This is a genomic window from Frondihabitans sp. 762G35 (genome assembly GCF_002074055.1).
GTDB lineage: Bacteria > Actinomycetota > Actinomycetes > Actinomycetales > Microbacteriaceae > Frondihabitans.
Window position 1 is genome coordinate 2,334,509 of record NZ_CP014619.1, and the last position, 55,876, is coordinate 2,390,384.

The 55,876-nt window shown below is 71.8% G+C and carries 54 protein-coding genes (2 of these 54 cut by a window edge); 33 read left to right on the forward strand and 21 right to left on the reverse strand.

From position 1 onward, the window contains the following. Positions 1-818 carry the 5' portion of an L-serine ammonia-lyase gene (locus AS850_RS11130; protein WP_119869181.1) on the reverse strand. It extends 559 nt beyond the left edge of the window, so only the first 818 of its 1,377 coding nucleotides appear in the window; it begins with the start codon at positions 816-818; its stop codon lies off the left edge, out of view. Next, positions 815-1,336: a MarR family winged helix-turn-helix transcriptional regulator gene (locus tag AS850_RS11135; RefSeq protein WP_119869182.1), complete on the reverse strand. Its 522-nt coding sequence runs from the start codon at positions 1,334-1,336 to the stop codon at positions 815-817. The genes AS850_RS11130 and AS850_RS11135 overlap by 4 nt, the downstream gene beginning before the upstream one ends. Positions 1,337-1,414: 78 nt before the next feature. Between AS850_RS11135 and AS850_RS11140 the strand changes: the two genes are divergently transcribed. Continuing rightward, the gene (locus AS850_RS11140; RefSeq protein WP_236940688.1) at positions 1,415-3,517 is read left to right on the forward strand and encodes an MMPL family transporter; all 2,103 of its coding nucleotides are present in this window, start codon (positions 1,415-1,417) and stop codon (positions 3,515-3,517) included. Here AS850_RS11140 and AS850_RS11145 read toward each other — a convergent pair. Next, positions 3,501-4,607, reverse strand: a complete 1,107-nt coding sequence (locus tag AS850_RS11145) for a winged helix DNA-binding domain-containing protein (protein ID WP_119869183.1) — start codon at positions 4,605-4,607, stop codon at positions 3,501-3,503. The two genes, AS850_RS11140 and AS850_RS11145, sit on opposite strands and share 17 nt — an antisense overlap. 147 nt (positions 4,608-4,754) lie before the next feature. Between AS850_RS11145 and AS850_RS16535 the strand changes: the two genes are divergently transcribed. Next, positions 4,755-4,892, forward strand: a complete 138-nt coding sequence (locus tag AS850_RS16535; protein ID WP_164088432.1) for a hypothetical protein — start codon at positions 4,755-4,757, stop codon at positions 4,890-4,892. A gap of 177 nt (positions 4,893-5,069) precedes the next feature. Further along, positions 5,070-6,485, forward strand: coding sequence for a carboxypeptidase regulatory-like domain-containing protein (locus tag AS850_RS11150; RefSeq protein ID WP_119869184.1), 1,416 nt, complete (start codon positions 5,070-5,072; stop codon positions 6,483-6,485). A 31-nt stretch (positions 6,486-6,516) separates the two neighbouring features. Here the strand turns inward: AS850_RS11150 and AS850_RS11155 are convergent, their stop codons facing one another. Next, entirely contained in the window at positions 6,517-7,548 is a 1,032-nt protein-coding gene (locus tag AS850_RS11155; RefSeq protein WP_236940689.1) for an amidohydrolase, read from the reverse strand. 214 nt (positions 7,549-7,762) lie between these two features. On the opposite strand from AS850_RS11155, the gene AS850_RS11160 reads away from it, so the two are divergent. After that, positions 7,763-8,398, forward strand: coding sequence for a DNA-3-methyladenine glycosylase I (locus tag AS850_RS11160; RefSeq protein WP_269466614.1), 636 nt, complete (start codon positions 7,763-7,765; stop codon positions 8,396-8,398). Continuing rightward, entirely contained in the window at positions 8,395-10,383 is a 1,989-nt protein-coding gene (locus AS850_RS11165; RefSeq protein WP_119869186.1) for an amino acid transporter, read from the forward strand. The genes AS850_RS11160 and AS850_RS11165 overlap by 4 nt, the downstream gene beginning before the upstream one ends. 310 nt (positions 10,384-10,693) lie before the next feature. On the opposite strand, the gene AS850_RS11170 is transcribed toward AS850_RS11165, so the two are convergent. Genes AS850_RS11170 through AS850_RS11180 form a run of 3 tightly spaced genes read right to left on the reverse strand, consistent with a single transcriptional unit; the run spans position 10,694 to position 14,546 of the window. Next, the gene (locus AS850_RS11170) at positions 10,694-11,467 is read right to left on the reverse strand and encodes an SDR family oxidoreductase (protein ID WP_119869187.1); all 774 of its coding nucleotides are present in this window, start codon (positions 11,465-11,467) and stop codon (positions 10,694-10,696) included. A 58-nt stretch (positions 11,468-11,525) separates the two neighbouring features. Then, positions 11,526-12,929, reverse strand: coding sequence for a glucose-6-phosphate dehydrogenase (locus AS850_RS11175; RefSeq protein ID WP_119869188.1), 1,404 nt, complete (start codon positions 12,927-12,929; stop codon positions 11,526-11,528). A 9-nt stretch (positions 12,930-12,938) separates the two neighbouring features. After that, positions 12,939-14,546, reverse strand: a complete 1,608-nt coding sequence (locus AS850_RS11180) for a S53 family peptidase (RefSeq protein ID WP_119869189.1) — start codon at positions 14,544-14,546, stop codon at positions 12,939-12,941. 337 nt (positions 14,547-14,883) lie between these two features. On the opposite strand from AS850_RS11180, the gene AS850_RS11185 reads away from it, so the two are divergent. Further along, entirely contained in the window at positions 14,884-15,087 is a 204-nt protein-coding gene (locus AS850_RS11185; protein ID WP_119869190.1) for a hypothetical protein, read from the forward strand. Beyond that, positions 15,084-15,872, forward strand: coding sequence for a hypothetical protein (locus AS850_RS11190; protein WP_119869191.1), 789 nt, complete (start codon positions 15,084-15,086; stop codon positions 15,870-15,872). The genes AS850_RS11185 and AS850_RS11190 overlap by 4 nt, the downstream gene beginning before the upstream one ends. Positions 15,873-15,902: 30 nt before the next feature. On the opposite strand, the gene AS850_RS11195 is transcribed toward AS850_RS11190, so the two are convergent. Next, positions 15,903-17,354: a YrzE family protein gene (locus tag AS850_RS11195; protein WP_119869192.1), complete on the reverse strand. Its 1,452-nt coding sequence runs from the start codon at positions 17,352-17,354 to the stop codon at positions 15,903-15,905. Between the two features lie 158 nt (positions 17,355-17,512). On the opposite strand from AS850_RS11195, the gene AS850_RS11200 reads away from it, so the two are divergent. The 3 genes from AS850_RS11200 to AS850_RS11210 all read left to right on the forward strand — a co-directional run bounded on the left by AS850_RS11200 (position 17,513) and on the right by AS850_RS11210 (position 19,362). Further along, positions 17,513-18,373, forward strand: a complete 861-nt coding sequence (locus AS850_RS11200) for an HpcH/HpaI aldolase/citrate lyase family protein (RefSeq protein ID WP_119869193.1) — start codon at positions 17,513-17,515, stop codon at positions 18,371-18,373. A gap of 88 nt (positions 18,374-18,461) precedes the next feature. Then, positions 18,462-18,743 (forward strand): hypothetical protein, encoded by a 282-nt coding sequence (locus tag AS850_RS11205; RefSeq protein WP_123955491.1) that lies wholly within the window; start codon positions 18,462-18,464, stop codon positions 18,741-18,743. Between the two features lie 16 nt (positions 18,744-18,759). Then, positions 18,760-19,362: a hypothetical protein gene (locus AS850_RS11210; RefSeq protein WP_123955492.1), complete on the forward strand. Its 603-nt coding sequence runs from the start codon at positions 18,760-18,762 to the stop codon at positions 19,360-19,362. A 74-nt stretch (positions 19,363-19,436) separates the two neighbouring features. On the opposite strand, the gene AS850_RS11215 is transcribed toward AS850_RS11210, so the two are convergent. The 4 genes from AS850_RS11215 to AS850_RS11230 form a co-directional block, all read right to left on the reverse strand. Then, a complete protein-coding gene (locus AS850_RS11215) occupies positions 19,437-19,757 on the reverse strand; it encodes a type II toxin-antitoxin system PemK/MazF family toxin (protein WP_335589196.1) in 321 nt (106 codons plus the stop codon). A 160-nt stretch (positions 19,758-19,917) separates the two neighbouring features. Beyond that, positions 19,918-20,340 (reverse strand): alternative ribosome rescue aminoacyl-tRNA hydrolase ArfB, encoded by a 423-nt coding sequence (gene arfB / locus AS850_RS11220; protein ID WP_119869196.1) that lies wholly within the window; start codon positions 20,338-20,340, stop codon positions 19,918-19,920. A 45-nt stretch (positions 20,341-20,385) separates the two neighbouring features. Then, on the reverse strand, positions 20,386-21,126 hold the full coding sequence (locus AS850_RS11225) for an alpha/beta hydrolase family protein (RefSeq protein WP_119869197.1): 741 nt from the start codon (positions 21,124-21,126) through the stop codon (positions 20,386-20,388). 47 nt (positions 21,127-21,173) lie between these two features. Further along, positions 21,174-21,848, reverse strand: a complete 675-nt coding sequence (locus AS850_RS11230; RefSeq protein ID WP_119869198.1) for a dihydrofolate reductase family protein — start codon at positions 21,846-21,848, stop codon at positions 21,174-21,176. A 232-nt stretch (positions 21,849-22,080) separates the two neighbouring features. Here AS850_RS11230 and AS850_RS11235 point away from each other — a divergent pair, with 232 nt between their 5' ends. Genes AS850_RS11235 through AS850_RS11240 form a run of 3 tightly spaced genes read left to right on the forward strand, consistent with a single transcriptional unit; the run spans position 22,081 to position 24,943 of the window. After that, positions 22,081-23,007: a hypothetical protein gene (locus tag AS850_RS11235; protein ID WP_119869199.1), complete on the forward strand. Its 927-nt coding sequence runs from the start codon at positions 22,081-22,083 to the stop codon at positions 23,005-23,007. Next, positions 23,004-24,287 carry a hypothetical protein gene (locus tag AS850_RS16540; RefSeq protein ID WP_164088433.1) on the forward strand — a complete coding sequence of 428 codons (1,284 nt, stop codon included), beginning with the start codon at positions 23,004-23,006 and terminating at the stop codon, positions 24,285-24,287. Before AS850_RS11235 ends, AS850_RS16540 begins: the two co-directional genes overlap by 4 nt. Next, entirely contained in the window at positions 24,284-24,943 is a 660-nt protein-coding gene (locus tag AS850_RS11240; RefSeq protein WP_164088434.1) for an ABC transporter ATP-binding protein, read from the forward strand. The genes AS850_RS16540 and AS850_RS11240 overlap by 4 nt, the downstream gene beginning before the upstream one ends. 61 nt (positions 24,944-25,004) lie before the next feature. Here AS850_RS11240 and AS850_RS11245 read toward each other — a convergent pair whose 3' ends face one another. Continuing rightward, entirely contained in the window at positions 25,005-25,757 is a 753-nt protein-coding gene (locus tag AS850_RS11245) for a gamma-glutamyl-gamma-aminobutyrate hydrolase family protein (RefSeq protein WP_164088435.1), read from the reverse strand. Positions 25,758-25,799: 42 nt separating this feature from the next. Continuing rightward, positions 25,800-26,330 (reverse strand): hypothetical protein, encoded by a 531-nt coding sequence (locus AS850_RS11250; protein ID WP_119869202.1) that lies wholly within the window; start codon positions 26,328-26,330, stop codon positions 25,800-25,802. A 58-nt stretch (positions 26,331-26,388) separates the two neighbouring features. Between AS850_RS11250 and AS850_RS11255 the strand changes: the two genes are divergently transcribed. Next, on the forward strand, positions 26,389-26,601 hold the full coding sequence (locus AS850_RS11255; protein ID WP_119869203.1) for a hypothetical protein: 213 nt from the start codon (positions 26,389-26,391) through the stop codon (positions 26,599-26,601). Between the two features lie 79 nt (positions 26,602-26,680). Here the strand turns inward: AS850_RS11255 and AS850_RS11260 are convergent, their stop codons facing one another. Continuing rightward, the gene (locus tag AS850_RS11260) at positions 26,681-27,670 is read right to left on the reverse strand and encodes an alpha/beta fold hydrolase (protein ID WP_119869204.1); all 990 of its coding nucleotides are present in this window, start codon (positions 27,668-27,670) and stop codon (positions 26,681-26,683) included. A 165-nt stretch (positions 27,671-27,835) separates the two neighbouring features. On the opposite strand from AS850_RS11260, the gene AS850_RS11265 reads away from it, so the two are divergent. From AS850_RS11265 to AS850_RS11275, 3 genes are all read left to right on the forward strand, one after another. Beyond that, a complete protein-coding gene (locus tag AS850_RS11265) occupies positions 27,836-28,477 on the forward strand; it encodes a PadR family transcriptional regulator (protein ID WP_119869205.1) in 642 nt (213 codons plus the stop codon). Between the two features lie 141 nt (positions 28,478-28,618). Then, positions 28,619-30,334, forward strand: coding sequence for a hypothetical protein (locus AS850_RS11270; protein WP_119869206.1), 1,716 nt, complete (start codon positions 28,619-28,621; stop codon positions 30,332-30,334). Positions 30,335-30,409: 75 nt separating this feature from the next. Beyond that, positions 30,410-31,867 carry an MFS transporter gene (locus tag AS850_RS11275; RefSeq protein ID WP_335589168.1) on the forward strand — a complete coding sequence of 486 codons (1,458 nt, stop codon included), beginning with the start codon at positions 30,410-30,412 and terminating at the stop codon, positions 31,865-31,867. 7 nt (positions 31,868-31,874) lie between these two features. Here the strand turns inward: AS850_RS11275 and AS850_RS11280 are convergent, their stop codons facing one another. Next, on the reverse strand, positions 31,875-32,585 hold the full coding sequence (locus tag AS850_RS11280) for an NAD(P)H-hydrate epimerase (protein ID WP_119869208.1): 711 nt from the start codon (positions 32,583-32,585) through the stop codon (positions 31,875-31,877). A 57-nt stretch (positions 32,586-32,642) separates the two neighbouring features. Between AS850_RS11280 and AS850_RS11285 the strand changes: the two genes are divergently transcribed. The 8 genes from AS850_RS11285 to AS850_RS11320 all read left to right on the forward strand — a co-directional run bounded on the left by AS850_RS11285 (position 32,643) and on the right by AS850_RS11320 (position 39,788). Then, positions 32,643-33,455, forward strand: coding sequence for an alpha/beta fold hydrolase (locus AS850_RS11285; RefSeq protein WP_164088437.1), 813 nt, complete (start codon positions 32,643-32,645; stop codon positions 33,453-33,455). 58 nt (positions 33,456-33,513) lie between these two features. Next, the gene (locus tag AS850_RS11290) at positions 33,514-33,810 is read left to right on the forward strand and encodes a hypothetical protein (RefSeq protein ID WP_119869210.1); all 297 of its coding nucleotides are present in this window, start codon (positions 33,514-33,516) and stop codon (positions 33,808-33,810) included. 58 nt (positions 33,811-33,868) lie between these two features. After that, a complete protein-coding gene (locus AS850_RS11295) occupies positions 33,869-35,158 on the forward strand; it encodes a M18 family aminopeptidase (protein WP_119869211.1) in 1,290 nt (429 codons plus the stop codon). A gap of 171 nt (positions 35,159-35,329) precedes the next feature. Next, a complete protein-coding gene (locus tag AS850_RS11300) occupies positions 35,330-35,560 on the forward strand; it encodes a hypothetical protein (protein WP_119869212.1) in 231 nt (76 codons plus the stop codon). A gap of 138 nt (positions 35,561-35,698) precedes the next feature. Next, positions 35,699-37,432, forward strand: a complete 1,734-nt coding sequence (locus AS850_RS11305; RefSeq protein ID WP_119869213.1) for a class I adenylate-forming enzyme family protein — start codon at positions 35,699-35,701, stop codon at positions 37,430-37,432. Positions 37,433-37,532: 100 nt separating this feature from the next. Continuing rightward, the gene (locus AS850_RS11310; RefSeq protein WP_119869214.1) at positions 37,533-38,459 is read left to right on the forward strand and encodes an ABC transporter ATP-binding protein; all 927 of its coding nucleotides are present in this window, start codon (positions 37,533-37,535) and stop codon (positions 38,457-38,459) included. Further along, entirely contained in the window at positions 38,456-39,334 is an 879-nt protein-coding gene (locus tag AS850_RS11315) for an ABC transporter permease (protein WP_119869215.1), read from the forward strand. Before AS850_RS11310 ends, AS850_RS11315 begins: the two co-directional genes overlap by 4 nt. Before the next feature lie 160 nt (positions 39,335-39,494). Next, the gene (locus AS850_RS11320; RefSeq protein ID WP_119870273.1) at positions 39,495-39,788 is read left to right on the forward strand and encodes a hypothetical protein; all 294 of its coding nucleotides are present in this window, start codon (positions 39,495-39,497) and stop codon (positions 39,786-39,788) included. Positions 39,789-39,833: 45 nt separating this feature from the next. Here AS850_RS11320 and AS850_RS11325 read toward each other — a convergent pair whose 3' ends face one another. Next, on the reverse strand, positions 39,834-40,196 hold the full coding sequence (locus AS850_RS11325; RefSeq protein WP_119869216.1) for a hypothetical protein: 363 nt from the start codon (positions 40,194-40,196) through the stop codon (positions 39,834-39,836). Between the two features lie 183 nt (positions 40,197-40,379). On the opposite strand from AS850_RS11325, the gene AS850_RS11330 reads away from it, so the two are divergent. After that, entirely contained in the window at positions 40,380-41,324 is a 945-nt protein-coding gene (locus AS850_RS11330) for a ferritin-like domain-containing protein (protein WP_119869217.1), read from the forward strand. A gap of 74 nt (positions 41,325-41,398) precedes the next feature. On the opposite strand, the gene corA is transcribed toward AS850_RS11330, so the two are convergent. Further along, complete coding sequence (gene corA, locus AS850_RS11335; protein WP_119869218.1) at positions 41,399-42,400, reverse strand: magnesium/cobalt transporter CorA; 1,002 nt, start codon at positions 42,398-42,400, stop codon at positions 41,399-41,401. 124 nt (positions 42,401-42,524) lie between these two features. Here corA and AS850_RS16545 point away from each other — a divergent pair, with 124 nt between their 5' ends. The 3 genes from AS850_RS16545 to AS850_RS11350 are packed head-to-tail and all read left to right on the forward strand — an operon-like array spanning position 42,525 to position 48,525. After that, entirely contained in the window at positions 42,525-43,262 is a 738-nt protein-coding gene (locus AS850_RS16545; protein WP_164088438.1) for a 4'-phosphopantetheinyl transferase family protein, read from the forward strand. Then, positions 43,259-47,224, forward strand: a complete 3,966-nt coding sequence (locus AS850_RS11345; RefSeq protein ID WP_119869220.1) for a Pls/PosA family non-ribosomal peptide synthetase — start codon at positions 43,259-43,261, stop codon at positions 47,222-47,224. The genes AS850_RS16545 and AS850_RS11345 overlap by 4 nt, the downstream gene beginning before the upstream one ends. Further along, positions 47,221-48,525, forward strand: a complete 1,305-nt coding sequence (locus AS850_RS11350) for a M1 family metallopeptidase (RefSeq protein ID WP_236940690.1) — start codon at positions 47,221-47,223, stop codon at positions 48,523-48,525. The genes AS850_RS11345 and AS850_RS11350 overlap by 4 nt, the downstream gene beginning before the upstream one ends. On the opposite strand, the gene AS850_RS11355 is transcribed toward AS850_RS11350, so the two are convergent. Next, positions 48,515-49,039 (reverse strand): GNAT family N-acetyltransferase, encoded by a 525-nt coding sequence (locus AS850_RS11355; RefSeq protein ID WP_236940691.1) that lies wholly within the window; start codon positions 49,037-49,039, stop codon positions 48,515-48,517. The genes AS850_RS11350 and AS850_RS11355 overlap by 11 nt on opposite strands. Before the next feature lie 115 nt (positions 49,040-49,154). Between AS850_RS11355 and AS850_RS11360 the strand changes: the two genes are divergently transcribed. After that, positions 49,155-49,835 carry an endonuclease/exonuclease/phosphatase family protein gene (locus AS850_RS11360; protein ID WP_119869222.1) on the forward strand — a complete coding sequence of 227 codons (681 nt, stop codon included), beginning with the start codon at positions 49,155-49,157 and terminating at the stop codon, positions 49,833-49,835. A gap of 329 nt (positions 49,836-50,164) precedes the next feature. Beyond that, positions 50,165-51,514 (forward strand): O-acetylhomoserine aminocarboxypropyltransferase/cysteine synthase family protein, encoded by a 1,350-nt coding sequence (locus tag AS850_RS11365; RefSeq protein ID WP_236940692.1) that lies wholly within the window; start codon positions 50,165-50,167, stop codon positions 51,512-51,514. Between the two features lie 69 nt (positions 51,515-51,583). Here AS850_RS11365 and AS850_RS11370 read toward each other — a convergent pair whose 3' ends face one another. Next, positions 51,584-52,909, reverse strand: a complete 1,326-nt coding sequence (locus tag AS850_RS11370; RefSeq protein ID WP_164088439.1) for a glycosyltransferase 87 family protein — start codon at positions 52,907-52,909, stop codon at positions 51,584-51,586. A gap of 131 nt (positions 52,910-53,040) precedes the next feature. On the opposite strand from AS850_RS11370, the gene AS850_RS11375 reads away from it, so the two are divergent. Together AS850_RS11375 and AS850_RS11380 are read left to right on the forward strand one after the other, a co-directional pair. Then, on the forward strand, positions 53,041-54,198 hold the full coding sequence (locus tag AS850_RS11375) for an inorganic phosphate transporter (protein WP_119869224.1): 1,158 nt from the start codon (positions 53,041-53,043) through the stop codon (positions 54,196-54,198). Further along, a complete protein-coding gene (locus AS850_RS11380; RefSeq protein ID WP_119869225.1) occupies positions 54,198-54,440 on the forward strand; it encodes a hypothetical protein in 243 nt (80 codons plus the stop codon). Before AS850_RS11375 ends, AS850_RS11380 begins: the two co-directional genes overlap by 1 nt. An 88-nt stretch (positions 54,441-54,528) precedes the next feature. Here the strand turns inward: AS850_RS11380 and araA are convergent, their stop codons facing one another. Further along, a protein-coding gene (gene araA, locus AS850_RS11385; protein ID WP_119869226.1) for an L-arabinose isomerase crosses the window boundary here: on the reverse strand, positions 54,529-55,876 show its 3' portion. Its footprint extends 170 nt past the window's final position; the window shows 1,348 of its 1,518 coding nt (coding positions 171-1,518); its start codon lies off the right edge, out of view; it ends in the stop codon at positions 54,529-54,531.

Below are 55,876 nucleotides of genomic sequence, written 5' to 3' on the forward strand. Positions count from 1 at the left end.
AGCGCGAAGGCCTGGAGCCACTGCGGCGGCACGTCGGGGGCGCCCCCGTCGGCCTCCACCCGGCGGAGGTGGGTCGCGACGTCATGCGCCCGCCGCGGCACCTTCATCCAGCCGGGCATGACGCCGCCCGTGGCGAGCCCCGTCTCGATGCAGGACTCCATGGCCGACCACCGGTCGTCGAGGCCCGCGTCGAGGGCCTCCTCGCCGTGCAGGAACTCCTCGTTGATCCGGGCCACGCCGGCGATGCTCAGCCCCTCCCGGTCGCAGACGGCGAGGAGATCGGCGGCCGACGCGAACCCCAGGGGCGCCTCCCGCTCGGGGACGGCTCCCTCCTCGTCGCCCTGCCGCACGACGAAGCCGCCGCCGACCGAGAAGTAGACGCGGCGCAGGATGCTCGACCCCGCCCCGTCGAACGCCTCGAAGCTCAGCGCGTTGGTGTGCTCCGGCATCCGGGTGAGCGGCGCGAGGACGAGGTCGCCCCGGGCGAACGGCACCGGACTCTCGCCCAGGAGGCGCAGCGTCCCCCGCGACTCGAGGGCGGGCGCGAGGTCGCGCACGGCCGCCGGATCGCAGGTCTCCGGCTCGAGCCCTTCGAGGCCGGCGAGGACGGCGTCGGGCGTGCCGTGGCCGAGCCCGGTCGCGGCGAGCGACCCGAACAGCCGCGTCTCGACACGGCCGACGTCGGCGAGGAGGCCGAGGTCGCGGATCTCCTCCGCGAACGACCTCCCCGCGCGCATGGGGCCGACGGTGTGCGACGAGGAGGGGCCGATCCCGACCGAGAAGAGATCGAGTGCGGAGACGTAGCCGGTGGTGCTCATCCTCCGACGGTACGCCCCGGGGCGCTCTCCTCCGGCGAGGCGACCGACCGCGCGTGGCGCGCCATGGCGTCGTTCATGCGCCCGAGGAAGGTGGCGATCATGGCCAGGTCGTCGGCTGTGTACTCGTCCATCACGCGATCGGTGACCTCTCCGAGCGGCCCGAAGAAGCTCTCGGCGACGAGGCGCGCCTCCGGGCTGTAGTGCACGCGCACGACCCGCCGGTCGTGCTCGTCGCGCCGACGCTCGACGTGCCCGCTGCGGGCCAGGCGGTCGATGACGCCCGTGGCGGCCCCCGAGGTCAGGCCGAGCACGTCGGCGATCCCACCGGAGGTGATCGCCTCCCCGCGCGCCTCGGCGCGCATGACGTGGAGGAGCGCCTCCAGGTCGGTGTGGTTGAGACCCTGCGTCGCCGAGAAGGACTGCGCGACATGGCGCGACTCGGTGGCGAGGTCCTGGAGGCGCGACACGATCTCGTATCGGAGACCTCGCGTCTCGTCGTCGTTCGTCAGGCGATCCACCTCCCTCGGGCGCTCGCGATTCGGCTGTATTGCAGAATCTACCCGAGACTGCCATAGTCTTAGCCACTAAGACATTCGTTGAGTGAAGGAACCATCATCCGCGCCCTCGCCGCCCTCGTCTCCCGCCGACGCACCTCCTGGCTCGTCCTGGCAGCCACCGCCGTCGCCGTGGCGCTCCTCTTCGCCTTCCTCCCCCAGGGCAAGAGCGACGCCTTCCCGCCGTCGGGCCTTCCCGACAGCGCCGACTCGGCGCAGGTGACCGCGCTGCTCAAGCAGTTCCCGTCCGCGGACACGACCGTGGGCATCCTGGTCTTCGACCGCTCCTCGGCGGCTCTCACGAGCGCCGACAAGAGCGCCATCACGGAGCGCGCCGCGACCCTCGCCACCGGCTCCACGGTCCCCCAGGCGGTGCGCCCGCAGTTCAGCGACGACGGCTCGGCGGCCCTCGTGGCCGTCCCGCTCTCGAGCTCCGCCGTCGAGAAGGACATCGCCGGCACGGCGAAGGAGCTCCGCAGCACGGCGTCGGAGAGCCTCCCCGACGGCCTCACGGCCCAGCTCACAGGCCCGGTCGGCTTCCAGGACGACATCTCGAACTCGTTCGCGGGTGCCGACTTCCGGCTCCTGCTGGTCACCGTCATCGTCGTCGCCGTCCTGCTGATCGTCACCTACCGCAGCCCCGTGCTCTGGATCGTGCCCCTCGCCGTCGTCGGCACGGCCGACGGCCTCGCCGGCAAGGTCGTCGCCGCCCTCGCCGAGCCGTTCGGCATCACCGTGGACGCCTCGATCTCGGGCATCCTCTCGGTCCTGGTGTTCGGAGCGGGCACGAACTACGCCCTCCTCCTCGTCGCCCGCTACCGCGAGGAGCTGACGCGGGTCGACGACCGGTTCCGCGCCATGCGGACCGCCGTCACGAGCGCCGGGCCGGCCATCGCCGCGAGCGGCAGCACGGTCGCCCTGAGTCTCCTGACCCTGCTGTTCGCGTCCCTCTCCGGCAACCGCGCCCTCGGCTTCGCCTGCGCCATCGGCGTCGTCGTCGCCATCCTCTTCGCCCTCGTCGCGCTCCCGGCGGCGCTCGTCGTCTGCGGCCGCGGCCTCTTCTGGCCGTTCGTGCCCCGGGTCGAGGCGCACGCGGGCGGCGACTCCGACAGCCTCACCGACAGGGAGGCGCGCGGCTTCTGGGCCGGTCTCGGCCGCCGCGTCGCAAAGCGGCCCGTGATCGTCTCGGTGGTCGCGGTGCTGGGCCTCGCCGTGCTCGCCCTGGGCCTCGGCGGCTACTCCGTCGGCCTGTCGCAGACCGCCCAGCTCCTCGGCGACCCGCAGAGCGTCACCGCGCAGAAGGTCATCGACCGGTCGTTCTCCGCCGGCCTCACGAGCCAGACGACGGTCCTCGCGCCCGACGCGGCCGCCTCCCGGGCCCTCGACATCGCCACCGGGTCGAAGGGCGTCGACTCGGCCTCCATCAGCGAGAAGCACGACGGCCTCACGCGCATCGACGTCTCCCTGCGGGCCGAGCCCGAGAGCTCCGCCGCGTTCGACAGCATCCGCGCCCTCCGCACCGGCTTCTCGGACGCCGGCGGAGACGTGGCACGATCGCTCGTCGGCGGCACCGACGCGACGGCCCTCGACACGCAGGATGCGGCGACGCACGACCTCGGGCTCGTCGCCCCGATCATCCTGGCCATCGTCTTCGCGGTCCTCGCGATCCTCCTCCGCTCGCTCGTGGCCCCGGTGCTGCTGATCGCCAGCGTGCTCGCGACGTTCCTCGCGAGCCTCGGGGCCTCGACGTTCCTCTTCACGCACGTCTTCGGCTTCCCGGCTCTCGACTCGAACGTCACGCTCTACGCGTTCCTCTTCCTCGTGGCGCTCGGCGTCGACTACAACATCTTCCTCACGACGAGAGCACGGGAGGAGCGCGAAGGCCACGGCACCCGGGAGGGGATGATCCGGGCGCTCGCCTCGACCGGTGCGGTGATCACGAGCGCGGGCATCCTGCTCGCCGCGGTCTTCGCCGTGCTGGGCGTCCTCCCCGTCGTGGCGCTGACGCAGGTCGGCGTGATCGTCTGCCTCGGCGTCCTCCTCGACACGCTCGTCGTGCGGACCGTGCTCGTGCCCGCGCTCGTCTTCCTCACCGGGGAGCGGTTCTGGTGGCCGTCGAAGCCGGTGGTCACGAACCCGTCGTGATCGTGAGGCGGAGGGCCCGACGGTGGGCCGCGGCGAAGGCGGCGGCGCAGTCGGCCACGGCCTCTCGCAGCCCCTCCGCCGACAGCGCCCCCGGGGCGTCACCCGCCCCGCGGGGGAACAGCGTCACGGCCACGTCGACGCCGTCGCTCCCGACGAGGGTCCGTCTCCACGTGCCCCGGACCCGACCGTCGAGGGTCACGGTGGCGAGGAACAGCCCGTTCGACGTGGGCACGACCCGGGCGAGATCCTCCGGGCGGAGAGAGGCCGTCCGGTCGCTGTAGCCGAGGAGGAGCTCGTCGAAGCCGGGCAGGAGACGCACCGAGCCCGGTCGCGCGGGTCGCGGGGCATCCGGCGCGACGAGCAGACCGTCCCGATCGCGGGCGACCGCCTCACCGGCGAGGAGCACCGCGCGCCGGGTGTCGGAGACGGTGAGACCGCTCCACCAGGCGAGGTCGTGCACGGTGGCCGGTCCGTGCGATCGCGCGTAGCGCGCCGCGAGCGCCGCGAGCGCCTCGTCGCGCTCGAGGCGCGGAGAGTCGACCAGCCACTCGTCGCGCAGGACGAAGGCCTGCTCCCGCCCGATCGTCGGCCCGAGGACGACGACGCCGTCTCCGGCGATCCGGCGCAGGATGTGGGCTCCGCGACCGTCCGCGACGTCGACTCCGCAGTCGCGCAGGGCGTCCACGAGGGCGGTCCGGCCCAGTGCTCCACCCCCGGCGAGGACGTCGGCGGCCACGCTCCGGGCGCGAGCGAACGCCTCCTCGTCGAGTCCCGCCCGTCGCCAGATCCCCGCCGAGGCGAGGAACGAGCGCGGCGCCAGCAGATCGGTCAGCCAGCGCGCGTCGGCGGCGGCCAGGACGAGGAGCGTGCCCCGCATGGGCCAGGTTCGTACGAGGGTGCCCGCGTCGAGGGCCTCGTCGACGTCGTCGATCGAGGTGGACGAACGGAGCGCCAGGGCCCACTTCGCCCCCGCGAGGTCCTGCGCCTGCGTAGCGAGCATGCCGGCGGCGGCCTCGACGACCGAGGCGAACCCCCGACGCCCGAGCCCCTGGGCGGCGACGCGGGTCAGCGGCAGGTCGGGCGTCGACATGCCCTCACCCTAGATCGGTGGGCGGTTCCGGGACAGCGGCGGCGGCGCACTCATCCTGCCAATCCGCCCGCGCCTGCAGACGCGGGAGCGAGCGGGGCGTAGTCTCAGCCGCCACGGAGCCGCGCGGTTCCGATCGGAGGCACCACCATGGCAGAGAAGTCTTCCCACAAGGGCACCCAGAAGGTGGCCGCCCGGTCCCTCAAGGAGAAGCGCGCCGACAAGAAGGACAAGGCCGCTCGCACCAACCACTCCGAGGACGTCGTCTCGCAGGTCAAGAAGCGCTGACCGATCCGGCCGAACCTCAGGGGCGATCCGTCAGGGTCGCCCCTTTTTCGTGCCCGGACTTTCGTGCGCGGACTTTCGTGCCCGGACGTGACAGACGCGACGACCGCGGCTTAGCCTGACGGCAACGGTCGCTTTCGGGGAGGTTGTCGCATGGTCAGGGTCGGACATCGGATCAGGGTGGCCGTCGCCGCCGGAATCGCTCTCGCGCTGGCAGGAGCCGCGGCCCTCTCGGGCGCATCCGCCGCGTCGGCGGCCGGGGCTGGAGCCTGGGGTGCGGTGACGCTCTCGGGCTCGTCCCGGGCCTACGCGGGCACCGTGACGCTGCCGGGCGGCTTCCCGTCGACGACCTTCACCAGCACCGCCTCCTCGGCGACGAAGCCCAGCGGCGCGACCGTCTGGCAGGCCGCCGCCACCCCTCCGGGAGCCGTGTACGGGACGAGCAGCGGCCGGAGCTATCTGAACTTCGGCGCCCAGGGCCTGACGGCCGGCGGCATCTCGACCACGACGTACCGGTTCGCGACGCCGACGCCCGCGAGCGGGTGGTCGTTCGTCCTCGGCGACATCGACGCCGATCAGGCGACCGTGACGGCCACCGACGTGAACGGGCAGCCCGTGGCTCCCGCGGCGCTCGGGTTCCAGGGCGCCTACAACTACTGCCACCTCCCGCAGGGGCCGTCGTGCGACGCCGCGAACGTGAGCGACGTGCCGTCGTGGGACGCGGGCACGGGCATCCTGCGGGGCAATGCGACGGCCGCCGACACCGAGGGAGCCGCGGGCTGGTTCAGCCCGACGACGGCTCTGGAGTCCCTCACGATCACGTTCCAGCAGCGGAGCGGGTCGCCGGTCTACCAGACCTGGTTCGCCACGAAGACGTTCGCCGCCTCGGGGGCGGTCACGGTGAACGAGGCGCCCTACGGCGACGCCGCGCTGACGATCCGCGACGCCTCGGGCACGGTCGTCGCCGAGACCGTCTCCGCCGCCGACGGCAGCTGGAGCGTCCCAGGCCTCGTCTCGACGAGCGGCTACCGCGTCTCGGTCGACACCCCCGCCGGTGCGAACGCACTCCCCACGCTGACGTTCGACACCCTCGACGCCGATTCCCCCGGCCTCGACTTCGCCTTCACCGCCGCCACGATCGCGGTGACGGCCACGGTGACGACGGCCGACGGCGAGCCCGTCGTGGCAGAGCCGGTCGTGATCACGCGCGACGGCGACGACCGGCCGACCGCGACCACCACGACCGACGCACAGGGCACCTTCGCGGCGGACCTCCTTCCGCAGCAGACCTACACGGCGGAGATCGGCGCCGACGGCCTGACGGTCACGTTCACGACCGGGACCACGAGCGGCCCGCTCGACGTACCGCTCGTGCTGCCCGCCGTCACGCCGGCACCGGCACCCGCGCCCGCACCGTCGCCCTCGCAGGCGCCTGCTCCGGCACCGGCCCCGGTCGTCACGCCCGCGGCGGCACCGGAACTGGCCAGCACGGGATCGGAGCCCGTCGGGACGATTGGAACGGGGCTCCTGCTTCTCGTCGGCGGAGCCGCCCTGCTGGTCGGCACGGGTCGGCGGGTACGTCGGCCGAGAGGCTGAACGCCGCCGCCCGAGAGGCCGAGTGCCTCTGCTAGACCGAGCGACCCGTCAGGAACGTCCGAGGGTTGACCGAGAAGACCGCGTGGTTCGACGCTCGCCCGAGGTCGGGGTCGCGGGGTTGACGGAACGGGCGGTCGGAGCCGTGGACCAGCGGGCCGAGACCGACGACGCGGGCCATCGCATCGATCGCCCGGCGGTCGTAGGCGCTCGTCTCGTAGAAGACGTTGGGATCGCTCCGGACGACCTTGCCCGTGCGCTTGGCGGCCGCCGCGGCCTCCACGAGCGGAGCGAGTCCGGCCAGGGCGATGAAGCCGACCCTCAGCGTCGGGTGCTGCTCGTGACCGCCCTCGTGCCAGACGTTCCACGCGGCCTTCAGCTGCTCCGACCGGGGGACGGTGTCGACCGCCGGGACCCCGTTCACCGGGGCGGCCACGATGTGGCGCGGATGGACGAGCACGGGCTTCCCGGACCGCTCCACCGCGGCGAGCACCGGGCGGAGTCGCTGCAGGTCGTCGACGTCGCCGAGGCTCATCGCGGGCAGCTGGAGGCCGACGACGGCGTCGTGGGCGAGCGACTCCTCGAGGAAGTCGAGATCGAAGTCGACGAGGGGCGTCGAGGCCCACACCCGGAACGGCGCTCCGAGGGCCGTGGCGGATCGGTGCCAGATGCCGATGAGCTCGCGGGCGTCGGCGAGCGGGAGGTCCTCGACGCGGAGGTTGCCCGGCAGCGAGACGAGGACGTCCGCCTTGCCCTCGGCCAGCTCCTGCATCCGGCGCCGCTCGATGTCGTGAGCGGAGGGGTTGATCGAGTACGGCGACTCCCCCTCGGTGAGCAGGGTCCAGTCGTCGACGATCCGCGGGAAGGACGTCCGACGGCGGAGGGCATCGAGGAATTCCGGCGTGAGGAGGTGCTGGTGCAGGTCGATCCGCGTGGCGACCGGGCTGGGCAGCGGGCCGAGCTGGACGTCCGGCGAGGTGGGGACCGGCCGGATCCGCGGGGTGCGCTGCGGGGGCGCGGCGGGGTGCGCGGGCACAGGGGTGCCGGGAGCCGCGGCTGTGCGCATGCGTCCAGTAGAGTCCCCCGCGGCCCGCGAGGTCAAATCGACGTCGGCGGTCGACCTTAGGATCTCGACCATGACCAGCGAAGAGCGTTCCTCCGGCGTCGCGGCGGCGTCCGGCGTCGCGGCGGCGTCCGGCGTCGCGGCGGCGTCCGGCGTCGCGGCGGCGTCCGGCGTCGCGGCGGCGTCCGGCGTCGCGGCGGCGTCCGGCGTCGCAGCGGTGTCCGGCGTTGTCGTGGGCGACGACGGTCTCGCGCGGCCGACGTGGGCCGCCATCGATCCCCTCCTGCGCCGCTACTACGACGAGGAGTGGGGAATGCCGGTGCGCGACGAGCGCGGGCTATTCGAGCGCATCTCGCTCGAGGCGTTCCAATCGGGGCTCTCCTGGGCCACGATCCTCCGCAAGCGGGAGGCCTTCCGGGCGGCGTTCGCGGGGTTCGACCCCGACGCGGTCGCGCGCTTCGGCGACGACGATCGGGCGCGGCTCCTGGCCGACGCCGGCATCGTCCGCAACCGCCTCAAGATCGACGCGACGATCGACAACGCCCGAGCCGTCGTCGCCCTGCGCGACGAGGGCGGCCTGGTCGACTTCGTGTGGTCGTTCGGCCCCGAGACGACCCCCGCCCCGCGGAGCCTCGCCGAGATCCCGACGACGTCGCCGGAGTCCGTGGCCCTCTCCAAGGCCCTCAAGTCGAAGGGTTTCCGCTTCGTCGGGCCGACGACGATGTTCGCCCTGATGGAGGCGATCGGTATCGTCGACACGCACCTCGTCGAGAGCCACCGGCGGGGCAGTTCCGGCGTGTGGACTGAGAGAAAGCCCTCGCCCCCGATCAGAGCGAGTAGACAGAACCCGTGACCACGACAGACCGCACCGGCAACACCGACGCGCTGGAGCAGTCCTCCCTGCCGAAGCCCCGGCGGGGTGGCCTCCGCGCCTTCCTCCTCGACGGCCTCGCCGACAGCTCCGGCCAGCACCAGGGTCCCCACGCCCAGAAGCCGGAGAAGACCAACTCGTGGTGGCGCGTCATGTGCCTCACCGGCGTCGACTACTTCTCGACCCTGGGCTATCAGCCGGCCATCGCCGCCGTGGCCGCGGGGCTCCTCTCGCCGTTCGCGACCCTGGTGCTCATCGGCCTGACCCTCCTGGGGGCGCTCCCGGTCTACCGACGCGTGGCCCGCGAGAGCTTCAAGGGCGAGGGCTCGATCGCCATGCTGGAGCGACTGCTCCCCTGGTGGGGCGGCAAGCTCTTCGTCCTCGTGCTGCTCGGCTTCGCCGCGACCGACTTCATGATCACGATCACGCTCTCCGCGGCCGATGCCAGCGCGCACGCGATCGAGAATCCGTTCGCTCCGTCGTGGTTCCACGGGGCGCAGGTACCGATCACGCTGTTCCTCATCCTGCTGCTGGCGATCGTGTTCCTCCGCGGCTTCAAGGAGGCCATCGGCATCGCCGTGGTCCTCGTGGGCGTCTACCTCGTGCTCAACGCCGTCGTCATCGGCGTCACCCTGGTCTCCGCCCTGTCGCAGCCCATCGTGATCGGCAACTGGTGGGAGGCCCTCACCCGGCAGTACTCCTCGCCGTTCCTCGCCGTGGGCGTGTCGCTCCTGGTCTTCCCGAAGCTCGCTCTCGGCCTGTCGGGCTTCGAGACCGGCGTCGCCGTCATGCCGCAGATCAGCGGTGCGAAGGAGGACACCCCGAAGAGCCCCCTCGGCCGGATCCGCGGAGCCCAGCGGCTCCTGACCACCGCCGCGATCATCATGAGCGTCTTCCTCCTGACCTCGAGCTTCGCGACGACCCTGCTCATCCCGCAGAAGGAGTTCGAGCAGGGCGGAGCAGCCAACGGGCGAGCGCTCGCCTACCTCGCGCACGAGTACCTCGGCAACGGGTTCGGGACCGTCTACGACGTCAGCACCATCTTCATCCTCTGGTTCGCAGGAGCCTCGGCCATGGCCGGCCTGCTCAACCTGGTGCCCCGCTATCTGCCCCGCTACGGCATGGCGCCGCTGTGGGCCCGGGCCGTCCGTCCGCTCGTGCTCGTCTTCGCCGCCATCGCGTTCATCGTCACGCTCGCGTTCGACGCCAACGTCGACAAGCAGGGTGGCGCCTACGCGACCGGCGTCCTGGTGCTCATCACGTCGGCCTCCATCGCCGTGTTCCTCTCGTGCCGTCACAAGAAGCAGCGCAAGCGCACCATCGGCTTCGCCGTGATCTCGGCGGTCTTCGTCTACACGACGATCCTCAACATCATCGAACGGCCCGAGGGCGTCCGGATCGCCGCGCTCTTCATCCTGGGCATCCTGATCGTGTCCGTCGTCTCGCGCATCCACCGCGCGCTGCAGCTCCGGGCGACCAGCGTCTCCCTCGACTCCCAGGCCCTCTCGTTCGTCACAGAGGACGCCGACGAGTCGGGTCGGGTCATCCTCATCGCCAACGAGCCCGACGACGGCAGCCTGGCCGAGTACAAGCAGAAGGCGAAGGACGAACGGCGCTTCTCGGGGATCCCGCAGCGCTCCCCCGTCATCTTCGTCGAGGTGTGGCCGGCCGACTCGTCGAACTTCGAGGAGGACCTCGAGGTGCGCGGCGAACTGGTCCACGGCTACCGGGTGCTCCGCGTCAACAGCGGCAACATCCCGAACACGCTGGCGACGATCCTGCTCGAGGTCCGCGACGTCACGGGTGTCGTCCCCGACATCTACTTCGAATGGACCGAGGGCAACCCGATCTCGAACTTCCTGAAGTTCCTGGTGACCGGCGGCGGCGAGGTCGCTCCCGTGACGCGCGAGGTGCTGCGTCGGGCCGAGCCCGATCGGAAGCGCCGGCCGGACGTCCACGCGAGCTGAGCCCGACCGGCGTCGGCCCGGGGTCGACGTTTCGTGCGGGCGCCAGACTCCACAACACGCTGCTCACCTTCGGGGCGCCGCGGCGTGTCGTGGAGTCTCGCCGGAGCACACCTGCCCGCCCCGCAACGCCGCCCCGCCAGACTCCACAACACGCTGCTCACGTTCGGGGCGCCGCGGCGTGTCGTGGAGTCTCGGCTGGGGCGTGATGCGGCGCCGGTCGCGAGACTCCACGATGTGCGGTGTTTTGCGCAAGTGAGCGGCGAGTCGTGGAGTCTCGAGGGAGCGAAGCAGGCGCGGGGCGCGCGGAGCGTCAGCCGCGGCGGAACGGACGCAGCGACACCGACTCCGCGACAGCGGAGTGCGGCAGATCGACGACGAGGCGCACGGCGTCGACGACGTCCTGCGGTGTCAGGTAGAGGCTCTCGTCGTAGACGCCGCCCTCGGAGGAGACGAGCTCCTGCTGCATTTCGGTGTCGACGCGACCAGGATGCACGGAGCTGACCCGCACCCCGTTTCCGCGTTCCTCCTCGCGCAGGCCGTCGGCGAGGGCCCGGAGAGCGAACTTGCTGCCCGCGTAGACGCTCCCACCCGGCGACGAGGTGAATCCGCTGCCGCTGTTGATCAGCACGACGGTGCCCTCCGCCCGGCGGAGGGCGGGAAGCGCGACGCGCGTGATCTCCGCGACCGCGACGACGTTGACGTCGAACACGCGCCGCCACTCGCTACGCTCGGTCGCGGCGACGGTCGAGCCACCGAGGACCCCGGCCGAGTGCACCAGCACGTCGAGGCCGTGGTCGACGAGGCTCGGGTCCGCCGCGAACCCGTCGAGTGGTCCGTCGCCTGTGAGCTCCGCCTGCCAGATCGAGGCGGACGGCAGGAGCCGAGCGAGCGCGTCCAGCGCATCGCGGTCACGACCGCCGAGGATGACGTGGTGGGTCCGGCCGAGGTCGAGGGCGATGGCACGCCCGATCCCCCGGGTCGCTCCCGTGACGAGGGCCGTGAGACGGGCCCCGGAGACCGGAACAGGGCCGCCGACGGTCGACGGCGACTCGGAGGACGGGGTGGCGTTCGCATCAAGGGTCATCTCCCCATTCTCGCGCTCACCCAGCACCCGGCGGGGCGAGGCCCGCGGGGTACGCCCCTCAGCGCTTCTGCGCCGGAGCGGCCTCCGCGAGGCCGACCGGCCAGCTCTTCGGCCCGTCGGAGCCCGCCGCGTACTCGTCGAGCGGCACGTCGCCCTTCCGCCAGGCCCGCAGCACGGGCGCGACGATTCGCCACCCCTCGACCGCGGCGTCGCCGCGCACCGAGAGGCTCGCGTCACCGTCGAGGATGCCCTGGAGGACCTCGCCGTAGGCGGGGAGATCACCCGGGTTGAACGTCGCGGAGAGCGAGGCGCGGTCGATGACGAAGGGATCTCCCGGCCCGTTGACGTTGATCTCGAGCGACATCTCGTCGGGCGAGATGGAGATGCGGAGGCGGTCGGGGGCCTTGAGGGTGTGGAACTCCGGCGGCACGTGGCTCGGGGCCTTGAACGTGATGATGATCTCGCGTCGGCGGGAGGCGAGTGCCTTTCCTGAGCGGAGCATGATCGGCACGCCCGCCCAGCGCATGTTCCGGACCTCGACGACGACCTCGGCCAGCGTCTCCGTCTCGAGGCTCGGGTCGACACCCTCCTCGTCGGCGTACGACGGCAGCTGCCGACCGTCGACCGTGCCCGCCGTGTACCGGGCCCGCCGGCTCGACGCGGGGTCGTCGTCCCAGATCCGCGTGGCGCGGAGGGCGAGCTGCTTCTGGTCGCGGACGTCCTCCGCCCGGAGCGTCGCGGGCGCCTCCATCACGAGCACCGCCATCACCTGGAGGAGGTGGCTCTGGATCATGTCGACCAGGGCGCCCGCGTGGTCGTAGTAGCGGGCGCGGTTCTCCAGGCCGAGCTGCTCGTCGTAGACGATCTCGATGTTCTCGACGTCGCGGTTCGACAGCATCGGTTCGATGAGCCGGTTGGCGAACCGCAGGCCCAGCAGGTTGAGCACGGTGGCGCGGCCGAGGAAGTGGTCGACCCGGTGGATCCGCTCCTCCGGCACCAGCTTGAGCAGCTGCGCGTTCAGCTTCTTCGCCGACCTCTCATCGGTGCCGAACGGCTTCTCGAGGGCGAGCGACGTCCCCTCGGGGAGGTCGACCTTCTCGAGCTGCTTGCACGCCTTCTCGGTGACCGCCGGCGGCAGGGCGAAGTAGATCGCCGGGGCCTGGTCGCAGGCCTGCAGGAGCGTGGCTAGGTCGTCTCGCGCGGTGACGTCGGCCCGGTGGTAGGTGGTGGAGGCCAGGAGGGCGGTGACGGCCGGCCCCGAGGCTCCTGCGCTGTCGAAGGAGTCACGGACCCGCTTGGTCCACTCGTCGGCGGACAGGTCTTCCGCCCCCGCTCCGACGAGCTGGACTCGCCGCGACGGCTCGTGCGCGAGGAGCTCGCCGAGACCGGGCATCAGCAGGCGCGCGGCGAGGTCTCCGCTCGCGCCGAGGATGAGGAGGGTGGACGGGGCATCGGCAGGCATGCGTGGATGCTATTCCCCGGACGCTGCAGGATGCCCGGCGCTCTCCCGGAGAGCCGCGAGAAGGGCTTCTCCGTCGGGCGACCCGAGGCCGGTGCAGACGTCCCAGCCCGGGCCGGCCCGGAACGACCCGTTGTCGCCCGAGGTGATGTCGCGGAACGACGACGCGGCCGCGTAGAGCCGAGGCTGCACGAGACCGAGCGGGCTCCCGAGGGCCTGCGTCAGGCGCGCGGCGAGCGCCGCCCAGAGCGGCGCCACGGCGCTCGTCCCGCCGATGACGGAGCGCGTGCCGTCGACGAGGACCTCGTAGCCGGTCGCAGGATCCGCGTTGCCGGCCACGTCGGGCACGCCCCGCCCGCCGCCGCTCGCCGGAGCCGACGGCACACCGACCCCCTGCTGCCACGCGGGCAGCGGGAAAGCGTCGCTGACGCCACCGCCCGTCGCGCCTCGCCCGGCGCCGTTGTTCCAGACGGTCTCGCTCGAGATGGTCGCGCCCGACGCGCGGAGGCTCGTTCCTCCGCAGGCGAGGACGTGCGGACTCGACGCCGGGAAGTCGACGTGGTCGCCCCCGCCGGTCGCCCCGTCGGAGCTGCCGTTGTCGCCCGCAGCGGCCGTCACCGTGACTCCGAGTGCCGCAGCGTCGACGAGCGCGTCGTCGAAGGCCGCCCTGGCCTGGGGAGTCCACTGGTCTTCGCTCTGACCCCAGCTGATGCTCATGGCGGCGGGGGTCGGCATCGCATGAGCGGCCTGAGCGACCGCGTCGACGAAACCGGCGTCGGTGTTGGGCGCGAAGTAGACGACGACGGACGCCCCCGGGCTGAGGGCGCCGACCACTTCGATGTCGAGGAGCACCTCGCCGTCGGCACCGTTCGGGTCGGCGCCGGGCCGGTTCGCCGCACCGTCGACGCCGACGGCGGAGACGACCGGCGACCCGACGCCGAGACCGCCGAAGTAGGTGTCGAGGTCGGCCTGGGCGAAGCCGCCGCCGAGCTCGATGACGGCGATCGTCTGCCCCGCCCCGTCGGTACCGGCCGGGAAGGCGTAGAGCTCCCCCAGCCGCACCGGGCTGAAGCTGACCGCCGCGGTCTCCGCCCGCGCCACCCGGTACTGCGCCCGGGCCTGCGGACGCGTGTCGAGGCCGAGGACGGCGGTGACGACCCCGTCGAGGGCCCGGGGGATGCTGAGACCGCCCTCGCGATGCCGGTGGTCGCTCCGCGCCTCGGCGGCGCCCGGCGGCACCGGAGCGTCGCTGGACATCATCTCGAGGCTCGTGCCGAAGACCCGCTGCACGACGGCGAGCGGCCCGGCGATCCGGACCCGCCGCGAGGCCGCGTCGACGGACCGGACGGCCACCCCGAGCGCCTCGAGGGTCGAGCGGACGAGATCGACGTCGGCGGGATCGGCCCCGTGGTCGCGCAGGTACGCGTCGCGGTCGACCGGGCCGTCGAGCAGCGAGGCGGGATCGACCGGGGATCGTCGACGCAGGACGAGAGTCGCCTCGACCTCCTCGGACGGCGCCGTCTGCGCGGTGGCGGGCCTCAGCCCGGGGGCGGGCGGACGCTCGCTCCCGGCGAGGCGGACGAGGTCGAGGTGGTCGAGGGGCGATGCCGAATCGGTCATGGCACAGGTCTACTCCGCCCCTCCGACACCGGCGGCCGCGGCAGGGGAAGCCCAAAGGGAAGAAACAGACATGCCCTCGACACGTCGGAGACGGGCGAGGGCATGTCGGCGTCGAGAGTCGATCGGCAGGCGCGCCACTCGGATCAGGAGAAGGACGTTCCCGCCGTCCTCATCGACGCAGTGCGCTCGGTAACCAGCCGAGACACGCGATCACTGTATCGAAGAATCGCCGCGGACGTAGGACCAATTTGCCGGATTACTCCGCAGATTCGGCAAACGGCTAGTCGCGACGGCGCGCTCATGGAGCCTCCAGCGGTTCCCTGGGATAGTTGCTGGCGTGACTGCCCTGCTCGGAGCCCTCCTGATCGCCGCGATCGTCCTCCTCATCGTGGTGCAGGGCGTGGCGCGTCACCGCAGGCTCACGCGGCGCGAGTCGGCCGGGCAGACGACGCTGCCACGATCGACGTGGATCGTCTTCGCGGTGGCCGCCGCGTTCCTCGTTTTCGCCGTCTTCGTGTTCCCCGTCCTGGTGAAGCGATGAGCGTCGTGGTCGACGCGACCGGCCTCTGGCGCGGGCTGACCGTCGGCTTCGCCCTGCCCGACCGGGCCTTCGGGGCGGCCGTCGACGTGGACGGACTCCTCGGCGACCCCGAGCTCCACTACCAGGCCTCGCCCGAGACGAACCGGCTCCTGCTCATGCCCCGGGCGGGGACTTTCGCACGCCTGACTCTCGAATGGGAGACGCTGCCGGAGATCGGCGTGTTCGCCGCGCCACCGCTCCCGGCCGCTCTGGCGGCCAGCCCCTTCGACGAGGCGGAGACGTCGCGCCTGGAGACCTGGATGCGCGACGTCGCCGGGGTCCTCCACGCCAACCGCGACCGGATCCGCGCGACGGCCGAGCGGGCCGTGAGCGACGCGGCCGCGGGTCTCGACGAGAGCCTCCCCCGTGAAGCACCGCCCCGCGCGCACGTGGTCTCGTCGCGGGTGGGGACACGCGTCGCGGGGCCCGACCCGGGGTCGCGCTTCGGCGTGGTCGACGTGGTGCGGGCGCCCATCTCGGCCGGGGCTCCCGCCCTCGACGAGGCGCTCTTCGTGGATCGAGAGACAGGGCGCCCACTGGGAAGCCGCGTCACGCTCCGCGCCGCCGACGGCATCGCAGGAGCCGCCTACGAGGCGACCGCGACGGGCGTCACCACCCGCGATCTCCAGGGCTGGTACGACCAGCACATCGCTCGCGAGGTGCTCTTCGACGACGTGTGGCAGGCGCTGACGCACCTCGTCGCGGGACTCGAGACCCCGGCCAGCGTCCAGTACTTCGACATCTAGCCGGGGTCGTCGGGCGACGGTGCAGGAGGATCAGACCTCGTCGAGTCCGAACCGGTCGACGCGGCGGTGGAAGCGCGTGCCCGCCAGGCCTCCGAGGAGGGCCGCTCCGATGGAGACGACGACGACCAGGCCCTCGGCGATGAGCGCCGACGGGGAGGTGAAGGTCGACATCGAGAATCCGGCGCCGGTGGTCCCCTCCAGGTCGGCGAGCGTCACGCTCTGGCTCGCGGCGACCACGGCGACGACGGCGCCGATGATCGACATGAACAGGCCCCACAGCCAGACCGCGAGGCCCTGCTTCGCTCCGGAGAATCGCGACATGCGCGCCGCCACGAAGCCTCCGACGAAGTAGGAGAGGAAGAGGATCACCAGGAACACGACGAGCGCCGTGATCTGCTGGGTCTGACCCGTGAAGACAGAACCGAGCGTCACGGCCGACGCCCGCCCCAGGAGGGCCGACGTGTTGGCGAGACCCACCGCGAGGGTGATGCCGCCCGCGATCGCGAACAGGATTCCGGCGAGACCCACCGAGGCGAGCCAGCCGAAGAACCCGGCGCCGAAGTTGATTCCCGAGAACTCCTGCTTCTGACGGAAGGCCATCTCGTCGCGGAAGGCGCGGCGCTGGGCCATCTCCTCCGGCGTGAAGCCGTCGTCGCCGCCGGCGATGCCCTCGCCGAGGCCCAGGCGGTCGGCCGGGGACGTGCCGAGGTTCGACAGCGCGGTCGTGCTCGTCGTCGGGGTCGCGCCCGAGGACGGCGCGTAGGGGGTCGGCGTGGCCTGCGTCGCCGGGGACTCGGCGGGAGAGGCGGGAGCGGGCGGCGGCGTCCACGCGGTGGACGATCGCGCCGTGGTGGGGGCGGTGATCCGCGTGTCGCCGACGTCGCCGGTGTCGTCCGCGCGGGCCGCTGCGGCGGCTCCCGCGGTCGCGACGCCGGGGGCTGCGCCCGCACCGGTCGTGGGGGCGGGATCCGCGTGGTCACCGGCGCGCGCGGCCTCGGCGGCCCGGAGCGCGCTGTCGTCGTGCAGACCGCTCGCGCCACCCGCGGGCGACTCGGCGGCGGTCGGCTGCGCGAGGGGCGGGGCGGCGGGAGCGGCGGCGGCGGTCGTTCCCGCGGCTCCTGCCGCACCGGCGTCGTCGGCCCGGTCGGAGCGGTTGACGCTCCAGGGTCGGGCGGGCGACTCCTCGGCGGTGGGAAGCGCGGTCGTCGGTGCGTCGTCGGCGCGGGCCTCGGAGGCGAGGGGTGCGTCGTACCGCTCGCCGTCCCGGGGCGCGGCGTCGTGCTGCACCGTCTCGTCGCGCACGGGCTCGTCGCGCACGGGCTCGTCGCGCACGGGCTCGTCGCGCACCGGCTCGTCGCGCACCGTCTCGTGCGCCACGGTCTCGGCCTCCGCGGGGTCTCTGCGCACCGCCTCGTCGTCCTCGTCGAACGGGGTGGCCGTCGGGTGGTCGCCACCGCGCGCGGGCGTGTTGGGGTCCGTCATGATCGCTCCTCGTGATCGTCGGTCACGCGGACAGTACCCCCGAGCGGGGGCGAGACGGCTCTCCCCCGCCGTAGTTCCTCAGGACCTGGCCGGATTCCGCGGTCGGGGCCGCTAGCGTAGGAGCGCAAGCGATCAACGACGAACGACGACGAGGCTCCATGACCGAGACGACCGCCACACCGACCTCCGACCGCCAGCGACCGGATCCCGAGATCGCCCGGTCGTGGCTCCTGGTCAACGCGACGCAGACCGATCGCTTCGATGCGGCGGCTCGTTCCCGCGCCGATCAGATCGTCCTCGACATCGAGGACGCCGTCGACCCGAAGGCGAAGCCGGAGGCCCGTCAGGGCGTCGTCGACTGGCTCGAGAAGGGCGGTCGCGCCTGGGTCCGAATCAACGACCACTCGACCCCGTTCTGGTCGGACGACGTCGACGCGCTCCGGGGCCTCCCGGGTCTCCTCGGCGTGATGCTGGCGAAGACCGAGGCCGGCGAGCACGTCACCGAGACCTACGATCGCCTGGGCAGCAGCGTCCCGGTCCTCGCCCTCGTCGAGTCGGCGCTCGGGATCGAGCTGGCGCCGAGCATCGCCAGCGCGCGAGGAGCGTTCCGCCTGGCCTTCGGCAGCGGCGACTACCGGCGCGACACCGGGACGAGCGCCGACGACATGGCGATGTCGTACCCGCGCTCGCGCCTCGTCATCGCGTCCCGCATCGGCGATCTCCCCGGCCCGATCGACGGCCCGACCGTCGGGAGCAGCCACCCGGTCCTCCGCGAGCAGGCCGGCATCGCCGTGGCCCTCGGCCTGACGGGCAAGCTCTGCCTCGACGTCGAGCAGCTCCCCGTCATCAACGAGGTCATCAGCCCCACCCCGTCCGACACCGCGTGGGCGCGCGACTTCCTCGCCGACTTCGAGGGCCGCGGCCGCATCATCCGCGACGGCAGCGACCTGCCCCGCCTGGGTCGCGCTCAGAAGATCGATCGCCTTGCGCGCGCCTTCGGAGTGCAGCCGAGCAGTTGAGCGCAGGAGCCCCGGGCGGACGCGACCCGTCGCTCCGAGCATCCTGCGACCCGTGGCGCCGCCCGCCCCGGCGTGGCACGCTGGAGGCATGCCCGACCAGCCGCGACGACGCACGACGCGGATGACCCTGCCCGAGGCGGAGCGCATCGTGGAGCTCGACCGCGAGGGAGTCCTCGACCGATCCGACGACGACGTGGCGAAGGTCGTCTTCGAGGCGCACACGGTGGTGCAGCGCTCCGCCATGTGGGGGTCGTCGCCCGGGCATCCTGCGCGCCGTAAGACGGTGCTGATCGTCGTCGGGGCCGGGCTGTTCATCGGCACCTGGATCGTGGGGCTGCTGACGCCGCTGCTCCTCGGGACGGAGCGGTAGCGGGATGCGCGATCTCGTGACCCGTCTCCCTCGGCGGACTCTGCTCCTGCTCGTCGTCCTCGTCGTGGTCGGCCTCGTGGCGTCGGTATTCGTCGCCCGCGATCGCGCCGTGTCGACGACCCTGGCTCACGGGGCCTCGACGTCTCCGCCCTGGCCGGCGCCCGCCGACAAGCGCGCCAAGGCGGTCGCCGCCGACCTCCCGAACGTCTACGGCCTGAAACTCGCCGAGCACGTCCACGCGCACCTCTCGATCACGATCGACGGCGAGCCGGCGACGGTCCCGGGCGAGATCGGCCTCGACGAGAAGAACGGGTTCGCGACCGCCCTCCACACCCACGACACGTCCGGGATCGTGCACGTCGAGTCGCCGACGAAACGCGATTTCACGCTCGGGCAGTTCTTCACGGAGTGGGGCGTCCGGCTCGACACGAGCCACGTCGGGGCCGCCGGGGGCGACGTCGCGGAGGTCCTGACCGTCTTCGTCGACGGCGAGCGGCGGGCCGGCGATCCGGCCTCGATCGTCCTCCGAGACCTCGACGACATCGACCTCGTCGTCGCTCCGGCGGGAACCGTCGCGCGGCCCTCCGCCCCGTTCGACTGGCCGCCGCAGTACCGCTGAGTCTGGGCGAAGATCCGCGTGAGTCGCGGCCAGGATCCGGGGCGCAGACGGTCGTCGCGCGGGCCGTCGCGGGCTCAGACCCCCGTGACGAGCCGGACGCCCGCGGCGATCCTGGCGAGGGTGAAGGCGGCCAGATGCCCGGCCGGGTACGGATCGACGAACCTGCGACTCACCGGCCCGATCTGCGAGACCACGGCGACGGAGTCCTTCGCAAGGCCCGACACGGCGGCCGGGACGAGGACGTTCCCGGGGAACCCCTCCAGGGCCGTGTTGGACGTCAGCGGCACGACGAGGACGGTTCCGATGTCCGTCGCGAGCAGCCAGTTCTCCTGCGTGACGACCGCCGGGCGGATCTTCGCCGGCTCGGAACCTCGAGGCGACCCGAAGTCGACCAGACGACGTCGCCGTGGGCGATCACCACTCCGTCCCGGTCAGGAGGGTCCGCTCCGCCTCGCGGACGAACTCCCCGTCGCCGGAGGGCTGCCCGGCACGCGTCAGGACGTCGTTGGCGAGGGCGGTCAGCTCGGCCATCCTCGAGATCGTCGCGCTGGCGGGTCACTCGTCGAGGGGGCGCCGCCGCTGCCTCTTCGTCGCGGACCGCTCCTGCTTCGCCGCGAGTCGACGCCGGTCCGAGCCCCGGGTGGGCCGGGTGGCGCGCCGCCGGGCCGCCTCGGGGGCGAGCCCGTCACCGACCAGCGACGCGAGCTTGTCGAGCGCGATCTCGCGGTTCCGGAGCTGCGAGCGCTGCTCGGAGGCCGACACCGTCAGAGCGCCGTCGACGAGGCGCCGTGCGAGCCGTTCGAGCAGCAGAAGCCGCTGCTCATCGGTCAGGGCCGCCGAATCGACGAGGTTCCAGGTGAGCTGGACCCTGCTGTCGGAGGTGTTCACGTGCTGGCCGCCCGGGCCGGACGACCGCGAGAACCGCCAGCCGAGCTCCGACGCCGGGATCGTCAGCGCGGGCGACACCTCCAGATCCATGCCTCCAGCGTGGCACGGGACCGCGTCGCCCGCGGGCCCGGGCGACTACGGACGCGCGACGATCTCGTCCAGGGCGCCGAGCAGGGCCGCGAACGCAGGATGCCCGGGGTCGATGACGACCATGTGGTCGCCGTCGACCGTGGTGAGCCGTGCATCCTGCCCCGCTGCCACAGCCGCTTCGACGTAGCTCTGCGACTGGTTCAGCGGCACGACGTCGTCACCGGTTCCGTGCACGATGCGGACCGGGAGCGACGGCTCGATGCGCTGGATCGGGTCGGCCGCGGCGTACCGCTCCGGATGATCGGCCGAACTGCCGCCGAGGAAGCCGGGCACGGCCCCGTCGCCCATGTTCTCGGACTCGCCGAGGAGGAGGTCGAGTGCCCCCGCGAGACTCACGGCTCCTGCGAGCGCGATTCCGGGCTCCGGTCGCGAGAGCGCCCAGACGGCGAGGTGCCCGCCGGCGCTGTGGCCGACCGTGACGATCGGCCCGGGCTCGATCCCGAGGGAGGACGACGCGACGGCCAGGTGCTCGATCGCCGCCGCCGTGTCGTCGAGGGTCGCGGGCCAGCCGCCGCCGTTGGGGAGCTGGCGGTACTCGATCTGCCAGACGTTCCAGTCGGCGGCGACGAGGGCTTCCGCGAGCGGCGTCGGGCCGTCGAAGTAGTCGGGGGTGCCGCGCCAGAATCCACCGTGGATGAGGATGACCGTGCCGCGGGCGGGCCCGCCGGTCTCGCAGAACACCCCGTACTGCATCGGTCCGTCGCCGTACTCGAATCGTGTCGTCATCGGTGCGACGCTACTCGCCGGAGCGGATCATGCCCGCGCCGCGCTCGTCAACTGCGAGCCGCGCTCGCGCGCGCGCGACGGGTGAACACCAGGTGCACCACGCCGGACGGCGACGGTGTCGCCTCGATGTCGAAGCGCTCCTCGAGCCCCTCGAGGCCGTCCCAGAGGCGTTCGCCGCGACCCAGCAGGATCGGGACGACCACCACGTGCAGGTGGTCGACGAGGTCCGCGGCCAGGAACTGCCGGACGGTGTCGACGCCGCCGCCGATCCTGACGTCGAGATCTCCGGCCAGGATCCGAGCCGCCTCGAGCGCGGTGGCGGGGTCGGCGTCGACGAAGTGGAACGACGTCCCACCCTGCATCTCGAGCACCGGTCGCGGATGGTGGGTCAGCACCACGACCGGCGTGTGGAACACCGGATCGTCACCCCACCACCCCTTCCACTCCTCATCGGTCCACGGCCCCCGCTGCGGGCCGAACTTGTTGCGGCCCATGATCTCCGCGCCGATGCCGCGCCTCCACGTGCTCGCGAAGGCGTCGTCGAGGCCCGTCGATCCGGACGTCGGACCCGGGATGCCCATCTCGCGGAACGTCCGCGTCGCCATGGCCCACTCCACGAGTCGCGACGAGGCGTGGCCGAACGGCGCGTCCAGCCGCTGCCCCTCCCCCGTGCCGAAGCCGTCGAGGGAGACCGAGAAGTTGTGGACGCGGACGAGCGACATGTCATCTCCTGAGGGACTGGCCGATGGGCGTCACCCTAGGCCCGGTGGCAGGCCCGCATCAAGCCACGCTTCCGATGCTTTTGAGCATACGCGATACGAATTGACAACACGAAATATTAACGATTGGCTTTCGGGAGACCGGGCGTTCCACCCGAGTCAGCACCCATCGACGGGAGAACGTCTTGAGCATCGGCGGCGGCTCCTGCCCGACGAACTCGACGCACGGGTCACCGTGACGGCGCCGCGCCTGGCCGCGGTCGCCTGCCTCGTCCTCCTCTTCAGCCTGTTGACGTCGGCGATCGGCGTCTACGACTCTCGGCAGGGCGCCCTGACTCTGGAGGGGAACTCGCTTTATTCGTCCTCGGCCGTAACGCTGAGCGCGACCCCGGCGGATGCGAGATCGCGCCTGGCCGAGCGCCACGAGTCCGGGCGAGTATTCATCGACGTCGCGGACGGTGGACGAGTCCGACTGCTCACGACGATCGGCACGCCCTCCCGTCCGTTCCCCCTCCACTCAGGACGGCAGCCGACGGCCGACGACGATGAAGTGGCACTGGTCGGCTCGGCCGTCCCGGTGCTCTCCCGTTCGGTCGGCAGCGTCTACCTGGACGACGGGCGGGAGTACCCGGTCATCGGGCGACTCGGCCTCGAGGCCGACAGCCTGGTCGCCGATCAGGTGCTCCTGCTCGACCGCCAGCGGTCCGACGCGCAGGCGGCGGTACCCATGGTGGTCGACAGCGATGGGGCACGTCGACTCTTCCTCGACGAGATGCGGCGCGGCACGGCGATGGCCGTCGACCCCAGCACGAATCGGCGGACGAACGTGGACTTCGTCTCCCCGATCCTGATCGTCTTCGGCACGAGCCTCGCCCTTTTCGGGTTCGCTGTCACCGGGGCACTCGCCGGTGCCGGCTACCGGGCTCGCGCTGGTGTGGCCCGACTGGCAGGAGCGACCCGGCCGCGCGCGCTCCTCGGAGGCGCCGTGAGGCTCTCGCTCGTCCTGGCACCCTTCGTCGCCCTCGGCGCGTGCACGCAGGTCGTGGCGACGGGCGACGCGGTCGGTCCCGATCTCGCGGCCGTCCTCGGTGCGCAGATCGTCCTCGCCGTGGCAGGCTTCACCGCGGCGGCCGACAGATCCCATCCCCTCGGAAACCGATGAGAGCGCTCCACACTCTCCGGGCAGAGGCGCTCCCCCTGCTTGCGAAAGTCCTCGTCACCGGCATCCTGCTCATCACCTTCTACAACGTCGAGACCTTCTCGGCGTCGACCGATGATGCCGTGAACACGAGCTTCAGCGCCGACGCGGACGTCGACCTCTACGGCCTGATCGACGACCTCCGCGATCCCGACGCCTTCAGCGCGTTCCGCGACTCCGTTCCCGATCTCGACAGGCTGGCTGCGTTCTACAGCGCACTGTCCGATGACGACGAGTTGGCATTCCTCTCGAGCTTCGACCAGCCGGTACCGATCCAGGACTTCCGGGGCGGCTCGCCGTTCGAGGAGGGGTACGGGACGGACGCCCACACGCGCGGTCCGTACCTCGACGAGCGCACCGGTCGCGAGACCCTCGATGTGAAGGCGTTGCAGATCAATCGGGAGGCGTACGAGTTCTACCGACTCACGACCTCGACCCCGACGTCCCTCCCCTGGGCGGCGATCGACTACGACGCCGCGACGACCCCGCTCCTCCTCGGCAGCGACTACGAGGGCGTCTACGACATCGGCGACACCGTCCGCGGCACGCTCTACTTCAAGGAGGTCACCTTCGAGGTCGCGGGCTTCCTCGAACCGAGCTCTTCGATCTTCTACCACGACGACATCGACTTCTTCCTCGACGACTACATCGTCATCCCGTACCCGGAGCGACTCCCCGCAGCCTCGGAGGCGACGAAGGACTTCGCCGGGATCCTCGCCTTCGCCATGATCAACGGCGACATCGCCGCTCCGAAGCATCTCTCCGCGGATGACGTCATCGCCCGGCTGTCGTCCCTCGCCACCGCCACCGGCTTCGACGAGTACACGCTGCTGAACGTGTCCTCCTACCTCGTCCAGTACACGCTGACCAAGCGGGTGATCGACAGCAATCTCGGCCTCGTGCTCGCCCTCGAGGTGGCCGTGGCGGCGGCCTCGCTGGTCGCCATCCACTTCCTCGACCGGTTCCTCTTCGCGAGGCGGACGCCGCGGCTCCTGGCCGCCTGGCTCGCAGGATGTCCGCCGCGACGACTCTTCGCGCAGAGCCTCCGCCCCGTGCTGATCGCCCACGGCGGCGTCGTCGTGCTCCTGGCGGCGGCCTACGGCATCCTCCCGCAGCACGACCCCTATGCCCTGAGGCCGGTGCTCCTCGCCGGTGCCGTCGTTCTGCTCCTCGATATCGCACACCACCGAGCCCTCCTCGCCCGGCTGATCCGCACCGAGTCCCGAGGGAGCCGACGCCCGTGATCGATCTGCAGTCCATCCACAAGAGCATCCGCGAGGCCACGGGACACGCGCGCCCGCTGTTCGTCGATCTGGCCCTCTCGCTGGGCGAGAACGACCGGTCCGTGGCGATCCTGGGCCGAAGCGGAAGCGGCAAGACGTCCCTCCTGCGCCTCCTCGCCGGACTCGACCTCGCCTACACCGGCAGCTACCTCGTCGACGGGTCACCGCTCCGGCCCACGAGCACCGCGATGGCCCGTCACCGCGCCGCTCACATCGGGATCATCACTCAGCACTTCGACCTGCTCCCCGAGCTGACCGCCCTGCAGAACGTCCGCCTCGGGATGCCCGAGCGACGATCCACCCGGTCGGACGCTCAGCACTGCCTCGAGCGGGTCGACATCGGCGAGCTCGCCGGCACGCGGGTCAGGAGACTCTCCGGCGGTCAGGCGCAGCGGGTCGCGATCGCGAGAGCGCTCGTCAAGAGACCTCGGCTGATCCTCGCCGACGAGCCGACGGGCGCTCTCGACGAGGACACCGAGAACGATGTCCTCGACCTCTTCGCGGAGTTGCAGGGGCGGGGCGACCGGTTCGTGATCGCTACCCACAGCTCCGCCGTCGCCACTCGCTGCGACCGCCGCCTCCTCCTGCGGAACGGCGTGCTCACCGAGGTCGACTGATGAGAACCGATTACTGCGGGGGCCGAGTGCCGTCGAAGGCCGCCGGAAGTGCGGTCCGCGTCTAGCGCGACCGCCGCGCCGCCATCGCCGCCCGCAGCAGGTCGGTCATCACCGTGCCGCGCGAACCTGCGTCCTCCGGGTGCCACTGGACGCACCAGACGGGCGCCTCCTCGTGCTCGAGCGCCTCGACCGTGCCGTCGTCGGCGCGCGCCACGATCCGGAGCCCCGCCCCGGGTCGGTCGACGGCCTGGTGGTGGGAGCTGCGGACGTCGAACTCGGTCGCGCCGAGGACGCGGGCGAGAGAGCTCCCCGCTTCAACCACGACGCGGTGGTCGATCATGCTGTCGGCCGGATCGGCCGCGTTGACGTGGCCGTCGACCTCCAGGTGCTGGACGAGGTCGCCGCCCAGCGCGACGTTGACGAGTTGCATGCCCCGGCAAATGCCGACCAGCGGCAGCCCTTCCGCGACGGCTCGTCGGGTCACGTCGATCTGCGCTCGGTCGGCGTCCGGGAACGTCTGTCCGAGGTGCGGCTCGTCGGCTCGGCCACCGTAGAACGACGGATCGACGTCCTCCCCGCCCGTGATGACGACGGCGTCCGCCGCGTCGACACGCCGGGCCAGCTCGTCCGGGTCGACCTGGGCGGCGGGGACGCGGTCGACGGCGAAGCCGACCTCCTCCGCCGCGGCGACGACGCCCGCGGTGAGCCCCTGCAGTTCGACCTCGAAGGCGGGATCGTCGCGACCGCCGTCGGCGACGTCGACGACGAGCAGGAGGGGGCGCGAGGCTCCGGCGGCTTCGTTCACGGTGGGCACGGAGACATCGTGCCAGAAAGGCACGCCGAGGTCCGGCACTCGTCAGACCCGCGTGCGATCGACTCCCGTCCCGAGGAGTTCGCGCATCACCGGCAAGCTCCGCACGTTCTCGTGCACGATGTCGACCACGACGAGCGACCAGACGACGAGGCACGTGGCGAACAGGATCCTGCCGAGAGAACTCGGATCCCCGAAGAGATGACCGGTCGTGACGGCGATGGAGAGGGCGCCGGTGACGAGTGTGACCCGGTTCCTGCGAGCGCGGGACGCGCGCGCCTCGAGCCGCGGCCGCCAGACGGCCTCGGGGACGTCGTCGGGGATCCGCCGCGCCCGAAGCCACGCTCGGACCTCGACCACGGCGTACCGTCCGCCGTCGCGGTTCCACGTCAGGATCCGGCCCGAGGCGGCGGCGACCCCGCCGATGATCGCGAACGCGATGCACAGCGCGACGTTCGCCTCCGCGACGTGATCCACGAAGGTCAGCGGCAGCCCCGCGCCGAAGGCGGCCCCGAACACCGTGATCGCGACGAGCTGCAGCGTTCCCCGCAGGTCGCGCTCCCCCCGTAGATGCATGGCTCGAGAGTAATCCTCCCGGCGACGACCCGGCGGCCGTGAGGGTAGGTTGAGCGACATGAACAGCAGAGCAGGACGCAGCGTCCTCGTCGCCGTCGGAGTCGTCGCCGTGATCATCGGCGGTGTGTTCGCGGGTCAGGGTGCGAACCTGATCCCGGGCAGCACCATGACGGGCGACCCGAAGTGGTTCTACATCGGCCTGGTGATCGTCATCATCGGCATCGTCCTCGTCGTGCGGGGCCTCCGTCGCTCCGCGGGCGGTCGCGGCTGACCCGACGGCAGGATGCCCGGCAGGAGTCGCCCGTGACCACCCACGAGATCGACGCCTACCTGGCCACGGTTCGCCGGCCTCACCGACCCGCGTCGCCGTCCTCGGCGAGGTCGTGCGCCTCCTTCATCGCCTCGGCGTGCTCCGTCTTGCCCTCGGCGATGGTCTCGTCGTCGTGGCGCATCATGCCGAGGGCCTCGGTGATCCGGCCCCGCGCGGCTCGGACGAAGGTGCGGACGGTGGTGACCGTCTCGGCGTGATCGTCGGCGTCGTCGTGCCGGAACTCCCGGAGCACCCCGCCCTCGTCGTACTCGAGGGGCTGCTCGGCGTGCTCGACGCAGAGCTTCGCGACCTGCTCGGCGTGGGCGTGCATGACGGAGTGCGCGGCGCCCGGCATCTCCCAGAGGCGCGACGACGGCAGGAGCTCCCCGACTCGCTTCGTCCAGTCCCGCGGAGCCACCCGGTCGAACTCCCCGCGGATGACGAGCGTGTCCGCCTTCACGTGCGGCAGCGCCCGCTCGATCGGGAAGCGCATCATCTTCGGCAGGATCCGGGAGAACCACTTCGGCCCGCAGAACAGGTACGCGGACAGGGCGAGGAGCTTCACGCGCCCCGGCTCGTGGCGGGCCGCCTGGAGGAAGCGCAGCGCCTGCCGCCCCACGCTCCTCTCGCGCGGGTTGATGACGGGCCCGATCAACACCACGGTCGTGAGCTCCGGCCGGCGGGCGACGAGGTCGACGACCACCTGCGTGCCCATGGAGTGGCCGACGACGACGGGGTCATCGAGGTCGAGTTCGTCGATGACCCGTCCGACGAGGTCGGCGTACTGGCGGATCGACAGGGCGTCGTCGGGATGCGGCACACCGGCGAACCCGGGGAGGTCGAGCGCGTGCACGGGGCCGAACTGGTTGAGGTTCGGTGCGAGCCGCTCGAAGTAGTTGCTCGCCACCCCGATCCCCGGGACGAGGACGAAGGGTCGGGTCCCGCTGTCGCCGATGGTGCTGACGCGGACGTAGACGTCGTCGGCCAGCACGCGCCGGACGGTGACGTCGGTGGAGTTGCGGGTGGCCATCTCTCCAGTGTGGCAGGGCTCTCGACGCGACCCGCTCGATCCTGCGAGGGACGCACGAAAGTCGGTGTTGACTTAACGAACTATCACGATATATCTTTGACCTATCGGAACGGCGCAGCGGCCGATCCGATCCCCCCAACTCGACCACATCGAAAGGAGTACCTCATGGGTACCCACAACCACCACGATTTCCCTGAGAACCACGACGACCACGCGGGCCACGGCGCCCGCTTCCGCGGTCCCGGCGCTGGCTTCGGCATGCGCGGCCGCGGCGGCTTCGGCCCCGGCTTCGGTCCGGGCGCCGGCTTCGGCGGCTTCGGCCCGGGCTTCGGTCCCGGCTTCGGCCCCGGCCGCGGCGGTCGGGGGCGCGCCCGCAAGGGCGACGTCCGCCTCGCCATCCTCTCGCTGCTCTCCGAGCAGGCGTCCAACGGCTACGGGCTGATGAAGTCCATCGCCGAGCGCACCGACGGCGCCTGGCGCCCCAGCCCCGGATCCGTCTACCCGACGCTCTCGCAGCTCGTCGACGAGGGCCTGATCGCCGAGTCCGGCGAGGGTCGCCAGTCGACCTTCGACCTCACCGAGGCGGGTCGCGCCTACGTCGCCGAGCACGGCGAGGAGATCGCCAAGGCCTGGTCCGACGCCACGGCCGACGGCGAGCACCGCGGCGACGAGTTCCTCGGCAGCTCGATGAAGCTCGCCGGCGTCCTCAAGCAGTTCCACTTCGACGCGACCCCCGAGCAGCGCGCTCAGGCCACCGCCAAGATCGACGAGCTGCGCCGCGCGCTCTACACGATCCTCGCCGACTGACGTCGATCGCTTCCCGGGCCCCGCTCGACTCCGGTCGGGCGGGGCCTTCCCGTACCCCGTTCGGCGTTCTCTCCGTTAACCGTTATCGCGCCGTCACCGGATGGTCAGACTCCCGATAGCGGATGCACCGAGAGTCGACAGGTGACCACCTCCCTCCGCGCGGCCCCGACGCGGGCCGATCCCCGGCCCACCCGGCGGGAATCGCGGCGGGGCAGGATCCGGGCCACGGCGCTCGAAGGGACCGGGATCGCCGTCGCCACCGCGCTCGGCCTCCTCGCGATGGCGCACCTCGTGCTGAGCGCGCGCTCGGCCGTCCTCTTCCACAGCGGCGACTCGCTCCTGATGCCCCTCATCGACCGGTCGATCCGCGAGGGGCAGCCGTTCGACTGGGCGATGTCGTCCGTGCTGTTCTTCGTGCCGGAGCTCCCCGTCTACCTGGGTGTCGCCGCAGTCACGCCGAGCGTGCAGGCCGCCCTCGTCGTGAGCGGCGTCGTCACACTCGTGGCCCTCTACGCCCTCCTGCGGGGACTGTCAGGGGTCGTCGGCCGAGCGTTCGGCAGGGGCTCGCGCATCCTGCTGGCCCTGCTCCCCGTCGTCGGCCTGACGATGCTGAGCCTCCTCGAGCACACGGCGGACCGCGCCAGCTTCGAACTCGTGTCGCTCTTCCTCACGACCGACTACTACTACGGCACCACGCTCGCCTTCGTCGGCGTCGTCGCTCTCCTCGTCGCCCTCGCGCGAGCGGGGGACGGCAAGGGCCAGGGCGACGGCAGGAGACGCGGTCGGATCGCCGTCGCGCTCCTCCTCGTCGGGGCGGCCGCGACGTTCGACAACCCTCTGGCGATCGTCTGGGCGATCGTCCCCGCCCTGGCCGCCCTGGCCCTCCTGACCGCCCTGCGCCGGCTGCCGCGCGCACTCGCCGTCGGCGGGGCGATCGTCCTCGTCGCCGGAACAGGCCTCGGGTACGTCGCGCGGCTGCCGTTCGCCCACCTCTTCGCCAACCGGATCGGCGACTACTTCCGGTTCTCGCGGATCCCGCTCTCGCTCGCGTATTACGTGCGGGAGTACTTCCTGACGGCGTCGAGCTGGCAGGGAGCCGCGGAGATGGCCCTCCTCACGGCCGGCGTCTTCGGCACCGTCGCGGTCACTGTCGTGGCTCTGGCGCGGCGCTGGCCGCTCGCGACCACGCTCGGCCTCGTCGTCGTGTCCGCGTCGATGGTCGTCACGCCGGCCGTGGCGATCCTGTCGGGCTCGCTGGCGACGCGCTACCTCATGCCGCTGTTCTTCGGGCCGGCCGCCGCGACCGTGATCGTCGCGGCCCACGTGCTCCTGCACCTCCCCCGCGCGATCGGCAGGCCGCTCCCCCGTCCCGACGGCCGGCTCGTGGCACAGGTGACAGCCCTCGCCCTCGTCGCCTCGGCACTGATCGCAGGAGCCTCCGGGCGCGCGCTCACGACGGCGCCCGCGACCCGTGTCGTCGCCGGCCGCACCTGCGTCGAGAACTGGATCGGAGGGCGTGACGTCACCGGAGCCGGCACCTTCTGGACCGTCCGCGCGCTGCAGACCTACGGCGACCGCTCCGTGCGCCTCCTGCAGATCACGGGCGCCTACAAGGCGAGCATCTGGCTCGACGACGCGGCGACGTACCGCGGCCAGACGATCTCGTACCTGCTCGTCGACTCGGCCACGAAACTCGCGTCGTCGCCGCTGACGATGCTGGGGCGGCCGGCCCGCGTCGTGCACTGCGCTCCGTACACGATCCTCGACTACTCCCACACCCGCGGCGGAGACGTGCTCACCGATCGCGTCGCGGATTCCGCAGCACAGCAGCTCGCCGAACGCAAGCGTCGCACCTGAGCGGACACCCGGGATCGGCTGGGAGTACCGTCCACTTCGCCGCGGCCGAGGGTGCCGCGGTGAACGGAGAGACGCATGTCGAGTCAGACCACGACGGACCGGGCCGGGAGCCCGGGAGGACCCGTCAGGAGCCTCGTCCCCGCGAGGATGGACCGCCTGCCCTGGACCCGGTTCCACTGGTCGGTGATCGTCGGGCTCGGGATCTCCTGGGTGCTCGACGGCCTGGAGATCCAGATCGTGGCCTCCAACGGCTTCGCCGAGGAGTTCGGCATGTCGGCCGGAGCCGTGGGCTGGCTGGGCACCACCTACCTCATCGGCCAGGTCGTCGGGGCGATCGTCTTCGGGCGCCTCTCCGACAAGCTCGGCCGCAAGAAGCTCTTCATCCTGACGCTCGTCATCTACCTCGTCGGCAGCGGCGTCGCCGGTCTCTCGCCGGCGATCTGGTTCCTCTTCGTCTTCCGCTTCGTCGCGGGGCTCGGGATCGGCGGCGAGTACGCGGCCATCAACTCGGCCATCGACGAGCTGATCCCGTCGAAGTACCGCGGCCGGGTCGACATCGCGATCAACGGCACCTACTGGGGCGGTGCCGCCCTGGGTGCGGCAGCGAACATCTTCTTCCTCAACCACGCGCTCTTCGACGTGAACATCGGGTGGCGCCTCGCGTTCTTCATCGGACCGGTGCTGGGGATCCTGATCATCTTCCTGCGCCGCAACATCCCGGAGAGCCCGCGCTGGCTGATGACCCACGGATTCGAGAAGGAGGCCGAGGCCACCGTCGACGACATCGAGGCGCGTGTCCGCCGCGAGGGCGGCACGATCGACCCGGTCGACGAGACGCTCGCCATGGAGGTCAAGGCCACCGACAGCGTCCCCTTCCGCACGATCGCGCACGTGCTGCTCCGGAAGTACCCGAAGCGGACCCTCGTCGGCGCGACGATGATGATCACGCAGTCGTTCCTCTACAACGCGATCTTCTTCACCTACGCGCTGGTCCTGACGAACTTCTACGGGTTGAACACGAGCAACGTGCAGTACTTCTTCTTCCCCTTCGCGATCGGCAACCTGATCGGCCCGCTCGTGCTGGGACCGCTCTTCGACACCATCGGCCGGCGCAAGATGATCTTCAGCACCTACGTCATCTCCGGCCTCGTCCTGGCGGTCTCCGCGGCGCTCTTCCACGCCGACCTCCTCACGGCGACGACGCAGACGGTGTTCTGGTGCGTGGCGTTCTTCTTCGCCTCGGCGGGAGCGTCGTCGGCCTACCTGACGGTGAGCGAGATCTTCCCGCTCGAGATCCGGAGCCAGGCGATCTCGTACTTCTTCGCCCTGGCGCAGATCTTCGGCGCCATCGCCCCGGCCCTCTACGGCGCCCTCGTCGGCGACGGGACCGACCGCAACCCGCTCACGGCCGGCTACTACCTCGGCGCCGGCATCATGATCGTCGGGGGTGTCATCGCCCTGATCTTCGGAGTCGACGCCGAGCGGCGCTCCCTGGAGTCGATCACGGAGCCGCTCTCCGTCGTGAGGAAGTAGGCCGGATTCAGAGCGTGCCGTCGACGCTCACGCGCGGCTCGACGCCCTCGAGACCGGGGCCGAGGCCGATGTCGACCAGGCGGATCCTGCCGGCGAGCCCCGAGGCGGGTGCCAACAGGAGCCCCGCCTTAACCGCCCCGAACGTCACCGTCACCAGGGCCGGGAGCACGCACGGGTCCGGCACCGAGCCGTCGTCGGAGTCGATGCCCGACGGCAGATCGACGGCGACGACGCCGGGAGCCCCGGCAATGCGGCGGAGCACCGACGGGCGCAGGGTCTCGACGACCTCGCGCGATCGGCCGCGGAGGGCGGGAGACGAACCCGACCCGATCCCGAGGATCCCGTCGACGATCACGTCGATCCCCTCGGCGAGCGCCGCGAACGCGTCGGAGCCGACCTCCGCCTCCCGGCTGGCGACGTCGACGCCCGCGGCCGCGGCGGCGGCCAGTCCCGCCTCGTGCACTCGCAAACCCGTCGTCAGGAGCCGCACATCGACCCCTCGTGACGCCAGCGACGCCGCGGCGAAGAGCGCGTCGCCGCCGTTGTCTCCCGAGCCGGCGAGGACGAGCACGGCGCCGGGGTCCGAGCCGCGCCGGGCGAGCACCGAGCGGATCTCGTCGGCGAGCGCCATCGCCGCCCGCTCCATCAGCCGCTCGCCTCGTGCGAGGAGCGGCGCCTCCGCCGCGCGGACCTGGTCTGCCGTGTACCCGAGGATCATTCCCGAATCATGCACCCGTCGGCTGCGGGCCTCCGTGGTCCTTGCCAGAATGGACGGGTGAGAGCGACCACCCGGAACCCCGTCGACGGCACCGAGATCGCCTACGAGGTGGGCGGCGAGGGCGAACCGCTCCTCCTGGTCCACGGCTCGGGCCTCTCCAAGGGCACCTGGCGCGGGCTCGGCTACCTCCGCGACCTCGAGCGCGACTTCACCGTCGTGAGTCTCGACCTGCGGGGTCACGGCCGGAGCGGCAAACCGCACGACGCCGCGTCCTACCGCCCGGAGCTGTTCGTCGGCGACGTGGACGCCGTGCTCGACGCCGAGGGCCTCGGGCCGGTCCACTACGTCGGCTACTCGTTCGGCGCCCGCATCGGGCTCCGCGTCGCCCTCGAGGAGCCGGAGCGGCTCCGCACCCTCACCACCATCGGCGGCTCCTACGGCGACATGAGCCAGGCGATCTCGGAGACCTTCTTCCCGGGCTGGCAGGAGGCGCTGCGCTCCGGGGGCATGGACGCCTTCGTCGACGGCTGGTCGGCGCACCGGGGCCGACCCGTCGATCCGGCGACAGCCCTGGCCTTCCGGCAGAACGACCCCGCGGCCCTCCTCGCCTACTTCGAGGCGATCGAGGGCGAGGAGAGCCTCGGCATGGCCGCCACGGCGTCGATCGCCGTGCCGACGCTCCTCCTCGCGGGCACCGACGACACCCGACGGTACGAGCAGTCGCAGGAGGCGGCGAAGCGGATGCCGCACGGGCGCTTCTTCGAGCTCGTCGGGCAGGACCACGGGTCGTCGCTCCTGCCGGTCGACGAGGTCACCGACCTCGTGCGGACCTTCCTCGAGCTCGTTGCGGCCACCCGCGCGGCGCGCTGACGGCGAACCGTCAGCGGACGTTGGCCGCGCGTTAATCGGCGGGGCCTACCGTCGGCGCATGGCCGCGCACCTCACGTTGCTGGACCGCCCCGCGGGGGCGCCCTCGCCCCTCACCTCCGAGTCGGAGGTGCACTTCCTCTGCGTGGGCCGCGACCGCTGGAGCATCTACGACCGGCGGCTCGATCCGGCCGACCCGGCGGCGTTCCTCGGCCGCCTGCAGCGCATCGCGGGTCTCTTCGAGGTGACGTTCGCGGATCCTGCCCGCCCTCGCGTCTGGTGCGTCAGCCTCGCCGCGTCCCGCGCCGAGTTCGTCGACCGGCGGGTTCCCGGGCGGCCCCGCCTCCGCCTCGTCTGACGGTCGACAGGCCGACGGGGCGTGGCGCCGGAGCGCACCGTGGGCCAGGCTGGAGGGGATGACTCTCGAACAGGACCCCCACCTCGCCTCCCTCGCCGCCTTCATCCGGGCCTCGCCGTCGTCGTATCACGCGGCCGCCGAGGCCGCCCGTCGCCTCGGGGCGGCCGGATTCCAGGGGCTGAGCGAGCTCGACGAGTGGCCCGCGGGCCCCGGCCGCTACTTCGTCGTCCGCGACGGCGCCGTCGTCGCCTGGGTGACGCCGGCGTCCGCGAGCGCGACCACGCCGTTCCGGATCGTCGGCGCGCACACCGACTCCCCCTCCTTCAAGCTCAAGCCGAACCCGGACGCAGGAGCCTCGGGCTGGCAGCAGGCGGGCGTCGAGGTGTACGGCGGTCCCCTCTTCAACTCCTGGCTCGACCGCGACCTCGAGTTCGCGGGTCGCCTGGTCACCCGCGACGGGGTGTCCCACCTCGTGCGCACCGGACCGGTGCTGCGCTTCCCGCAGCTCGCGGTCCACCTCGACCGCGGGGTCAACGGCGAGGGCCTGAAGCTCGATCCGCAGCGGCACCTCCTGCCCGTCGTCGGCGTGGACGGCGACTCGGGGCGCGACGTCCTGGCGGCGCTGGCCGACCGGGCCGGGGTCGATGCCGGGGACGTGCGGGGGCACGACGTGTTCGTTGCCGACACCGCGGCTCCCGCTCTCCTCGGGTTCGACGGCGAGCTGTTCGCCGCGTCGCGGATGGACAACCTGACGAGCGTCCACGCGGGGCTCGAGGCCCTGATCCTCGCCGGCGACGACGCTGTCGAGGGGGCACCCGTCGCCGTCCTCGCGGCCTTCGACCACGAGGAGGTCGGCTCCACGTCGACCTCGGGGGCGAGCGGGCCGTTCCTGGCCGACGTCCTGACCCGGATCTCGGCCGGACTCGGCGCCTCGGAGACCGAGCGCCTGCGCGCGTTCGCCGCGTCGTGGTGCCTCTCGTCCGACGCGGGGCACGCCGTCCACCCCAACTACCCGGAGCGGCACGACCCGCAGAACCGACCGCTGCCGAACCGCGGCCCGCTCCTCAAGCTGAACGCGAATCAGCGCTACGCCTCGGACGGTCCGGGGGCGGCCGAGTGGGCGCGCTCCTGCGAACAGGCGGGCGTGCCGTGGCAGCCGTTCGTGTCGAACAACGGGGTGCCCTGCGGGTCGACCATCGGACCGCTGACGGCGACCCGGCTCGGGATCCGGACAATCGACGTCGGCGTGCCGCTGCTCTCGATGCACTCGGTGCGCGAGCTCTGCGGCGTGGACGACCCGCGCAGTCTCGCGGGTGCCGCGCGGGCGTTCCTCCGCCCGGTCACCTAGCGGCGACGCCGGCGAGCGAGGCCGCCCGAGGGCGCCTCCGGCCACCCGTGAGACCGGACGGAGAGGGCGGTTGTCAAGCCCCCGCCTCCCGCTTGGCGTGTCCGCCGTGGTCTGCCATTCTCGGTGCATGTTCTGGTCGTCAGTGGTCCGCGAGGTCGAGGAGCGACGTCGATGACGGGCGCCTACGACCGCGATCCGCGGATTCCGCCGGCGCGGATCGATCGCCTGGGGAAGCACCGCAAGCTGTCGACCCACGTGCTGATGGCGCTGCCGGCGCCGGAGCCTGCGGAGGCCGTCCGACGGACCGCCGTTGAGGTTCCGCCGCGCGACGCCGGGCCGACCTACGAGGAGTTCCTCCGCATCGATCAGCCCGAGGCCGCCCCGTCCCACCGCACCGGCTGACGCCCGCCCGCCTCATCGAATTCCCGAAGCTTTCTCCCGTGCCGGTGAAGGCGACGTGAAGTATCCTCCGAATCGATGCTCTCGCATGGATGCGAGGAGTCGCCGCGCTGGGCGGCGACTCGAGGGAAGGGGAATCTCATGACGACGATCGACACGGATCCGCGGGGCCTGGCGGAGTTCGACCGGGGCGGGGCGAGCACCGCGAACAGCGACTACGACCCGGGGGTCCTCCGCGGGGTGTTCGAGTCGACCTTCACCTACGCCAACGGGGTCGAGCGGAACATCCACCGCTACGCCGCCCGGACCGCCCTCACCGACTCGGAGACCGGGCGGAGCTGGACCTACCGCGACCTCGGCGACGTCACCGGCAGGCTCGTCGCGGGTCTCGCCGCGCACGGCGTGGGGGTCGGCGACGTGGTCTGCTACCAGCTGATGAACCGGCCCGAGTTCGCGTTCCTCTACGTCGCGACCCAGGGCCTCCGGGCCGTGGGATCGCCCATGAACTTCCGGCTGGCGCCCGGCGAGACCGCCTACATCCTCGACGACTCCCGCCCCGCGGTCTTCGTCTTCGAGGCGGCCGACGCGGAGCAGATCGCGGAGGCGCTGGGGCTGGCCGAGCACCGGCCCGCCGTCCTCGTGGCGGTCGGCGGCGAGGACGTCTCCGCGGTCGAGGGGGCGCTCCGCTTCGACGACCTCCTGATCGACGGTGCCCCGCCCTTCCGCGCGCCGGAGGGCGCGAGCGTCTGGGACGAGACGACACGGCTGTACACCTCCGGCACCACGGGCCGCCCGAAGGCCGTCCCGCTGACGAGCCTGAACGAGGTCCTCACGGCGCACGACGTGATCATCAACATGTCGCTCACCCCGAAGGACAAGACCGTCAACATGTCCCCGTGGTTCCACCGCGGCGGGACCTACTGCGCCGGCCCGAACACCGTCTTCTACGTCGGCGCCGAGGCCGTGACGCTCCCCCGGTTCGACGCGGGGCTCCTCCTCGACCTGGTCGAGCGGAACGGGCTCACCTACGTCATCGGCGCCCCGACCAACCTCGAGCGACTTGCCGACGTGCAGGAGTCGACGCCTCGCGACCTCGCCACCCTCCGCGGCATCGTGACGATGGGCGCACCGTTCGAGCGGAACGCGGCCCTCCGCTACCAGCGCATCCTGACCCCCAACATCTCGAACGGCTACGGCACGACCGAGGCCTTCTGGAACACCTTCCTCCCCGGCGACGAGCTCACCGTCCACGCAGGAGCCGCGGGGCGCGCGAGCATCGACGACGACGTGGCCGTGGTCCGCGTCGGCGGCACGGGCCTCGGCGACCCGACCGACCACGTCGCCCGCGACGGCCGGGAGATCGGCGAGGTCGCCGTGCGCAGCGTGAAGTCCGGCTACACCTACCGGAACAACCCCGAGGAGGACGCCAAGAAGTTCCGCGACGGCTGGTTCTTCGCCGGCGACCTCGCGACGTGGAACGAGGACGAGGTCGTCACGATCGTCGGCCGCAAGGACGACATGATCATCTCCGGCGGCGAGAACATCCACCCGGTGCAGGTCGAGGAGGTGCTCGCCGTGCACGAGTCGGTGGCCGACTCCATCGTCTGCGGGCTGCCCGACGCGGAGTGGGGCCAGCTCGTCGTCGCCTACGTCGTGCTCCGGGGCGGCCGACCCGCCGATCCCCAGGCCGCAGCGGACGCCCTCGAGGCGTCCTGCCGCGCGAGCACCGCCCTGGCCGACTTCAAGAGGCCGAGGCTCTACGCCTTCGTCGACGAGCTCCCGTACACGACCACGGGCAAGAAGCAGCACTTCGTCCTCCAGGACGGGGCCGCCCGCGACGCCCGGGCGGGCCTGTTCGTCCGGCCGGGCCGGTGACGCTCGCAGAGTGAGTCCCTGAGGGGCACCCGGGTGGTACCTGGGGAGGATGCCCGGTGGAGCGGGCGCTCCCTAGCCTTGCCGACATGGAGCCACACGCATGATCCACGCCCAGAACCTCACCAAGCGCTACGGCGATCGCGCCGCCCTCGACGACGTCACCTTCGACGTCAAGCCCGGCCTCGTCACCGGCTTCCTCGGTCCGAACGGCGCCGGGAAGTCGACCACGATGCGCCTCATCGTCGGCCTCGACCGGGCCACCTCCGGCGACGTCACCGTCAACGGCCGCCACTACTCCGAGCACCGGTCGCCGCTCCGCGAGGTCGGCGTCCTCCTCGACGCGAAGGCCGTGCACCGCGGGCGCAGCGCCTTCGACCACCTCATGGCCATGGGAGCGACCCACGGCATCGGCCGCAAGCGCGTCGACGAGGTCATCGCGCTCACCGGGCTCGGCTCGGTCGCCAAGAAGCGCGTCGGCGGCTTCTCGCTGGGGATGGGGCAGCGGCTCGGCATCGCGGCGGCCCTCCTCGGCGACCCGGCCACCCTCATCCTGGACGAGCCCGTCAACGGTCTCGACCCCGAGGGCGTCGTCTGGGTCCGCAACCTGGCTCGCCACCTCGCTCGCGAGGGACGCACCGTCTTCCTGTCGTCGCACCTCATGAGCGAGATGGCGCAGACCGCCGACCACATCATCGTGCTGGGTCGCGGCCGCGTCATCGCCGACGAGCCCGTCGCGAGCGTCCTGGCCCGCGCCAAGGGCGACGGGGTCCGGGTGCGCACCCCTGACGTCGCGGCCCTCGCCCCGCTGCTCTCCACCGGCGGCGTGACCGTCACCGGCACCGAGGCCGACCTCCTCGAGGTGCGCGGTCTGGCCGCCGCACGCATCGGCGAGATCGCCGCCGGAGCCGGCGTCGTCCTCCACGAGCTCACCCCCCTCGCCGGCTCCCTGGAGGACGCCTACATGGCGCTCACCCAGGACGACGTCGAGTACCGCACCACCACCGCCCCCGAGGAGGCCCACGCATGACCGCCGCCACCACCACCGCGCCCCGCCAGGCGCACGCGACGCTGTCGCGCCTCACCTTCGGCGGCATCCTGCGCTCCGAGTGGATCAAGCTCCGCTCCCTGCGATCCACCTTCTGGTGCTACCTGTTCATCCTCGTGATCAACGTGGGCTTCGCCCTTCTCGTCTCGAGCCTGATCGGCGACACGACCGGTGGACAGCAGGGTCCCGGATCCCGCATCGCCACCACCGGCGGCGGGTCCGAGGCTCTGACCGTGATCACGGCGGGCCTCAGCCTCTCGGCCCTCCTGAGCGCCGTCCTCGGCGCCCTGATGATCACCGGCGAGTACGGCACCGGCATGATCAAGTCGACCTTCACGGCCGACCCGAAGCGCCTCGGCGCCCTCTTCGGCAAGGCCCTCGTCTTCGGCGTCGTCACCTTCGTCGTCGGATTCGTGTCGATGATCCTGGCGGCCCTGGTCGCGGCTCCCGGCCTCTCGAACGCGAAGGTCACCCTCGACTGGGGCGACTCGCAGGTCTGGCTCGCGCTCGTCGGCGGCACCGGCTACCTGGCCCTCGCCGGTCTCCTCGCCTACGGCCTCGGCGCGATCATCCGCAGCAGCGCCGGTGGGATCGCCGCGGGCATCGGACTCCTCTTCGTCGTGCCGATCGTGCTGCAGATCGTCACGAGCCTGACGCAGGCGAAGTGGATCCAGAACGTCTCGACCTTCCTCCCCGGCAACGCGGGCGGCAAGATCTACGCCTACGGCGGCGGGAAGGCGAGCGTCGTCGACGGTCTCGTGACGCTCGACGCGACGCAGGGGCTCCTCGTCATCGTCGGGTGGGTCGTGGTCGTCATGGCCCTCGCGACCCTGCTCGTGAAGCGCCGAGACGCCTGAGACCCGAGCGCCCCGAAGGCGCGACGTTCCGTGGAGGGCGCGACGATCCGTCGTTGCGTCCCACCCGGAGCGTCGCGCCTTCGTCGTCGGTGGCGAAAACGGCTCGATGAATTCACCTGCCGTGGTGTGTTCGTTCGCATCGATGCGCCACAATGTCTCCGTGACGAAGAAAATCGATACCGCTCTCAAGGAACTCACGAAGGCCCTGGAGAAGCACGCGCAGATCGTGGGTCTCAAGCCGGTTCCCCAGAAGAAGGCGGGCCGGGCCGCGGCCGAACTGCGGAGTGCGGCGGCGACCTACGCCAACATCGTCGAGGCGAAGACGGGTCAGACGAACCCGTTCATCGACTTCCTCGACGCCGCCACGATCGCGTCGCTCGTGCACGAGCGCGACGAGCTGGCAAAGCGGACGGCTGCCGAGAAGGCCGCCTCCGAGGGCTCCGCGACCCAGTAGCACTCGTTCGCGACGCATACGGGCTAGCGAGTCACGGCGGGACGGCTACGGACGCTCGTCGACGAACGCGATGAACCGGCTGCCGATGCCGTCGACCTCGCGACGGGCGAACCCGTCCGCGGGATCCGGCACCTGGTAGGGCGCGTGGTAGTCGCAGGCCAGGTAGGTCCACTCGGGCCACCACTTCTTCGGCCGAGCGTCCTCCGCGAACGAGCACACGACGCACTCGAGGTGGACCCAGACCTTCTTGGCGGACGTCCGGTTGGCGCGCGACTGCACGAGCCACGCCGGCGGATCCTGCTCGATGGCGCGCAGTTCGGCCTCGCTGAGGCGTGCCGGGATGCCGTGCCGATGGGCCATCTCGAGAGGGATGTCGAGGCGGAGAGCGGCGTCGCGGCGGGTGATCACGACGACAAGCCTAGGCGCCGAAAAAATCTTTCCGTCGAATGCTGGCCCGAAGGCGACAGACTGGTCTATGTTTTCGAACAGCGAGGTCACCGACCTCCCGGCATGTTGCGATCGTTATCTGGGAGCGATCGGCACCATAGAAGAATGTGCCGACGTTGCGTTGCCCCTAGATAAGGAACATCGATGTTCGACAAACGCTTCATCACCAACGCCATCAACCGCAGTGCGGAGACGTCGCTCGACCGACGCAAGTTCTTCGCCGCAGCCGGCGTCGCCGGCGTCGGAGCAGGCGTCACAGCGCTGGCCTCCGGCACCGCCGCTTCCGCTGCGACGGCAGCGGCATCCCCCGTCTCCGACGCCACCGTCCTCAACTTCGCCCTCAACCTCGAGTACCTCGAGGCCGAGTTCTATCTCCACGCCGTGTACGGCACCGGACTGCCCTCCTCGCAGACCGACGGAAGCGGAACCCTGGGCGGCGTCACGGGTGGCCGTGCCGTGCCGTGGAAGGACGCCAACCTCAAGAGCATCGCCACCGAGATCGCGAACGACGAGCGCGCTCACGTGAACTTCCTCCGGACCGCACTGGCCGGATCGAAGGTCTCGCGCCCGGCGATCGACCTCAAGTCCAGCTTCACCGCGGCCGCCATGGCCGCCGGTCTCATCAAGGCGGGCCAGACCTTCGACCCGTTCGCCAGCCAGGAGAACTTCCTGCTCGGCGCCTTCATCTTCGAGGACGTGGGGGTCACGGCCTACAAGGGCGCGGCGCCGCTCATCACGAACTCGACGTACCTCAGCGCTGCGGCCGGCATCCTGTCGGTCGAGGCGTACCACGCGGGCATCATCCGCACGAGCCTGTTGAACCTGGGCCTCGCGGTCCCGGCCGACAAGATCGCCGTGGCCCGTGACCGTCTCGACGGCACCGGCCGCTTCGAGTACGGCCCCACCACGAACCACGTGATCGACCTCGTCCCGACCGACTCCAACGGAATCGTCTTCGGCCGCACCCCGGCACGCGTCCTCAACATCGCGTACCTGACCCCGAACGCCGCGACCAAGGGCGGGTTCTTCCCGGCCGGCGTCAACGGCGACATCAACGCGAGCGGCGCCCCCGGCGACCCGACCGCGTAGAGCGAACGCAGGATGCCCGGGGAGCGGTCGGCCCCGGGCATCCTGCCGTTAAGCCGGTCCTCCGAGGGCGTCGGTCAGAGCCACTTGCGACTCCGGAAGACGGCGTAGAGGATGACGCCCATGAGGATCATCAGGCCGATCGCGAACGGATAGCCGAAGCGCCAGTGGAGCTCGGGCATGGTCTCGAAGTTCATGCCGTAGATCGACGCGACGAGGGTCGGTGCGAAGAGGATCGCCGCCCAGGACGAGATCTTCTTCACCTCCTCGTTCTGCTGGATCCCCTGGTCGGTCTGCCGTCGCGTCACGATCGTCGCGTGGACCGTCAGCGCGTTGTCGAGGATGGCCCGGAACGAGGCCACCCGCTCGACGATGAGCAGCGTGTGGTCGAGCACGTCGCGGAGCGAGCGCTGCAGCTCGAGGTCGACGCCGTACTTCTCCGAGCCGCGCTGCAGGCCCTCGAGCATCTTGACGAGCGGCACAACGGCGCGCTGGAAGTTGATGACCTCGCGGGAGAGGTTGTAGATGCGCTCCGACAGCCCCGTGCTCTCCTCGACCGTGAAGAGGTCGTTCTCGATCTCGTCGATGTCGTTCTCGAGCCCGGCGATGACCGGCTCGTACTCGTCGACGACCTGGTCGAGGATCGCGTAGAGGACCGCCTCCGGCCCCTGAGCGAGGAGGTCGGGGTTGTCCTCCATCCGCTTGCGGACCCGCATGAGGTCGGGCGACTCGGCGTGCCGGATCGTCACGACGAACCCGGGCCCCAGGAAGATGTGGAGCTCGCCGAACTCGACGGTCTCCTCGCTGTCGACGTAGCGGGCCGGACGCAGCACGGCGAAGAGGATCTCGTCGTACCGCTCGAGCTTCGCCCGCTGGTGGCCGAGCAGGGCGTCCTCCACCGCCAGGGGGTGGAGCTCGAACTCCGCCGCGACGGAGCGGATCTCGGCCGGGCTGGGGCGGTAGAGGCCGATCCAGCCCATCCCGTCGTTCTCGCGCATGAGGCGGTAGGTCTCGTCGAGGCTCCGGGGATTCTCGATCCGTGTTCCGGCGACGTAGACGCCGTTGTCGATCAGGGGCATGACCGCAGGATGCCCGCCCCAGGTGAACAGGTCAACTCCGACCTCCGCCCCGACTCCACGACACGCCGCTCCCTTTCGCCGCAACACGCGAATCGTGGAGCCCCGCGGGGCCTAGCGTGGGCACATGAGCCACGCGACGGACGGCGTCTGGGTGCTCGACCTCGACGACGAGCTGCTCCGCGCCGCGACGGACCCGGGGTGGCTCGACGCCTCCGAGGTCGCCCGCGCCGAGCGGCTGCGCGACCCGGCCGCCTCGAGACGGTACGTCACGGCGCACGCGACCCTGCGGCTCCTGCTGGCCGAGGCCTCCGGCACGGGGCCCGATGCGGTGCTCCTCCTGCGAGCGCCCTGCGTCGCCTGCGGCGAGCCGCACGGCCGACCCTTCGCACCGAACGCCCCCGACTTCAGCCTGTCGCGGAGCGGCCGGTTCGCCGCCGTCGCCCTCGGTGGGGCGCAGGATGCCCGGGTCGGCGTCGACCTCGAGGTCCGAGACCCCCGCGCCTCTCTCGAGCCGCTCCGCGCCGACGTCCTCGCGCCCGGCGAGACGTCGCACGACCTCCTCCGGACCTGGGTGCGGAAGGAGGCGCTGCTCAAGGCGTCCGGCGAGGGGCTCACCCGGCGGATGACGACGATCCGCGCGGACGACCCGGCCGTGCGCGACCTCGACACGGCCGGCCTCGGCCTGACCGAGGGAGGGGCGGGCACGGCAGGCGGGACGGATCGGGCCGGCGACCCGGTCGACCTCGTCGCGGCCGTCGTCGGGGTCGCGGCGCCGGTGGCCCTGTTCACCGGCGCGTCACGGGCGTCCACTAGGGTGCGTCAGCCGATGCCCCTCGCTCCGTCCCGGGAAAGTGACGCATGACCGACACCGACACCTCACCCGCTCTGCCGGGCCTCCTCGCGGGATCGTCGAGGACGCCCGCGCCCCGCACGCTCGTCGAGGTGTTCGGCGAGACGGCCGGGGAGTTCCCCGAGGCGTCGGCCCTCGAGGACGAGGAGGGCGCTCTCAGCTATCGGGAGCTCGCCGCGCGGGTGCGCGCCGCTGCGTCGGCCCTGACGCGCGCCGGCGTGCGGCCGGGAGACCGGGTCGGCGTGCGGATGCCGTCGGGCGACCGGTACCTCTACATCGCGATCCTCGCCGTGCTCCACGCGGGAGCGGCCTACGTGCCCGTGGACGCCGACGACCCCGAGGAACGCGCGGACCTCGTCTTCACCGAGGCGGCCGTCGTCGGCGTCGTCGGTGCGGGCGGCGTGTTCCGGCCGGGCGGCCGCCCCGACGAGGCGACGCGACTCTTCGCCGCCGCCCCGGCGTCGCCGGCCGCAGCCCCGACCGAGCCGCCGCCCCTCGACTCCGACGCCTGGATCATCTTCACCTCGGGCTCGACGGGGACCCCGAAGGGCGTCGCCGCGAGCCACCGCTCCGCCGCGGCCTTCGCCGACGCGGAGGCGCGCCTCTTCCTGCGCGGCGACGACGTCGACCCGCTCGGCCCGGGCGACCGCGTCCTGGCCGGTCTCAGCGTCGCGTTCGACGCCTCGTGCGAGGAGATGTGGCTGGCCTGGCGGAGCGGCGCCTGCCTCGTGCCGGCGCCCCGCTCGCTCGTCCGGACGGGCGCCGACCTCGGACCGTGGCTCGTCCTCCACGGCATCACGGTCGTCTCGACGGTCCCCACCCTCGCCGGCCTCTGGCCGGCCGAAGCGCTCGACAGCGTCCGCCTCCTGATCTTCGGCGGCGAGGCGCTCCCGCCGGAGATCGTCGACCGCGTCGCGACCGACGGCCGCGAGGTCTGGAACACCTACGGACCCACCGAGGCGACCGTCGTGACCACCGGGTCCCGCGTCACGCCCGGCGAGACCGTCCGCATCGGACTCCCCCTCGACGGCTGGGACGCGGCCGTGGTCGACGCGGACGGCCGACCGGTCGGCGACGGCGAGGTCGGCGAGCTGATCATCGGCGGCGTCGGGCTGGCCCGCTACCTCGACCCGGCCAAAGACAGCGAGAAGTACGCGCCGCACGAGGGCCTCGGCTGGGCGAGGGCCTACCGCTCCGGCGACCTCGTCCGCTTCGAGCGCGAGGGTCTCGTCTTCCAGGGGCGCGCCGACGACCAGGTGAAGGTCGGCGGCCGCCGGATCGAGCTCGGCGAGATCGAGGCGGCCCTGCTGGGCCTCGACGGCGTGGCAGGAGCCGCGGCGGCGGTCCGCACGACGGCCGCCGGCAACCACGTCATCGTCGGCTACCTCGCGACCCCCGATTCCTCGTCGTTCGATCGGGTCCTGGCGCTGGCCCGTCTCCGCGAGGAGCTCCCGGCGGCCCTCGTGCCGCTGATCGCCGTCGTCGAGGGCGACCTGCCGACGAAGACCTCCGGCAAGATCGACCGCGACGCTCTGCCGTGGCCCCTGCCCGCCGCGGGTCCGTCCGAGGACGACGCGGGGCTCTCCCCCGACGAGACGGCCCTCGCGGCCGACTGGCAGGCCGTGCTCGGTCTCCCCGTCGACGACCGGGACGCGAACTTCTTCGACCTCGGGGGCGGCTCCCTGGCCGCCGCGCAGCTCGTGGCCCGCATCCGCGCCCGGGATCCCGAGTTCACCGTCGCCGAGATCTACTCGCACCCGCGCTTCGGTGCCATGTCCGACGCCCTGGCGCTCCGCGTCGGGACGACCGCCGGCCCGCGCGACGACTACCACCGCGCGGTGCCGGTGCCGCGTCGGATGCAGTGGCTGCAGACGGTGCTCGGCCTGCCGCTGCACATCCTCAGCGGGGTGCGGTGGGTGACGTACGCGCTCACGGCCTCGTGGCTCCTGCGGAGCGCGACCGGGTTCGACGCCCTGCCTGCCGTGAGCCCGTGGCTCCTGCTGGTGCTCGTCGTGGTGTTCGTGACGCCGTTCGGGCGCATGGCGATCTCGGTCGTCTTCGCCCGGGCGCTCCTCCGGGGCGTCGAGGCGGGCGACCACCCGCGCGGCGGCGGCGTCCACCTGCGGCTCTGGCTCGCGGAGCAGGTCGCCCTGCAGATCGGAGCGGTCGGGCTGGCCGGAGCCCCGTGGATCAGCTATTACGCCCGCGCGCTCGGCGCCCGGATCGCCCCCGACGTCGACCTGCACTCGCTCCCGCCGGTGACCGGCCTCCTCCGGATCGGGCGCGGCGCGTCCATCGAGCCCGAGGTCGACCTGTCCGGCTACTGGATCGACGGCGACGTCGTCCGGATCGGGGCGGTCCGCATCGGTGCCGGGAGCACCGTCGGGATGCGCTCGACGCTGCTCCCCGGCACGCGCATCGGCAAGAACGCCTCCATCGCCCCCGGATCCGCCGTCTTCGGACGGGTCCGCTCCGGGCAGGAGTGGGCCGGCTCCCCCGCCGCCCGCGTCGGGAGGAACCGGGCCTGGTGGCCCGTCGATCGGCCGCGCCCCGCCCGACGCTGGCTCGTCGCCTACGGCCTGTCGTCGGTCGCCCTGTCGCTCCTGCCGATCGCATCGCTCGCGGCGGGAGGTGCCGTCCTCGCCGTCGGGATCCACGACGCGCCGTCGCTCGCCACGGCCTTCGGTCGGGCCGTCGCTCTCGTCGTGCCCGCCACGCTCCTCGCCGGGTTCACCGCGGCCGTCCTCGTCGTGGCGGCCGTCCGCCTCCTCGCCCTCGGCGTCACCGAGGGCACCTTCCCGGTGCGGTCGCGCGTCGGCTGGCAGGTCTGGAGCACCGAGCGACTCCTGGACCTCGCCCGCACCTTCCTGTTCCCCCTCTACTCGAGCCTCTTCACGCCCGTCTGGCTGCGGCTCCTCGGGGCGCGGGTCGGCCGCGACGTCGAGGCCTCGACGGTGCTGCTCCTACCGTCGATGACGACGATCCGCGACGGCGCGTTCCTCGCCGACGACACCCTCGTCGCCTCCTACGAGCTCGGGGGCGGCTACCTCCGCGTCGCCCGGGCCGAGATCGGGCAGCGCGCCTTCCTCGGCAATTCGGGCATGACCGGGCCGGGACACACGGTGCCGCGAGACGGTCTCGTCGCCGTCCTCTCGGCCGCCCCGCGGAAGTCGAAGGCCGGATCCTCGTGGCTGGGCTCCCCCGCCGTCCGTCTCCGCCGCACCGTCGCCGTCGCCGACGAGGCGCGCACGTTCCGACCGCCGGCCTCGATCCGCGCCGCCCGCATCCTCTGGGAGCTCTCCCGCGTCGTCCCGGTCGTCATCGGCTGCCTCCTCGGGCTGACGCTGGTCTTCGCCCTGCTCGCCCTCACCGCGCTCCTCGGCCCCGGGTTCACGATCCTCGTCTCCGGCGCCGTGATGCTCGCCGTCGGGGCCGTCGCCGCGCTCCTGGCGACGGCGGCCAAGTGGGCGCTGGTCGGCAGGATCCGCGTGTCCGAGAAGCCTCTCTGGTCGAGCTTCGTCTGGCGCAGCGAGGTCGCCGACGTCTTCGTCGAGCTGATCGCCGCCCCCTGGTTCGCGCAGCCCGCCGCGGGCACACCCGCCCTCGTCTGGTGGCTCCGGTCGCTCGGGGCGTCGATCGGCCGGGGCGTCTGGACCGACAGCTACTGGCTCCCCGAGGCCGATCTCGTGCGCCTCGGCGACGGAAGCTGTGTCAATCGGGGCTGCGTCGTGCAGACGCACCTCTTTCATGATCGAATCATGAGCATGGACACCGTCACCCTCGACGCCGGAGCCACCCTCGGCCCGCACAGCGTCGTCCTGCCCAAGGCCACGATCGGGGCGTACGCGACCGTCGGGCCCGCCAGCCTCGTGATGCGGGGCGAGGGCGTCCCCGTCGGCAGCAGATGGTCCGGCAACCCCATCGGGCCGTGGCGCGAGGTCCGCGTCGCCGACTATCACGCCGCCGCCGAGTGACCACCGCCTACCTCCCCGACTCGGGGAACGAGGGCTACCGCACGCTCTCCTACGACCTCGATCTCGCCTACCGGGTCGCCACGAACCGCCTCGACGCGACCGCGACGATCCGCATGGTCGCGACCGCCGACCTCAGACGGTTCTCGCTCGACCTCGTGCGGCTGCGCGCCTCGAAGGTCCGCGTCGACGGCACGAAGGCCGCCCGCTACACCCAGTCGACGGCGAAGCTCGTCGTGACTCCGGAGCACCCCGTGGCGGCCGGCGAGGAGTTCGTCGCCACCGTCGACTACTCCGGCGCCCCCGCCCCGCGCTCGAGCGCCTGGGGCACGGTCGGCTGGGAGGAGCTGACCGACGGCGTCATCGTCGCGGCTCAGCCGAGCGGCGCACCGACCTGGTTCCCCTGCAACGACGACCCGGGCGACAAGGCGACGTACCGGATCCGGGTCACGACCGAGCAGCCGTACGCGGTCGTCTGCAACGGGGTCCTCGCGGGCCGCACGATCCGTTCCGGCCGGACAACCTGGGAGTACGAGCAGTCGCAGCCGACGTCGACCTACCTCGCGACGGTGCAGATCGGACGCTACGAGCTGGTGCCCGTGGCACTCGGCGACGTCCCGGGGGTGCTCGCCGGGCCTCCTGCGCTCCGCTCCCGGATCGGGCACGACTTCGGGCGGCTCCCCGACATGATGGCGTGCTTCGAGGAGCGCTTCGGCCCCTACCCGTTCGACGGCTACGCGGTCGTGGTGACCGAGGACGACCTCGAGATCCCCCTCGAGGCCCAGGGCCTCGCGATCTTCGGCGCCAACCACGCCGACGGCCGGTCGTCGTCGGAGCGCCTCGTGGCGCACGAGCTCGCGCACCAGTGGTTCGGCAACAGCGTCGGTCTCGCCCGGTGGCAGGACATCTGGCTCAACGAGGGCTTCGCCTGCTACGCCGAATGGATCTGGTCCGAGGCGGCCGGCGGCCCCTCGGCGGCCACGATCGCCCGGGACACCCGCTCGCGTCTCTCGCGCCTGCCGCAGGACCTGGTGGTCGGTGACCCCGGGCCGGCGAAGCTCTTCGACGACCGCGTCTACAAGCGCGGCGCACTGACCCTCCACGCGATCCGCCTCACGGTGGGCGACGACGCGTTCTTCGAGATCCTGCGGACCTGGACGATCCGCAACCGGCACGGCGTCGTGACGACCGAGGACTTCGGCCAGCTCGCCGTCGAGGTGTCGGGAGACGGCGGCCTGCCCGGCCTGCTCGACGCCTGGCTGACCAGGAGGCCCCTGCCGGAGCTCCCCGACGTCAGGCGCTGACGGCGCCCGGGTCGAGCACCTTCTCGAAGCAGAGCGAGAAGGGGATCGCGAGGACGTAGGGCTCGTACACCGGGATGGGCGTGTAGCCGCTCCGCTGGTACAGCCGCACGGCATCCTGCTGTCGGTCGCCCGTCTGCAGGATGATCCGGCGCGCGCCGCCCTCGCGGGCCGCCCTCTCGAGCTCCGCCATGAGGAGGGCGCCGACCCCGCGCCCGCGCGCCGAGCGGTCGACGATGACGCGCTTCATCTCCCAGTCGCCCCGGAGGTCCTTGAGCGCGGCGTGCCCGATCGGCGTGCCGTCGGCCTCCACGATCAGCACCGTGGCGTGGACGAGAGCGGGATCGACGTAGAGGGCGTCGTCGATCCGCCGGCGCTGCTCGGGTGACGCGTCACCCTGCGCATCGGCGTAGAGGGCGCTCATCTCGACCTCCATCACGTCGCGGAGGGCGACGGCGCGCGGGTCGTCCCAGGCGACGCGGAGGGCGGTGGGAGCGGGCTGCTTGATCGAGGTCACCCCGACATTCTGCCGCGTCGCGCGCGGGCCGGCGCACGACCCCGCGCGTGACGTTTCGATGAACGCCCGCGGGTTCCTGAACGCGGAGGGTCCCCCGGCGGGTGACAATGTGCCTATGGAATCCGATCTGAGAATCGTCAGCTACAACCTCCGCGAGCACCTCGCGATCGGGGAGCTGACCGCTCTCGTCACCGCCCACGAGATGGACGTCCTCTGCCTGCAGGAGTGCGACAGCACCGACATCCCCGACTCGATCGAGGGACTCACCCTGGCGGCGTCGACGAAGACCAACCGCCTGGGACTCGCGCTCTACTACCGCGAGGACCGCTTCGAGCTGCTCGGCACCAGCCTCTTCGCCCTCATGAAGTCGATGCACGACCGGGTCATGGCGCCCGCCCACGAACGCCTGCTGGCAGCGCGGCTGCGCGACCGGCGGACCGGCCAGGAGCTGATCGTGGCCGACTTCCACGCCGCTCCCCTCACCGCGACCAACGCGCTCCGGCGCAAGCAGATCGGCCTCGCCCACGAGAAGCTGCGCGAGCTCGCCGGCGGCGTCCCGACCGTCATGGTCGGCGATTTCAACTACCCGTGGTTCCGCAAGGGCCTCCAGAAGCACCTGCTCAAGACCGGCTACCAGCTCTCGATCACCGAGGAGCCCACCTACGCGCGTTCGGGCTTCAGCGGCCACTTCGACTTCGCCACCACCATGGGCATGAGGATCGCGAGCGTGCTGTCGCTCCCGCAGGGCAAGTCCGACCACCGCCCGATCCTCTTGCTGGCCAGCGTCGCCGCCTGAGCGCGGGCCGCGCCGACCGGCGAGTATTTTTCACTGGAGTGTTGCCGGTCTCCGGGTGATCTGATTAGTATGTTGATCACGCCACTGATCCGGCGGTGGCGGGAGTCCTTTTCGGGTAAGCGACTCCCGCCCTTTTTTCTGTCGTTTTTCTGCTGCATGACAGTTTCGTCTGCATGACAGCGTCCCCGGCGTGACAGCGGCCCTGCATGACAGCGTCCCCTGCATGACAGCGTGTGACGCTCTCCTTCGTCGGCGCAGGATGCTCGGCTAGCCTGCAGAGACGCCCCGAGCGCCGGCCCGGGCCCCCGTCAGAAAGCCGAGATGCCGCCATGTCCTCCTCCGAGTTCGACTTCGACACCCGTCAGATCCACGCTGGCACCGGAGTCGACGCGGAGTTCGGATCGCGGCTCACGCCGATCTACCAGACGGCGGGCTTCGTCTTCGACTCCTTCGCCGACGGGCAGGGGCGCTTCGACGGCACCGTCCCCGGCCAGGCCTACGCCCGGACCGACAACCCGACGAACGCCGCCGTCGCGAGGCGGCTGGCCGACCTCGAGGGCGGCATCGGCGGCCTCCTCACCGCGAGCGGCACCGCCGCGATCGCCCTGACCCTCAACGCCCTCGTCACGGCCGGAGACCACGTCCTGGCGACCGCGAGCCTCTACGAGGGCACGAAGACCCTCTTCGCCAACAGCTTCGGGCGCCAGGGCGTCGAGATCGAGCTGGTCTCCGCCGACGCGTCGGACGACGAGTGGCGGAGGAGGGTCCGCCCCACCACGAAGGCCCTCTTCACCGAGACGATCCCCAACCCCAAGAACGACGTCGTCGACCTCGAGCGCTTCGCCGGGATCGCCCACGCGGCCGGCATCCCCCTGATCGTCGACAACACGGTCGCCACGCCCTACCTCAACCGCCCCATCGAGCACGGCGCCGACATCGTCATCCACTCCACCTCGAAGTGGATCTCCGGCCACGGCGCGGTCCTCGGCGGCGTCGTCATCGACTCCGGGTCGTTCGACTGGGCCTCGCAGGAGACGCGCTACCCGCAGCTGACCCTCCCGAGCGCGCGCGGCCGCGCCTCCTTCGTGGAGCGGTTCGGCCGGTTCGCCTTCCTGACCTACCTCCGCAGCGTGACGGCCCTCGACTACGGCCCGACGCTGCCCCCGACCAGCGCGTTCATGATCCTGCAGGGCATCGAGACCCTTTCGCTCCGGATGGACCGCCACGTCGCCAACTCCCTCGCGCTCGCCCAGTGGCTCGAGCACCAGGAGAACGTCACGAGCGTCGACTACCCCGGTCTCGTCCAGAGCCCGTACTACGCCCGGGCCCAGAAGTACCTGCCCAAGGGCGCCGGAGCCGTCGTCACGTTCGAGCTCGCGGGAGGCGTCGAAGCGGCCAGGGCCTTCATCGACTCGCTGCAGCTCATCAGCAAGATGACGCACCTCGGAGACGTCCGGACCCTCGCGATCCACACCGGTTCGACGATCCACGGGCACCTCACCGAGGAGGAGCGCCTCGCCATCGGCATCACGCCCGGCACGATCCGCCTCTCCGTCGGGCTGGAGAGCGTCCGCGACCTGCGGCACGACCTCGAGCGGGCCGTCGCGGCCGCAGCGGCCGCAGCGTCGGAGGCCGAAGTCGAAGCATCCCTCTCCGACGAGGCGGTCTCCGCGGCCTGACCGGCCCGGCCTTCTCCGGCCCGGCCCTCTCCGGGGCGGCCGTCTCCGGGCGGCCGTCTCCGGCGCGGCTCAGTAGCTGGTGTTGCGGACCGGCGCCCCCAGGGGCCGCGTGCCCAGCGGCACCGGCTGATGCACGAACGCGGCGACGCCGAGCTTCGACACCGACCAGCCGAGGAGCACCACGAGGAGCACGTTGCGCGCGGCGAGCACCGTCACCACGACGGGGTTGAGCGCGATGAGCGCGAAGTAGAACGACGGGAAGACGATCGTCGTCAGCGCGGCGATGACCAGCAGCAGGATCGCCGGGACCTTCCAGTCGGGCGGACGGATCACGAGCCCGACCGCGACGATCGGCGTCAGCCACAGCATGTACTGCGGCGACCCGACCTTGTTGAACACGATGAACGCCGTGGCGAGGCTGAGAGCGCCCACGAGCACGAGATCGACCTCGCGGCCCATCGGATGCACGGAGGCCGCCAGGCGGCGCGTGGCGACCGCCAGGAGCACGACGAGGGCCGCCATCACCAGGAGCATCACGGTGGTGCCGTTCTCGATCAGCCAGCGGTCGCCGGGACCGGTGACCTCCTCGGTGACGAGGTGGCTGTCGTGGAAGACGCTCGCGCCCGGCACCCGGAACATCGTCATCCAGACCCAGGGCGTCGCGAGCGGCGCCTCCAGCTGGAGCGGACGACCGTTCTGCGCGTTCACGAAGCTGGCCAGGGACGAGCCGCCGCCGCCGAGCACGACGATCAGCGTGACTCCTGCGCTCACCAGGGCGCCCATGGCGATGACGATCCAGCGCTTGGTGGACACGACCGCGATCGACACGATCACGGCGGCCGGCCAGACCTTCACCCAGGTGGCCGCGGCCAGCAGGAGCCCGGCCGCACGGGGCCGCGTCGCCAGGAAGAGCAGCGCCACCACGACCGCCGGCGCGGTCAGCCCCTCGAGGCGGAGCAGGTCGACCGGGGCGAGGATCGCCACCGTGAGGACCCACCAGCCGGCGGCCGTCTGATCGCGGACCTTCCGCCCCCAGCGGATGAGCGCCCAGAGGGCCGCGGCGTTGGCGGCGCCGATCATCACGAACCAGACGACCTCGTAGAGGTCGTTCCCCAGGATCCGCGGCAGGACGACCGGAACGATGGCGCCGGCCGGGTAGACCCAGTCGAACGAGAAGACCGGCCACAGGCCGCCGACGACGGCCTCCGTGGCCCAGGAGCTGTAGACCGGCAGGTCGCCCGCCAGCTGCCCGTCGAGGAGCATCGGCAGGGCGAGGAGGAACACGGTGACGTGGATCAGCACGAGACCCGCCCAGAGGGCCCGGGGCTCCTGCCGCAGCCGGTGCCAGGTCGCGCGCAACGCCCCCTGACGGTTTCGACGGGAACGGACGAGCACGTCCCCGAGCATAGACAATGCGCGCCGCTCGCCGGGGCAGCGGAGTTAACCCCGCGTTCACGGAGCCGATCTACGTTTCGTGCACACGCTGCGAAAATCGCTCGCGGCGGCATCCCCGGGGGGCACTCGCAGTGGACGTTCTGGTCACGGTCATCCTTGTCATCGTCGTCGCGCTGATCTTCGACTTCACCAACGGCTTCCACGACACGGCCAACGCGATGGCGACCTCCGTCGCGACCGGCGCGTTGAAGCCACGGACGGCCGTGATCATCTCGGCGGTGCTGAATCTCGTCGGCGCGTTCCTGTCGACGGAGGTGGCGAAGACGGTGTCGAGCGGCATCATCCGCGAGGGGCAGGGCGGCATCGAGATCACCCCGACGATGATCTTCGCCGGGCTCGTCGGCGCCGTCCTCTGGAATCTCCTCACCTGGTACCTCGGGCTGCCCTCCTCCTCGACCCACGCGCTCTTCGGCGGACTCATCGGAGCGGCCGTGATCGGCGCCGGCGTCGGCTCGGTCGACTTCTCCGTCGTCCTGTCGAAGGTCGTCGTCCCGGCCGTCGCCTCGCCGCTCGTCGCGGGGGCCGTGGCACTCATCGCCACCTTCGCCGCCTATCGGATCACCCGGAACGCGAGGGCCCGCGGCTCCGAGGCCGGCTTCCGCCACGGCCAGACCGTCTCGGCCTCGCTGGTCTCCCTCGCCCACGGCACCAACGACGCGCAGAAGACCATGGGCGTCATCACGCTGACCCTCATCGCCGCCGGCTACCAGGGAACCGGGACGGGCCCGGCCCTCTGGGTGATCCTCGCCTGCGGCCTCGCGATCGGCCTCGGCACCTACGTCGGCGGGTGGCGGATCATGAAGACCGTCGGGAAGAACATCACGGACGTGCAGTCGCCCCAGGGCTTCGCGGCGGAGACCTCGTCCGCGGCCACGATCCTCCTGTCGTCCCACCTGGGATTCGCCCTGTCGACGACGCAGGTCACCTCCGGTTCCGTCATCGGAGCCGGCCTCGGCAAACGCCTCGCCGTCGTCCACTGGGGCGTGGTCGGCAAGATCGCGACGGGGTGGCTCGTGACGCTCCCCGCCGCCGCCCTCGTGGGCGGGGTCGCGGCGTGGCTCGCCTCGACCAGCACCGCGGGGCTCATCGCGGTCGCCGCTCTCGCCCTGGCCGGCGGGCTGACGTTCTACGTCCTCGCGAGACGGAAGCCGATCACCGCGGGCGACGTCGCGGGAGCGCAGGACGACCGCGAACCGGTCGGAGCCACGACCGGCGGGGCGGTGCGCTGATGTTCCTCGGAGTGAACTGGGGCGCCTTCGTGGTGGTCTTCCTCGTGGCCCTCGCGGCCACCGCCGCCGTGGTGGTCTTCTACTCGGTGGGCCTCCGACTCCTGTCGAACGGTCGGCTCGCGGACGAGGCCCCCGCGCCGCGGCCCCTCGCGCGGACGGTCGGCGGGTGGGCCTGCATCGCCGTGGGAGCGGCCGCCGTCCTGTACGCGCTCTACCTCGTCATCCCGCAGTTCCACGGCTGACGCACCGGCGTCGCACGATGTCGCGTTCCGTGCGCGATGTGACGTCTCGACGTGACATCGCGCACGGAACGTGACACGGTGACCGCGGTTACAGGCCGCGCGCCAGCCGGTAGTAGGCGGCGTTCCACCGCACCTCGCGGCGGAACTCCCGCAGCGTGGTGCTCTCGTCGATGATCAGGAGCTCGGTCGCGGCCATGAGGGCGAAGTCCTCGAAGGCCTCGAGACCGACGGCGGTCGACATGACGGTGTGGTGCGCGGCTCCTGCGGTCAGCCAGGCCTCGGCGGAGACGGCGAACGAGGGGCGCGGCTCCCACACGGCGCGGCCGACGGGGAGGTTGGGGAGATCCTCGTCGGGCTCGACCACGTCCACGACGTTCGCCGTGAGACGGAAGCGGTCGCGCATGTCGGAGAGCGCCACGACGACGGCCGGGCCGGGGTCGGCCGTGAAGACCAGACGCACGGGGTCGTCCTTGCCACCGATGCCGAGGGCGTGGATCTCGAGGGAGGCGCGCTTCGACGACAGCGTGGGGCTGACCTCCAGCATGTGCGCGCCGAGGATCTTCTCCTGGCCGGGCACAAGATCGTAGGTGTAGTCCTCCATGAGGCTCGCGCCACCGGGGAGCCCGGCGCCCATGACGTTGGCCGCGCGGACGAGGATCGCCGTCTTCCAGTCGCCCTCGGCGCCGAAGCCGTAGCCCTCGGCCATGAGCCGCTGCACGGCGAGGCCGGGGAGCTGCTTGAGCGACCCGAGATCCTCGAAGTTCGTCGTGAAGGCGCCGAAGCCCCCCTCCTCGAGGAACGAGCGCAGTCCCAGCTCGATCGCGGCGCCGTCGCGCAGCGACTGGTGCCGCTCGCCGCCGGGCAGCAGGGCGGGGACGACGTCGTAGGAGTCGACGTAGACCTGGACGAGGGCGTCCACATCGGCGTCGGTCGCGGCGTCGACCGCCGCGGCGAGCTCGTTGACGCCCCAGGTGTTGACCGAGACGCCGAAGACGTGCTCGGCCTCGGTCTTGTCTCCCTCGGTGACGGCGACGTTCCGCATGTTGTCGCCGAAGCGGGCGAGCTTCAGGCTGCGGACGGCGGCGAAACCCGCGGCGGCCCGGATCCAGGTGCCGATCTGGCCGACGACCCGCGGGTCGGACACGTGACCGACGACGGTCTTGCGCGCCACTCCCAGGCGCGACTGGATGTAGCCGAACTCCCGGTCGCCGTGGGCGGCCTGGTTGAGGTTCATGAAGTCGAAGTCGATCTCGGCCCAGGGCAGGTCGACGTTCGCCTGGGTGTGGAAGTGCAGGAGCGGCTTCTGCAGCGCGTCGAGACCCTTGATCCACATCTTGGCCGGGCTGAAGGTGTGCATCCAGGCGGTCACGCCGATGACGTCGTCGCGGTCGTTGACCTCGAGGGCGAGGCGGCGGATGGCGTCGGAGTCGGTGAGC

What these genes read in the sequence shown, in the direction of transcription:
- AS850_RS11145 (WP_119869183.1), bottom strand. Translation starts at nt 4,607, where the DNA reads ATGTCGACGCCCGACCTGCCGCTGACCCGCGTCGCCGCCCAGGGGCTC.
- AS850_RS16535 (WP_164088432.1), top strand. Translation starts at nt 4,755, where the DNA reads ATGGCAGAGAAGTCTTCCCACAAGGGCACCCAGAAGGTGGCCGCCCGG.
- AS850_RS11155 (WP_236940689.1), bottom strand. Translation starts at nt 7,548, where the DNA reads ATGCGCACAGCCGCGGCTCCCGGCACCCCTGTGCCCGCGCACCCCGCC.
- AS850_RS11170 (WP_119869187.1), bottom strand. Translation starts at nt 11,467, where the DNA reads ATGACCCTTGATGCGAACGCCACCCCGTCCTCCGAGTCGCCGTCGACC.
- AS850_RS11175 (WP_119869188.1), bottom strand. Translation starts at nt 12,929, where the DNA reads ATGCCTGCCGATGCCCCGTCCACCCTCCTCATCCTCGGCGCGAGCGGA.
- AS850_RS11180 (WP_119869189.1), bottom strand. Translation starts at nt 14,546, where the DNA reads ATGACCGATTCGGCATCGCCCCTCGACCACCTCGACCTCGTCCGCCTC.
- AS850_RS11190 (WP_119869191.1), top strand. Translation starts at nt 15,084, where the DNA reads ATGAGCGTCGTGGTCGACGCGACCGGCCTCTGGCGCGGGCTGACCGTC.
- AS850_RS11195 (WP_119869192.1), bottom strand. Translation starts at nt 17,354, where the DNA reads ATGACGGACCCCAACACGCCCGCGCGCGGTGGCGACCACCCGACGGCC.
- AS850_RS11200 (WP_119869193.1), top strand. Translation starts at nt 17,513, where the DNA reads ATGACCGAGACGACCGCCACACCGACCTCCGACCGCCAGCGACCGGAT.
- AS850_RS11205 (WP_123955491.1), top strand. Translation starts at nt 18,462, where the DNA reads ATGCCCGACCAGCCGCGACGACGCACGACGCGGATGACCCTGCCCGAG.
- arfB (WP_119869196.1), bottom strand. Translation starts at nt 20,340, where the DNA reads ATGGATCTGGAGGTGTCGCCCGCGCTGACGATCCCGGCGTCGGAGCTC.
- AS850_RS11225 (WP_119869197.1), bottom strand. Translation starts at nt 21,126, where the DNA reads ATGACGACACGATTCGAGTACGGCGACGGACCGATGCAGTACGGGGTG.
- AS850_RS11230 (WP_119869198.1), bottom strand. Translation starts at nt 21,848, where the DNA reads ATGTCGCTCGTCCGCGTCCACAACTTCTCGGTCTCCCTCGACGGCTTC.
- AS850_RS16540 (WP_164088433.1), top strand. Translation starts at nt 23,004, where the DNA reads ATGAGAGCGCTCCACACTCTCCGGGCAGAGGCGCTCCCCCTGCTTGCG.
- AS850_RS11250 (WP_119869202.1), bottom strand. Translation starts at nt 26,330, where the DNA reads ATGCATCTACGGGGGGAGCGCGACCTGCGGGGAACGCTGCAGCTCGTC.
- AS850_RS11255 (WP_119869203.1), top strand. Translation starts at nt 26,389, where the DNA reads ATGAACAGCAGAGCAGGACGCAGCGTCCTCGTCGCCGTCGGAGTCGTC.
- AS850_RS11260 (WP_119869204.1), bottom strand. Translation starts at nt 27,670, where the DNA reads ATGGCCACCCGCAACTCCACCGACGTCACCGTCCGGCGCGTGCTGGCC.
- AS850_RS11265 (WP_119869205.1), top strand. Translation starts at nt 27,836, where the DNA reads ATGGGTACCCACAACCACCACGATTTCCCTGAGAACCACGACGACCAC.
- AS850_RS11275 (WP_335589168.1), top strand. Translation starts at nt 30,410, where the DNA reads ATGTCGAGTCAGACCACGACGGACCGGGCCGGGAGCCCGGGAGGACCC.
- AS850_RS11280 (WP_119869208.1), bottom strand. Translation starts at nt 32,585, where the DNA reads ATGATCCTCGGGTACACGGCAGACCAGGTCCGCGCGGCGGAGGCGCCG.
- AS850_RS11290 (WP_119869210.1), top strand. Translation starts at nt 33,514, where the DNA reads ATGGCCGCGCACCTCACGTTGCTGGACCGCCCCGCGGGGGCGCCCTCG.
- AS850_RS11295 (WP_119869211.1), top strand. Translation starts at nt 33,869, where the DNA reads ATGACTCTCGAACAGGACCCCCACCTCGCCTCCCTCGCCGCCTTCATC.
- AS850_RS11300 (WP_119869212.1), top strand. Translation starts at nt 35,330, where the DNA reads ATGACGGGCGCCTACGACCGCGATCCGCGGATTCCGCCGGCGCGGATC.
- AS850_RS11305 (WP_119869213.1), top strand. Translation starts at nt 35,699, where the DNA reads ATGACGACGATCGACACGGATCCGCGGGGCCTGGCGGAGTTCGACCGG.
- AS850_RS11310 (WP_119869214.1), top strand. Translation starts at nt 37,533, where the DNA reads ATGATCCACGCCCAGAACCTCACCAAGCGCTACGGCGATCGCGCCGCC.
- AS850_RS11315 (WP_119869215.1), top strand. Translation starts at nt 38,456, where the DNA reads ATGACCGCCGCCACCACCACCGCGCCCCGCCAGGCGCACGCGACGCTG.
- AS850_RS11330 (WP_119869217.1), top strand. Translation starts at nt 40,380, where the DNA reads ATGTTCGACAAACGCTTCATCACCAACGCCATCAACCGCAGTGCGGAG.
- corA (WP_119869218.1), bottom strand. Translation starts at nt 42,400, where the DNA reads ATGCCCCTGATCGACAACGGCGTCTACGTCGCCGGAACACGGATCGAG.
- AS850_RS16545 (WP_164088438.1), top strand. Translation starts at nt 42,525, where the DNA reads ATGAGCCACGCGACGGACGGCGTCTGGGTGCTCGACCTCGACGACGAG.
- AS850_RS11345 (WP_119869220.1), top strand. Translation starts at nt 43,259, where the DNA reads ATGACCGACACCGACACCTCACCCGCTCTGCCGGGCCTCCTCGCGGGA.
- AS850_RS11360 (WP_119869222.1), top strand. Translation starts at nt 49,155, where the DNA reads ATGGAATCCGATCTGAGAATCGTCAGCTACAACCTCCGCGAGCACCTC.
- AS850_RS11365 (WP_236940692.1), top strand. Translation starts at nt 50,165, where the DNA reads ATGTCCTCCTCCGAGTTCGACTTCGACACCCGTCAGATCCACGCTGGC.
- AS850_RS11380 (WP_119869225.1), top strand. Translation starts at nt 54,198, where the DNA reads ATGTTCCTCGGAGTGAACTGGGGCGCCTTCGTGGTGGTCTTCCTCGTG.